Raw genomic sequence first — 57,671 nt, forward strand, 5'->3', positions numbered from 1 at the left:
AGTTCGGGAAAAGCGTTGGACAGGCCACCCGCCCCCACGTCATGGATTGCCAGAGCACAGGTGCGCTCATGGCTGGTGAAGAAAAATGGCGATGGTCACGTGATGGCAGAGCTTCTGCCGGGGCGCGGGCTATGCAGCCTCCATGCCATGGAGCGTGAAGTTGTGGCGAATTCCGCCAAGCCGCTGAAAATCAGGCGCAAACGTCGATACGGGCTCGGCGCGCAGCGTTATTACGATGAGGGCAATTCCTCACACTTTGCGCAAAACCAAGCAGCGAAATTGGCTAAATTCCGCCGAATTGCGGTGGTGAAAGTATGAGGAAAACCAGAAAAAGTAATACTTCCTCTCGACACGCTTTGGCTCGCACGCTACCTGCTCGCCGCACCACTCGCTGTCTTTCCCAATGGCCCGACCTCGCAAGAAAAACAACGCCGCCCGCATCAGTATTTCCCTGCCCGTTGCGCTCTTCGATGAGCTCGACGAGATGGTGGTCGAGCGTGGCTACGCCAGCCGCTCCGAGGCGATCTCGAAAATGATCAGCGAGCAACTGGTCAATCACCAGCATCAGCTCGGCAAGGAGATCATGGCCGGCACCATCACGCTCACCTACGACCACTCCAAGCCGGGCCTGCAGAGCCGGCTGATGAAGATCCAGCACAAGTACCTCAAGGAGATCATCTCCTCGCAGCATGTGCATCTCGAGAATCATCACAGCCTGGAAGTGCTGCTCGTGCAGGGCCCCGGGGTCCGCCTGAAGGCCATCGCCAGCGAGCTCATCGTTTGCAAGGGAGTGAAACACGGCTGCCTCAATGTGAGTTCCAACATCCTGCCGCCCATCTATTGATCCATGTCGCTTATCGATTCGTCTCTCATCCGCTTTGAAGAGGTCGTTCCGCCGGGTTCGAATTGGTCCCACGTCCTCAAGCGCGGCACTACCCTGCGCATCACCGACACCACTGGTGACGCCAATGTGGCCGTGCTGCTTTACAATTTCGAACTGCTCAGCGAGCGCTTGAATCTCCCCGACACGCTCAAGTGCCAGCACACCGCCCGCCTCACCAAAGGGCACTGTCTCTATTCCGACATGGGCCGCATCCTCATCTCCATCACGGAAGACACTTGTGGCTGGCACGATCCGCTGTCCGGTTGGTCTACGGCGAAGATCGTCGAGCAGAAGTACGGGGCGAAAACCTACCAGGAAGCCCGCAACGACTGGCACCGTAACGCGCATGACAACTTTGTCACCGAACTCGGCAAGTACGGGATGGACGAGCGCGATCTCGCGATGAACGTGAATTTCTTCAGCAAAGTGTCGGTGAGTGGCGAAGGCCGGCTCACCTATGTTCCGGACAATTCCCGCGGCGGCGCCTACGTCGATCTGCGGTCGGAAATGAATGCGCTGGTGATTCTCAACACCTGCATTCACCCGCTGGATACGTCGCCGACTTACTCGCCGCAGCCCGTCAAGCTCACGGTCTGGACGTCGCCTTCGCCGGCGCCGGACGATCTCTGCCGCAATTCACGTCCCGAGAATCAACGCGGTTTTACACTCACCGAACGCTACTTTCTATGAGTACTCTCACCGAAAGCGCCCACGATCCCGCAGCGGCCATTTACGACTTCAAGCTGCTGGCAGGCGATCCGTGGATCCATGTCATTCAGCGCGGCCAGACCCTCCGCATCGTCGATCTTGAGGGCAATCAGGCGGCGGACACGCTGTTCTTCAATGCCCACGATCCGATCGATCGTTACAGTGCCCAGGACACGATTCGCGAGCAAGGCGGCCTGTATCTCACCGCCGGAACAAAGCTGATGTCCACCCGCGGCAATGTGCTCCTCACCATCACCGCCGATACCTGTGGTCGCCACGATACGCTCGGCGGCGCCTGTGCCTGCGAGAGCAACATGGTGCGCTATGCGATCGAGAAGCGCTTCATGCACGCCTGTCGTGACAGCTTCCTGCGTGGTGCCCGGCAGATGGGCCTCGGCAAGCGGGACATCGCGCACAACATCAATTTCTTCATGAATGTGCCGGTCACGCCCGATGGCGGCCTCACGTTCGCCGATGGCATCTCCGCGCCCGGGCGGTATGTGGAGATGCGCGCGGAAATGGATGTGATCTGCCTCATTTCCAACTGCCCGCAACTCAACAATCCATGCAACGGCTATAACCCTACACCGGTCCGCTTGCTCATTTGGGACTAATTAACACGAAGGGAAAACACGGATGTTTCAGAAAGTCCTGATCGCCAATCGCGGCGTGATCTCACGGCGCATTACGCGCACGCTCAAGAAGCTCGGCATCGGCAGCGTCGCCGTTTATTCGGAAGCCGACGCGCATTCGCTGCACGTGGTGGAAGCGGGCGATGCGGTCCTGCTCGGTCCGCCGCCGGTGACTGAAAGCTATTTGAAAGTGGAGCGCATTCTTCAGGCCGCCCGCGACACCGGCGCACAGGCGATTCACCCTGGCTACGGATTCCTCAGCGAAAACGCCGACTTCGCGGAAGCCTGCGAGAATGCGGGTCTCGCCTTCATCGGGCCCACTCCGGAGCAGATGCGGCGCTTCGGTCTCAAGCACACGGCCCGCGAGATTGCCGAGCAACACGGGGTCCCGCTGTGCCCAGGCACCGGCTTGCTCGCCAGTGTCGACGAAGCCCGCGTGGCCGCCGAGCGCATTGGCTTTCCCGTGATGCTCAAAAGCACCGCAGGCGGGGGAGGCATCGGCATGCGGGTTTGCTGGAATGCGGACGAACTCGCGGACGCGTTTGAATCCGTCGAGCGGTTGAGCCGCAGCAATTTCAAGGAATCCGGGATCTTCCTGGAAAGGTTCGTGGCGAATGCCCGGCACATCGAGGTGCAGATTTTCGGCGACGGCCAGGGTCGCGTGCTGGCGCTTGGCGAACGTGATTGTTCCGCGCAGCGTCGCAATCAGAAGGTGATCGAGGAAACTCCGGCGCCGGGCATCACGGAGGAACAGCGCGCTGGGCTCTTCGCGGCGGCCGTTCAACTCGGCGAGGCCGTGCAATATCGGTCTGCTGGCACGGTCGAGTTCGTCTTCGATGCCGACACCGGCGCTTATTATTTCCTGGAGGTAAATACCCGGCTGCAAGTCGAGCATGGCGTCACGGAAGAGTGCACGGGCGTTGATCTCGTCGAGTGGATGGTGCGCCTTGCGGCGGGCGATACCAGCTTCCTCGATACCTACGAGCATCAGCCCCGCGGTCACTCCATCCAGGTGCGCATCTACGCCGAGGATGCGAACAAGAATTTTCAGCCGAGCTGTGGCGTGCTCACCGAAGTCAGCTTCCACGCCAGCGCCCGGTGTGAGACGTGGGTGGAGGATGGCACGGAGGTCACGCCCTTCTACGATCCTATGCTGGCGAAGATCATCGTGCACGCTGCGGACCGCGCCGATGCCATCATGCGCATGCAAGCGGCCCTCGATGGCACGTCCTTCGGCGGGATCGAATCGAATCTCGAGTACCTCCGGCAAATCATCGCGACTCCGCTGTTTGCCGACGGCAAAATCATCACGCGTTCGCTCAGCGAGTTTCAGTACCGGCCACATTCCGTCGACGTGCTCGACGCCGGCGCCCAGACCACCGTGCAGGATTGGCCCGGGCGTATCGGATTCTGGAATGTCGGCGTGCCCCCTTCGGGGCCGATGGACCAACTCGCCTTCCGCTATGCCAACCGCCTGGTGAACAACGCGGAGTCGGCCGCGGGCTTGGAGATCATGATGACCGGCCCAACGCTGCGCTTCAACGTCGCGACGGAAATCGCCATCACCGGTGCGGACATGCAACCGGAACTGAACGGTATTCGCGCGTCGCGCTGGAAGGCGATCGCGGTGCAGGCCGGGGATGTCTTGCGGATGCGAGCGGTGGACGGTGCGGGAGCCCGCGCTTATCTCGCCGTGCGCGGCGGCCTGCAGGTGCCGCGTTATCTTGGAAGTCGCGCTACGTTTACGCTGGGCAATTTCGGTGGCCACGGTGGCCGCGCGCTGCGCCTCGGTGATGTCTTGCACATCGGTCCCAGCGAAGCGGCCTCCGGCATCGGTCTCGCCGTGCCGATCACCGTCGTACCGATCTACACCCATGCGTGGGAGATCGGTGTCATCTACGGGCCTCACGGGGCACCGGATTTTTTCACCGGTGAAGACATTGAAATGTTCTTCAGCACGGAGTGGAAGGTGCACTTCAATTCGAACCGCACGGGTGTGCGCCTCATCGGGCCGAAGCCGCAATGGGCGCGTGCAGATGGTGGGGAAGCGGGGTTGCATCCGTCGAACATTCACGACAATGCCTACGCGGTTGGGGCGATCGATTTCACCGGCGACATGCCGATCATCCTCGGCCCGGATGGCCCTAGCCTGGGCGGTTTCGTCTGCCCCGCGTGCATCGCGGAATGCGAGCTCTGGAAAATCGGGCAGCTCAAGCCGGGCGACACGGTGCGCTTCCACCGCATGCCGCTGGCCGAGGCCAACGCGCGGGAACGCGAGCAGGAGAGCGAGTTCAAGGTGTTGCTCGATCTGCCCGACACTCGACGCAAGGACTTCGATCAGACGGACGAGGACGCCGTGCAGTACCGCCTGCCCGAGGAACCCGGTCGCGTGGCCGTGTGCTATCGGCGGGCCAGCGACAAATATCTGCTCGTGGAGTACGGCCCCCTGGTCCTCGATCTCGCTTTGCGGTTCCGCGTCCATGCGCTCATGCAGTGGCTCGAGGCAAAACACATTCCCGGGATCGTCGACCTCACCCCGGGCATTCGTTCGCTCCAGATCCATTACGATTCGCTCAAGTTGCCGCTCGACGACTTGATGCAGACACTTCTGCATGCCGAATCCGTTCTTCCGGACCTCGAGAACATCGAAGTCCCTTCGCGCATTGTGCACCTGCCGCTTTCGTGGGATGACCCCTCGACGCGGCTGGCCATCGAGAAATACACGCAGACTGTCCGCTCCGATGCGCCTTGGTGCCCGAGCAACATCGAGTTTATCCGCCGGATCAATGGGCTCGCGGATATCGAGGAAGTGAAACGTATCGTCTTCGATGCGAGCTATCTCGTCCTCGGTCTGGGCGACGTTTATCTCGGGGCGCCGGTTGCGACTCCGCTTGATCCGCGGCAGCGGCTGGTCACCACGAAATACAACCCTGCGCGCACGTGGACGCCGCAGAATGCCGTCGGCATCGGCGGCGCCTACATGTGCATCTATGGCATGGAGGGACCGGGCGGCTATCAATTCGTCGGCCGCACCGTGCAGGTCTGGAATACCTATCGCGTGACCCGCGATTTCGCCGTTGGTAAACCGTGGCTCCTGCGCTTCTTCGATCAAGTGCGGTTCTATCCCGTGAGCGCCGATGAATTACTGCGCCTGCGGGAGGACTTTCTCGTAGGCAAATTTCAACTTCGTGTCGAGGAAACGACCTTCCGACTCAAGGACTACCAGGCCTTCCTGGCGGCCAACGCCGACTCCATCTCCGCCTTTCGCGCGACGCAGCGCCAGGCCTTCGCCGAGGAGCGCGAGCGTTGGAAGGCCGCGGGGCAGGACGTCGTCGCCACGGAAGCGGAATCCGCAGCCCCGGCGAGCGACATCGAACTGCCGCCCAATGGCCGTCTCGTCTCCGCGCACCTGCCCGGCAGTGTCTGGCAGGTGGTGGTGAAGGAAGGCGACCGCGTCAACGCGGGCGACAAGATCATCATTCTCGAGTCGATGAAGATGGAAACCGCGATCGCCGCGCCGGTGGCCGGGCGTATCGAGAAGATCCTCGTTACCCCTGGAAAGACCGTCGAAGCCGGCCAGGCTCTGGCGGTGATGGTGGAGGATTAATCCGCTTGGTGGCGAGGCTCCATTGGCTCCATTGGCTCCATTGCGGAATTTGGCCTTTTATTCCGCTTTTTCCCTCATTTCTACACTGTCAGATACTTCTTCACCACGTCGTCCGTCAGCGCATCCACGGTTCCCGCGCAGACGACGGCGCCGCGGTCCATGATCGCAAAGGTATCCGCCAGCTCCTTGCAGAAATCGAGGTACTGCTCGACGAGCAAGATGCTCATCTTCGCCTCGCCGTGGAGTTGCTTGAGTGCGCTGCCGATTTCGTCACCGAGATTGGTGCCGGTCGGCTGGGCCTTGCGCAACGCCTCGATGCACTCCGCAAAACGATTGAAGAGCGCGGGATGTTTTTCGATGCCTTCCTTCAATAAGACGGTGGCCGTCTCCGCCGCTTCGTCGAGCAACGGCGATTTCGGAACGCTCTCGTCTTCCTTCGCCTTCTTGATCGTCTGGCTCATCGTGGCCAGCAGCCCCGCCTCGTTGTGATGACCACCGCGGCGGAGGAGCTTAATGGCCTCGCCGATCTGGTCGATGATGTTCGGCTGAATGCCTTCCGTCGGCTCGTCGAGGATGAGGATCTTCGGCTCCGTGAGCAGCGCGCGCCCGATCGCCAGTTGTTGCTGCTGGCCGCCGGAGAGCATGCCGCCTTTGCGGGGCAGGAACTCCTTGAGAATCGGGAAGAGGGAAAACACCCGATCGAGGCTGCCGTTGGTCTTCCGGCCGAGGGCGATCGCGCCGATGTGCAGGTTTTCCTCGACCGTGAGTTGTGGGAAAATGTCGCGCCCTTGCGGGACATAGCCGATGCCGGCCGCGGCCCGGGCCTCGCTGGAGAGCTTCGTGATGTCTTTCCCGGCAAGGGTGATCTTGCCCGCGCTGGGTTTCATGACCCCCGTGATGCTGCGCAGCGTGCTCGTCTTGCCCACGCCGTTGCGTCCCATGAGGCAGAAACATTGGTTGTCGGGCACTTCAAATTCCACACCTCGCAGGATGCGGCTGCCGCCGATGGAGAGTTCGAGAGATTGGACGGTAAGCATGTTAGTTATTGCGCTTTTTGCGGCCGAGATAGACGTCGAGCACGCGTTCGTCGTTCTGCACTTCATCCACGCCGCCTTCGCAGAGCACCGAGCCTTGATGAAGCACGGTCACTTTCCGGCCCTCGGCGATCTGGCGGACGAAGACCATGTCGTGCTCGATGACCACGATGGTGTGCTTGCCGGCGAGCGACAGGAGCAGTTCGCCGGTCTTGTGGGTCTCCGTGTCAGTCATGCCGGCGGCGGGTTCATCCACGAGCAAGAGTTTCGCGTTCTGCGCGAGCAGCATGCCGATCTCCAGCCATTGTTTTTGGCCGTGGGCGAGCGCGCCAGCCTTCCAATCGCGTTGCGAGACAAGATTGATCGTCTTCAGAATCTCATCCATCCGGTCGCGTTCTCCGCTGTTCGGGCGGTGAAAGAGGGATTTCCACACGCCACGACTGCCTTCGAGGCTGAGCAGGAGGTTTTCCCACACACTGTGGTCGGTGTAGACCGTCGGCGTCTGGAATTTCCGCCCGATGCCGAGCCGATAAATCTCGTACTCGTTCATCCTCGGGATGCTGTAGGTGCCCTCGAATTCAATCGTGCCCGTGTCCGGCTTGGTGCGCCCCGTGATCAAATCGAGAAAGCTCGTTTTTCCGGCGCCGTTCGGCCCGATGACTGTGCGCAGTTCACCGGGATCGAGATAGAAGTTCAGGTTGTTGATCGCCTTGAATCCGCTGAACGATTTGTTCACCCCTTCGGCGGCCAGCAGGAACTGCTTTTGCGTGCTTTCGATCTTCATGGGCTTACTTCGAAGGGGTGCCGACAGTTTCTGGCACCGGGGTGGGCTCGGCTTCCGGCACGGCGACGATATCCCGTGTGGGATCGAGCTTTGGCTTAAAAAGGAAATTCCAAACCTGGAGGACCAGCCCGTAGATCCCCTTGGGCAGGAAGAGCACGATCAGGATGAACATCACGCCGAGGATGATGAGCCAGTAATCGGGGTAGCTCGTGGTGGCCCAGCTCTTCAGCCGGTTCACGAAGATCGCGCCGATGATCGGGCCAATAATCGTGCCGCGTCCGCCGACCGCGCACCAGACCACCGCTTCGAGCGATTTGTCGGTGGCGAGTTCGCCCGGGTTGATGATGCCGACCTGCGGAACGTAAAGCGCGCCGCCGAGGGCCGCGACGGAGGAGGCGATGACGAAGATGAACAGCTTGTAGTTAGCGGCCGCATAGCCGGAGAACAGGACGCGCGTTTCCGAGTCGCGAATGGCCCGCTGGACGAGGCCGAACTTCGTTGTCGTGAGCCAGCGCGAGAAGGCGTACACGCCCACCAGGACCGCTGCCGTGGCGATGTACAGACCGCGCTGGGTGGCGGGTTCGCGAAGGTTATAGCCCAGGATGCGCTTGAAGTCGGTGAAGCCGTTGTTGCCACCCATGGTCACATCGTTCTGCAACAGAAAGATGTAGGCCGCGTAGGTGAGGGCCTGGGTGAGGATGGAGAAATAGACGCCCTTGATGCGGGAGCGGAAGGCGAAGAAACCAAAGATCAAGGCTAGTAACCCGGGAATGGCCACGACCATCATCACGGCAAATGGGAAGGAATAAAACGGCCGCCAGAAGGAGGGCAGGAAGGTGTGGCCGAGGAAGACCATGAAATCCGGCAACAGGTTCGGGTTGTTACCGGATTTGTAGTACTGGCCGTCCTGGCCGATCATCAGCATGAGATTCATGCCGAGCATGTAACCGCCGAGAGAGAAGAAGAGCGCCTGGCCGAGGCTAAGGAGACCGGTGTAACCCCAGAGCAGGTCGACCGAGATGGCGAGCAGGCCGTAGCAGAGATACTTGCCCCACACGTTGATCGTGTAGTCGGCGACCATGCCCGAGGCATTGAGCAAGGGGAAGCCGACAACCAGGAAGAGGGCGATGATCGTGGCCACCGCGAGCTCGATCTTGGAGATATTGCGTTTCATTGGTCAAAAGAAAGAGAACGTCCAACAAGAGTGAGTCTGCGCAGCGGATTCTGCCATTGGGTGTTAATCGTCATCGTCATCCTTCCAAGCTCCGGCTCTTGGTGACAAAAATGCCCGCCGGGCGCCACTGCAGGAAGAGGATGATGCCGACCAGCACGAGGATTTTACCGAGCACGGGATTCAGCAGGATCTGCTGCAGGCTCTGGTCGATGAGGCCGATGCCCAGGGCGCTGATGACCGTGCCGAGGAGATTGCCGACGCCGCCGACGACGACCGTCATGAAGGCGTTGACGATGTAGTCCTGTCCGAGGCTCGGACCCACGTTGCCGATCTGGCTCAGAAAAGCTCCAGCCAAGCCTGCCAGCCCGGCGCCGAAGGCGAAGGTCAGCATATTGACTTGCTGGGTCTTCACGCCCATGCAAGCGGCCATCTGGCGGTTCTGGGTCACGGCGCGAATCAGCAAGCCCACCGGCGTTTTGGTAAGGAGCAGGTGTGTGCCGATGATGATGAAGATGGCGAAGCAAATGACGAAGACGCGGTTCCAGCCAAGGATGACGTCGAAGACCGTCCAGTTGCCGCTGAGGTAAGCCGGGCTGTAGACTTGGACGTTGTTCGCCCCGAAGGTGAGGCGAAACATTTGCTGCAGGACGAGGGACACGCCCCAGGTGGCGAGGAGGCTTTCCAGCGGCCGGCGGTACAGGAACCGGATAACGCAGCGCTCCAGCAGGATTCCGACGAGAGCGGCCACCAGGAAGCTCATGGGTAGCGCGACGAGAAAGTAAGCGTCCAGCTTGTTCCCCGAGAGGTTCATACCCGAGAAGCGCAACGTGATGGGCTGGAAGAAAAAAGTGGGAATTTGCATCACCACCCCTGTGGCGAACAGTCCCTGGATGACGTAGGTCGTGTAGGCGCCGACCGCGATCAGCTCGCCGTGCGCCATATTGATCACGCCCATCAAGCCGAAGGTGATGGCGAGGCCAAGGGCGGCCACCAGAAGAATGGAGCCGAGCGACAGGCCGCGGAAAGCGGTGCCGATGGCATTGACGGTAGTAAGATGGCTGGCGATGGCCGCCTCGGCCACCTTGGCCGCTTTCACCACTTCCGGCTTTCCCGCGCTATCCGCGATGAGTTGTTTCAGAAAATCACGGCTCGGAATCGAGCCCATCTCGCCGAGCGCCTTCGCCGCCGCGATCTGCACCTCCGGGTTCTCGTCCTTGAGCTGCATCAGCGCCACTGCTTCGCTCAAGGCTCGTTTCACTTTTCCTTCCTTCTCCGTCTGCTGGAGCTTGAGCAACTGCGGCAGCTTTTCCGTCTCCTGCGACATGCCCAGGGTCACGATTGCCTGCATCCGTTTATCGGGATTGGGATCGGTCAGCGAAAGCAAATCGAGCACGCCCTTCATCGTGGCGCGCAGGTTCGAATCGTGCTCCGCCGCGTCCAGATCGCTCGCCACCAATCGCACCGGTTTTCCGTCCTGGTCCACCAATGGCTTGCCGTCATCCACGCGCACCGCCGCCTGCTTGTCATCCGCATCTTTTCCTTCCAACAGCGTCACCGGCACCTTGTGGTCGTCATCGATCTTGTAGAGAAAAATAGCGTCCGCCTTCCACGTCGCCAGCAACACCGGGATGCTTTCGTCCGTCTGTCCCACCAGGCTGTTGATCAGCGCGGTCTTCTTGTCTCCATCTTCCTCGAGGATCGCCTTCGCGATCGTCTGCCGCGCGGTGTCGGCTCCGCGGAGCGGAATTACGGCGAGCAAACTGCAGATGGCCCAAGCCAGCAGGCGTAGCGAGGCCCGCAGGGGTTTTGTCGGCAGAGTGGAAGGCGATGTCATGGTTCTTGGTTCTGGTCAGCGAAAATGAAAGAGGGGCGGGGCCGCACTGGTGGCACCCGCCCCTCCAACCCAAACCCAAAAGGATTAGGTAATGAATGGTCGTGTGTGGCGCCGTCCGGCTTACTTCTTGGCCTCCTTCGCCTTGAAGGTGCCCTTCAGGAAGGGCTCGCCGAACACGTCCTTGTATTCCTTCAGAATCTTGAACTGGCCGTCCGCCTTCGTCTCCCCGATGAAGACGTTCTTGGTGAGGTGGTGATTCTTCTGCGTCGTCACCTTGCCGCCGGGCCCGTCGAAGCTCAGGCCGCTTTCCAGCGCCGCCACGACTTTCTCCACTTCGAAGCTCTTGGCCTTCTCGACGGCTGCCTTCCAGAGGTAGACGCCATCATAGCTCAACACCATCGGCGAGCAGGTCACGCGGCCTTCCTTCACGATGCCGGGCACGGTGCTCTTCTTGAGCCACGCCTGGAAATCAGCCACGAACTTCTTATTCGCGGGCGACTTGATCGACATGAAGTAGGTCCAGCAACCGAGCTGGCCGACGAGTTGCTTGGCCGGGAGGCCGCGGAATTCGTCTTCCGAGATCGAGAACGAGCACACCGGGCAGGTTTCCGCCGTGAGGCCGGCCGCCGCGTATTCCTTGAAGAACGGGACGTTGGTGTCGCCGTTGAGCGTATTGATCACGCAAGCCTTGCCGCCCGCGGCGAACTGCTTGATTTCCGCCACGATCTGCTGGTAGTCGGTGTGGCCGAAGGGCGTGTACTTGCCGGCCGAGATGATCTTGCCGGATTCGTCCTTCTTGAAGCCGCCGCCGATGTTTTCGAGCGGCACGCCTTTGGAGAGGAGATACTCGAGGAGCACGAGGTTCGTGGTCTGCGGATAAACGTAGTCGCTACCGAGGAGGTAGAACTTCTTCTTGCCTTGGGCGAGGAGATAGTCGACCGCCGGCGTGGCCTGCTGGTTGACGGCTTCGGCCGTGTAGAAAATGTTTTTGGAGAGTTCTTCGCCCTCGTACTGCACGGGGTAGAAGAGCAGGCCATTGTCCTTTTCGAAGACCGGGAGCACCGACTTGCGGCTCACCGAGGTCCAGCAACCGAAGGTCACCGCGACTTTGTCTTCTTCCAGGAGCTGCTTGGCCTTTTCGGCGAAGAGCGGCCAGTTCGACGCGCCGTCGACGACGACGGGCTCGATCTTCTTGCCCATCACGCCACCCTTGGCGTTGATTTCGTCGAAGGTGAAGAGGAGGACGTCACGAAGCGAAGTCTCCGAGATGGCCATCGTGCCGCTCAGCGAATGCAAGACACCTACCTTGACGGTGTCTTCCGCACGTACGGAGAGGCTAAGAGAGGTCGCGCCCATGAGCAGGGCGAGCCCGAGTGATTTGAGAAGTTTCATTTGTTTGGTGTTGTGTGGTTTCTGACTTTGCTCTCGCGTAGAGAAACACCAAACAGGGGAGCCCGCGCGGCGCTGGTGCAGGGAGGGGAAGCGCCGATTGGGCGGAAAGCGTGATACCCAGAGTTGGGTCGCTTGCATGCCGTGGAAAGAACAGGTTTTTGAGGCCCCTTCGCGCCCTATGACGCGCTCTCTTTTTGGGCCTCGCGGACTCCTCCGGGCCGAAGCCCGGAGGAGCCGCAAGAGAGACCGAAAGGTCTGAACCTTAGAAGGTCAGGCCGACTGCGCCTTGAAAGACGTGCTGACTGCGGTGGCCAGTATTCGTGGCATCCGCAACTTCAACACCAAGGTGGTAGTAGGTGTAGCCACCCGAGAACGTCCACTTGCCGTAGCATTCAGGAATGAAGCTCAGCGGGATGGAGAGTTGGCAACCGCCAGCAACGTACCCGAAGGTGTCGCTCGCGTAGAAGCCTTCGCTGCCCAAACCGACCGTGATCGGGAAGGTGATGGCCACAGGGCCGGCGGCGAAGCCAGGGGCGATGCCCGCTTCGTAGTAGTTGCCATTCGGACCGAGGCCAGCGACGCCGGGCGCGGTGATTTCGCGCAGGTAGGTCACGTGCGGGTGCAACGCGAACTTGCCGAGCAGATCCGTGTCGTCATACGCCAGGTTGAAGTTCAAGCTGCGCGCGGTGTCGAACGAATCCGCAGGGGAGTCGAACTCGAAATAGCTCGCGGTGAACGTGAAGTTCTTGGCGAACGTGATGGCGATGCCGGGCGTGTAGTCGAACTCGTACCAGTTGCGGGTCGTCGAGGTGCTGCCATCCGGCTGCGGATGGGAGTGGATCGAGCTCCAGAGGCCGAGGTTCAGCGTCACCTTGTTGATGAAGCCGGTGCCCTCATACAGCTTGAAGTAGAGGTCGAGGTAGGGTTGAGCGATCACGCCCTGGTTTTCCAGGACGAGGCCGCGCGAGATGTAGGCCGAGACGAGAGTCACGCCAATATCGCCAGTGATGCACGATTCTTTGACTTGCTCTTTAATGTCCTTCGTTTCTTTCACGTCTTTGCCGTCATCGCCGGCGAAGCTCGTGGGAGCGAAACCGAAGGCGGCCAAGGTGAGCGCGCAGAACGCTGCGATGCTGTGTTTGGTCATGTTGGGTCTTTCTTGTAGTTTTCTTGGTTGGTTTAGGTGTCGCCTCACATCAGGGGTTGAGACTGTTGTTGGCGACGCGCGTTGCTAGCAAGCGCTCTGCCATGGTGCAATGGAAATATTCTGAACATTTTGCGGCATCGACTGTCAGGCAGGTCAGTTACTCTGTGGGAATGTGGGATTTACGCCCGAAAGTGCCAAATGATTTTTTTTCTCCGAATTCACACGCCCGACCCTCGGGAGTACCGGTGGCGGACAAAAAAAACCAAGGATTGCCGATATTTGGTCAATCCTCCGCACCCTGCATAACGCTTCATGGCAAACCACTTCCACCCGGTGCCCCTCGCTCCACCGCCATTCCATCTTCCATTTCCCATCGCCCATTCCCGTCACACAATCTCCACCGGGCATTTCGGCAACGCCCGCAGAAACGCCTGCCCGTAGCTCTTCGTCAGCACCCGGTTGTCCAGGATCACCACGATCCCCTCGTCGCTCTTCGTGCGGATCAGCCGCCCCACCCCCTGGCGCAGCTTCAGGATCGCCTCCGGCAGCGAATACTCCGCAAACGCATCGCCCCCGTTGGCTTCGATCAATTCCAGCCGCGCCTCGATCAACGGGTGATCCGGCACCGCAAAGGGCAAGCGCGTGATGATGACATTCGACAGCGCCTCGCCCGGCACGTCCACGCCCATCCAAAAGCTGTCCGTCCCGAAAAGCACGTGCCGCTCATCCCTCTTGAATTCCGCGATCAACCGATGCCGCGGCAATCCTTCCCCCTGCACCAGCAGCTTGTAATCCAGGTCGTCCAACCGCTCCCGCAGCGCCGAGGCGAGGTTCGACATCGCCTTGTAGCTGGTGAAAAGCACGAACGCCCGCCCCTTGCTCATCCCCACGAAGTGCTCGATCTGGTCCCCGAGCGCCGCCTCGTAGGCGGCGTCCCGCGGATCCGGCATCTTCCGGGTAATATAGAGCTTCATCTGCCGCTGGTAGTCGAAGGGGCTGCCGATCTGCCGCGCCTCCACCTCGTCCGCGCCCACCCGGTTGCGAAAATAGTTCAGCTCCGCAGTCCCCACGCTCAGCGTCGCGCTGGTCATCACACAGCACTTCCCCTCCGGGAAAAGCAGCGCTCGCAAATAAGCCGACACATCGATCGGCGCCGCGTGCAGCGCATGGAACTGCTGCGTCTTCCCGGTCTTCTCGATCCAGTAGACATGGTCGTCCGCCTCCTGCTTGAGGAAAGTCGCGATCGCACTGCGCGCATCGCGGATCCGCCGGCCGAGGTCCTGAAGCTCCGCCTTCGCGATGTCGTCCTCGATCCCGCGCAGCGTTTCCACCACCAGTTGCTGCAGCTTGGCCAGCGGCGCGGTCAGGGAGTCCGTCACGAAATCCGGCTGCCGCACCCGGAACTCGCGCCCCTTCTTGAAGTCCCCGCGTTCCCCGAGCTTGTCGAAGAACGTATCCACCTCCTCCAGCAGCGTCGCCGTCTCCTTCACCGCGTTCGGATTCCGGTGCACCTGGAACAGCCCCTTCTTCGTCTTCGGGTTGTACAGCCGCTGCAAGGCATAGCGCAGTCCATATTGGGATACGCCCAGCCCGATCTGCCGCGCCGCCACCTGCTCTACGGTATGCGCCTCGTCGAAGATCACGAAGTCGTTCGAAAATAGATACCCACTCTCGTTCTCCTCCTGCTCCGCGATCCCGCCCAGGTTCAGGAAAAAGAGCGTGTGATTCATCACCACCACGTCCGCCGTTAGCAACCGCTTCCGCGCCCTCTGGTAAAAGCACTTCGGGTTCTGCCCGCAGGATTTCGTCGTGCAGATGTGCTGCTCGCTGCACACCTGCGCCCACACCGCTGAATCCGGCTCCACGGAGAAATCCGACAGCGTCCCATCCTGTGTCGTCTGCGCCCATTCCCAGATCCGCGTCAGCTCGGCCTGCTCCGGCGAGGTGAAGAGCTCCTGCGCCTGCGCCACCGCCCGCTCCAGCCGCACCGGGCACAGGTAGTTCGCCCGCCCCTTCCAGAGCATCGCCTCGAATTCCACCGGCAGCACCTTCCGCACGATTGGGATGTCCTTATAGACGAGCTGCTCCTGCAAATTGATCGTATAGGTGGAAATCACCGCCTTCTTCTTCTTCTCCAGCGCCCACAACACCGCCGGCACCAGGTAGGCCAGCGACTTTCCCACGCCCGTCCCTGCTTCCACCACCAGGTGCCGCTGCTCACTCAGCGCCGCCGCCACCGCCACCGCCATCTCCTGCTGCTCCGGCCGGTATTCGAAGTTCTTCGCCTGCGCCAGCAGCCCCGTCTCCGAGAAAATCTCCCGCACGCGTTCGGGAAACGCGGTCGCGGCATTTTCGGGATCGAGGGAAATCATGAGCCGTCCATCTTTCCCCGTCGCGGCCCTTGCGGCAAGCGCGACCCTCAGTTTTGGTCAGGGTGCCGAATAATAGCTTGGTGCACGCCCATGTCTGAAGGTGCTCAAGAGAATACTTCTCCCGCAAAAAGGCGAGGATCGCGGATTCGTCGTCGCGAGCTAGGTCGCAGTCAGCGATCAAAACGCCACTGTCGCGCTCAAGCGCCCTTGGATCGTAGAGGCCATTTTTATGCAGGTCGAACAAATGCGATTTGCGAAAAGCGGCCTCCCGAAGAGAGACGGTGTTTACGCACAGCTGTAAGGAAAAATTGCTGCCCTCAAACAAAGAAAGCAAAATACCGTCCAAGCCATTACGATGTCGCCAAAACGAGCTTTCCCGAAAATAGAACGCTTCTGTTTTGTCGGGTTGGTCGGTGCTGAATAGTCCCTGCTGGCCGAAAATTGTCCGGCGAAATCTGTCTCGCAGATGTATCGCGTCTCTTCCGGTGCAATGAACCCAGAGGACGTGAAAGTATTGTGACTGCGGATCCCATGTCTTTATCTGCCCGTAACCCTCGCGGATTATGGTTCCCAACCTGTTCCGCGGTGAAAGCGGTATGGAACGTTCGAGTATCTGGCCGGATTGGAGTACGGCGGAATCTTCAGCCAATTCGTCGGGATCGTCGCCTTTGATCTTCAACTCCAGCGCATATCCTTCGCAATCCTTAGTGATGTGAAAATCTGGTGTTTGGGTTTCGTCGGTAGGTATATCGGTCACTCTAAAGCCGGAGTGTTCAAACCATTGCCGAATAATTGGCTTAAATTGCTCCTCGTTCACTCGATTGATTGATTGGTGCGGGTTGTTGTCTCTTCCCTCTCAGCCCCGCCGCTACTCCGCCGTCACGGTCACCGTGTGCTTTTCCGCTTTGCCGCCGCGGTAGAGCGTCACGTCGTATGATTCTCCCGGCACCGCGAAGATGTGAAAGCGCGTCGTCGTGGTCAGCGATTTCGGCTGCTCCAGTTTATTTGGCGTGATCACGTCGCCCTTGTCTGTCAGGATCGGACCGGCTAGCGCCCCGTAACCGCCCGTCACGAGATCGACTTCGACGAAGTCCGCCACGCCGTAGACATCGATCAATCCGCCGCGTGCCTTGGTGCTTAGCGTGATCGTCCAGCCGACGTTGATCGTCTCAAAAGCGCGCGGCGTGGTGGGCGTGACGGGAAAGTTGCCGGCCACGAGCGTCGTCGAGGCCACCGGCGGATCAAATTCCGTCGGGTAGCGAAACTCCCGGATCAACTCCACCACCGCTTTTTTTCCGCCGGATGCGACCGTCACGGCGGGAAAGCCCGAGATTTTCACGGCGACTCGATCGAGATTGGCCGCGTTGCTCAACGCATTCACCTCGGCGACCCGCTGGGGCGTGAGCTGTTTTGCGGATGGTTTCGAGACCGCGGCCACGGTCACTGCAGCCACGGCGAGCGCCAGGCCGGCGAAGAGGAACGAATGTTTCATAGGAGGGCGGGGAACGCTGCGACGCTGCCAGAACCGCTCCCCGTCCGCCAGCCTCTTCTCCCTCCCTCCGCGCCTCTGCGTTTTAATCACCAACGTCCCTGATCATTGCGCGATCACCTGCCCGACGAACACCAGGCACCCATCGGGGTCGATGATGTGGAACTCCCTCATCCCGTAGTCGCGGTCGAATAGATCGCGGACCTTGTAGCGATCCTTGAACTGGGCCATGTGAGCCCACAGCGACTCGATCTTCTCCACCCGCAAGTAAATCGACAAATGTCCGCGCGCCCGCTCCAGCACCCCGGGAGCGGCCGTCGTGAGATGGAGCGATACGCCGCCCCGGCGCAGGATCGTATAATTTTCCGCCGGCCGCACAGCCTCAAAGCCCAGCACCTCTTGATAGAAAGCCACGGTCACCGCCATCTCCGCCACTGGCAGGATCGGGCTCAACGCCTTGGCCTCGTAGTCGGTTGCCATCTATTTCTCCTCCATAAACTTCTCCCCATTCCACGCGTATTTGGCGTGTAGCTTGCCGCCCTTCTCGGTGCGCACGATCACCGTGCGTCCCTTGTGCGGCAGCTCGAAAAGAAATCCCGTCTCATTCGCAATCGGGAAGATCGAGCGTTTCACCTCGTGCAGGCGACCGCCGAATCCCGGCTCGTAGAAAGTGAGATACTTCGAGTTCTTCCCTTCCAGTTCCCCCTGGCACACGGCGAGCAGCGGCTTGTCATCCTTGTAACGAAACAACGCCACTTCGAAATTGGGCTGCGCCCCGTCGCCCGTGCAGCTCATGTAGCCATTGGGGATATCCACCGTCCCGCACTTCGGCTGGCGCAGGAAAGACAGCCAATCCTTCGCCGGCCCCTCGAACGTCTTGTCCGGAAGCTGCAGGTAATAATCCACCACCGTCAGCCGCTTCGCCTCCGCCGCGTCGAGCGGCAGGGAATAGAAGGGGGACAGGCCGATGAGTAGGAAAAGCAGAAAGCGCATGGTCGCAGGGCAAGGTCAGGAATTGGTCCAAGCTTAGCATTGGCCGACCGGGCTGAGAATCACGAAGGTGCGCCATCCCAGTCGCATCGAGGGCGACTCTCTCCTTGCGTGTCATCCTGAGCGGAGTGTAACGGAGTCGAAGGACCCCGTCGTACCACCAGCACCATCGATGGCAAAGCGACGGGGTTTGCCCGCAGTTCCAAAGGATCTCTTCACGCTCGGCTTTCGACTTCGTTGCACTCCACGTCAGCCGTGCGTCGTTCGTGTCGCCGGATCGCCGGAGATCTCCGTACCACCGTCATTCCCGATGGAATCCGTCGGGCAGCCGAGACGCCCTTCCTCAGCTTGGGCGATCTCCTCCGGTGTCCGCGGCTGGCGGGGAACATAGGTGTAGCCGTCCGCCTCTTGACGGACGAAAAAGTCCGGCGCGATCGCGCGGCACTGGTCACAGTCGATGCACGTGTCATCCACATAGTAGGGGCCGGGGACGTTCTCGGGAGCTTTGTTGGTAGGATCAGCCATAGGTTTTCTTTCGTTGAGTGGTCGAAAGGTAGTGCCCGGCGGCTATTGTGTTAAATTCATTAGTCGGATACATTGATGCTGGAAATGAATGAGTTCCTGCACGCCCCGCCGTTCGATCTCTACGAACTTCAGCTCTTTCGCCTCGTGGTGCAGCACCGCAGCTTCACCAAGGCCGCGCAACTCGCCGGGCTCACCCAAAGCGCGATCACCCGGCAGATCCAGGGCATGGAAGCCAGCCTCGGGCTGGAACTGCTCGAGCGCACCACCCGCAGCGTCCGCTCCACCCCGGCGGGCGAATTCCTCTTTCACGAATCCGCGCGGCTCATCGGGGACGTGGAAGCGTCCCTCCAGCGGCTGCGGGAACAATTCGCCGGGGCACGCCAGGAAGTGCGGGTCGGCATCTCGCGCAGCATCGGTCACGCTTATCTTCCCGGCTTCTTTCACGCCAATCTCCGCCGCCATCCGCAAGTCGCCTGCCGTGCCTCTTATCAACCGAGCGCCGACATTCTCGCCGCCCTCGAAGCGAACGACCTCGACCTCGGCGTCCTCTGCCCGCCGCCACGGCTCCCGCAAACCGTGCGGGTGACCCATCGATTCGAGGATACCTTCACGCTGCTGGCGTCCCGGGAACTCGCCGCCGCCTTCCTTGCCCTGCCCAACTCGACCAAGACACGCACCGCCTGGCTCTTAAAGCAGAACTGGCTGCTGATCGACGACGCCACCAACACCGGCCGCAAGCTCCGTGGATGGATGAAGCGGCAGGGCCTGCCCGTCGAGCCGACCATGCAGATGGACGGTTTCGATCCGATCATCAACCTCGTGGCGCTCGGCTTGGGGATCAGCCTCGTGCCCATCCGCGCCCTGGCGCTCTACGGCCGCAAACAAACCCTCCGGCGACTCCCGATGCGCGAGCGCTTCGTCCGCGAACTCGTCGTCGTCGTCCGTCGCCACCGGAAAACGCCCGCCCACGTCGCCCAGTTCGTCGCCAACGTGCTCTTTTAAGGGCGGGCCCGAATCGAAAACGGAGAGAAACCACGGATGGGCACGGATACAGAAAAGATGTTCTCTATCCGCGCCCATCCGTGTCATCCGTGGTTAATCCTCTTCCAAAGTCACTTTTCACTTGACATTTCCGGTAATGCGTGCAACATTGGCGGCGCACGTTGGATCGGGTCCTATCGTGCCGTAGGCAGGGGTGGTTAGGCAGAGCGGCAGAGCGGGAGCGAGAATTTCACAGACGATGCGAAGCAAAATTGCCCATTTCACTGAAAAAATGGCTGCCGGCCTTTCCGGCAGTCACGGCCGCCTGTTGTCAGGCGGTCGTGTTCCCGCCTGCCGTCGGCGTTCCGCTTCAGTCGCCGGCCTTTTATCAGTGGAGATCCGGCTGGTTCCGGGTAGTTCCGACCTTTGGAATCAAAATCGGATTCGAAGCCATGCGAGGACAGGAGCACCGAGCGCCGGCAATCCAGGGCAATCGCGCCTGATCGTGTCTAATCGTGCCGCAAAATTCTCCCGCGATCCCACCGGGAGATCTCACCGGAATCCCACTCCGGCCGGAACAGTTTCACTCTGGAAATCCCACACGATCCCACCCGATCCCACCGCCAAAAATTGCGCGCTCCCCGATCGTGCCACCGCGCTTTCGGCCCTCCCTCCACAGAGCAATCGCACTCAATCGCACCCATGAACATTTCCAGCCACAACAACCGCCGGGCAATCCAAGAACCCCCGACCCACCAGAGCTTTCTCTTGGCAAAGTGATGGAGTGGCCTTTCAATCCCGCACCCCGACCGCATGAGTCTCCCTGACCGCCACGTCTTCCGCCATTTCCTCCAGCCATTCCTCCTTTGCTTTGTGGGATTCATGGCGATCTGGTTCCTCGTCGACCTCAGCGACAACCTGCGCGACTTCGTCGAGGCGCACGCCACCTTCCGGCAGGTCTGCGGCCACTGTGTGGCGCAATTGCCGCCGGTGATCCTGCTGTCGCTGGCGGTGAGTCTCTTGCTGGCCCGGTATTTTTCGCGCCGCCGGCCGTTGGCCTCCCGCACCCCGACCGCATGAGCCTTCTTGACCGTTACGTCCTGCGCAGTTTCCTCGAGCCCTTCCTCATGTGCTTCGCGGGGTTCATCGCGATCTGGTTCATCATCGATATCCAGGACAATTTCAACGACTTCATGGAGGCCCACGCGACCTTCAAGCAGATCTCTGGCTACTACATCACCCAGGTGCCGCAGACGATCATGATGTCGCTGCCCGTCGGCCTCATGCTCGCGCTCCTCTTTTCGCTCAGCCGCATGTCGCGCACCAATGAGATCATCTCGCAGCTCACCGCCGGCCGCAGCGTGGTCCGCGTGCTCGTGCCGCTCTTTGCCGTCGGGGTGCTCATGACGGGCTTCTGCCTGTGGCTGAACTGGGACCGCGCGCCGCACGCCGAGGGCATCAAGAAAAACGCGATGAACCAGATCAAGCGCGGCAAGAAAGCCGGCACGGTGGAGCCGATCCTGGCCCATCTCTTTCGCGACCGGCAGAACAACCGCACCTGGTTCGTCCGCAAGCTCCGCCCCGGCGAAAACCGCCTCGATGGGGTGCACGTCACGCAACAAGACCCCACGGGCCGCATCTTGAAAAAGTGGTACGCCTCCTCGGCCACCTACGATCCCGTCAAGAAAGAGTGGAAGATCGAGAAAGGGATGATCGTCAATTTCACCCCGGAAGGCGACATGATCGACTCGGAAGCCGACCGCTTTCCCAGCGGGTTCCGCATCATCAAGGACTGGACCGAGACGCCTTGGCGCGTGGCCAGCTCGGAGTTGAACCCGGCCAGTCTGAGCGTGCCGGAATTGCAGGAATACATGAAGTTCAATTCCGATTTTCCTCCCGTGCAACTCGCGCCCTACGAGGCCAATCTCGCCGACCGCTACGCGCTTCCTTTCCAGTGCATCATCGCCGTCCTCCTCGCGGCTCCGCTCGGCATTGTCTTCAACCGGCGCGGCGTGGTGGGCGGGGTGGCGGCCGCCATCACCCTGCTGGTGGCCATGCTCATGTCCCACTCGTTTTTCCTCATGCTCGGCAAGAGCATGCGCCTGAGCCCCTACTTCTCGCCGTGGATTCCGAACATCGCGCTCGGCATCGTCGGCTTCCTGTTGCTGTGGTATCGCTCGACGAACCGCGACTTCCCCAAATTCACTTTTTCCCTGCGCCGATGATCAATCAGGAATGGAGCATTCAAAGCCGCGCCCACCGGTGCGCTGTGACCGGGGTCGAGTTTCAAGACGGCGACTATTTCTACACGCTGCTCTTCGAGGACGGCGCCAGCCTGCGCCGCGAGGACATCAGCGAGGCCGCATGGAAGGAGCGTAACGACAACCAGCAGCCCTATTCATTCTGGCGCTCGAAGTACGAAGCCCCGCTGCCCGCCGCTCCCGAAGCCATCGAGAAGCACACCGCCGAGGATCTGCTCCGCCGTTACATGGAGGAGACATCTCCGCAGCACGCCGCCGCGCGTTACCTGCTGGCCGCCATGCTCGAGCGCAAGCGCCTGCTCAAGGAAGTGGAGACCAAGCGCAGTGAGGGCGGCATCACCCGCATCTACGAGCATACCAAGACCGGCGAGGTCTTCGTCATCCCCGACCCGCAGCTCCGCCTCGACCAGATCGAGCAGGTGCAGGCCGAAGTGTCGTCGCTGCTCGGGCCAGGGTAGGGAGTATGGTGTAGGGCGCGTGTCCCCACGCGCCGGGATGGCACTGCGACTCGCGTCTTCATCCGCGTGTAAGGATAACACACGCCCGACAGTTCTTTGACATCATCAATGTGCAAGCGCCGCCCACACGGCTGTCGCCAAGGCGGCTCGCGTTAGCGGCTGCGCCGGATTGCGCCCCGGTAACTCCGCCAGCTTCGCCCGCGCCAGCACGCCGGCGATCTCCTCGGCGCTGGCGATTTTGTCCGGTTGGAATCGCACGCTATCTGCATCGGGGACAATGACCCCGCGCACGGCGAGCAGATTGACCGCCTCGAAATAATCCGCCGTCGGATCGAGATCGTGAAAGGGCCAGATCAGCACGCCCGACTTCACCAGCGCCCGCTGCACCGCGAGCACGCGCTGCGGGTCCGCCGCCACCGCGCGCGGTTGCACCCCATCGCGCAAGGCCAGCCACGCGACGGTGGCGCTGGCCTGGCCGCAGAGCATCATCTGCCCGTGTAGCCGCAACGCCGATTGCACCACGCTGCTCACGCCGATGTTCTTCGACGCGCCGAGCAACCCGTCGCGCTCGATCGGCACGAGGCCGCGCAGCGGAAACATCGCGCGGTCCGTGTGCGTGGACCAGTTGCGCGTCGCCGTGTGAATCGTCGCCCACGGCCCCGCCGGGTCGTCATTGAGGAAGACCCGCCGGGTGGGATGAAAGTCGATGTTGAATTGAAAGCCGAAGACGCCATCCAGCGGCATGAGCTTCGCCCAGCGCGGCTCTTCGTGCGCGGTGCGAATGTCCTGCTCGCGCAGCATCGTGAGCGCCTCGAGCCGCAGCCCTTCGCGCACATAGGGCTTGGGTGGCAGGCGGTCGGGAGTGCCGTATTCATCGGTGAGTTCGAGGCCGCGAAACTCGGGGCTCACGGTCTGCAAGTAATGGAAGAAACCGAGCGCGTGTTGTTTCGCATCTGCGAAGACCACGCGCCGCTGCACGGGGGTGAGCGCCACGAGGTTCTTTTGCGCAGCGCCCGGCTCCATGGCATCGAGCGCATCGGCCACCGCCTTGGGCCAGCGATCGAGCGGGTAATCCTGGGTCGGCCAGTTGAGAAAAGTCTTCTCCGCACCGGGTGCGAGGTGGAGGTGCCGGGCATCCACGAGCCGGCGATGCGTATAGACATTCACTGGCGACGAGTATGGCCCCGCGGTGTGGGCGGTGTCGGCGAAGGCCGGCACATTCATAAGCAGCGTGCCCTTCGGCCACGGGAGCGCCTTGAATTCCGTGACCGTCGCCTTGGTGGCGCCAAAGTAGCGCCGCACGTCGTAGCCCGCGGGTTCGGCGGTCAACGCTTCCTTCCCTGCATCGCGCAGCGTGACGCAGTAGGTGATGGGGTTCATCTCGCGGCGATTGCTGTCGTCCACCAACTCGGGTGCGCTGGGCTCGTCGAAGCGCGCCCTGGCATCCGGCCCCGCGCTCCACGCCGCGCCGCTGCGCTGGATCACATCGCCCCAGTCCGACGCATCGATGGTCACGCGCGCCGTCACTTGCAGCGTCTCCGCGGCGCGGGTGAAGGTGACGCCGGTCACTCGTCGGCCATCGAGTTGCACGGTGGCCGGCTCCCAGCCGCGTTCGACCCGCACGTGACTGGATTCGGCCGCCAGCAGTCCCTCGAAAATGCGCTCGGCCTCCGCGGGCTCGATGGTCAGGCGTCCGCAAAAACTATTGCCCGGAGACGGCGTGCCGTAATTGCGCCGGTTCGTTTCCTCGATGCGCTGGGCCACTTCGCGAAAGAGCCCACTGCGCGGAAAGTCCGCGCGCTTCCCATCCACCGTCGTCCATTCATCCATGACCCCCACCCCTTCCGCGCTGAACTGCCCGCCGAGCCAGTCGATATCGTTGACCAGCACGATGCGTTGCACGCCCAGTCGCGAGGCTTGCACGGCGGCGGCGCAGGCCGATTCATTGCCGCCGACGATGAGCAGGTCCGCATCGAGGGTGGCGGCGCGCAACGAACCGGTGAGCACCCACCCGGCGATGACGAAGGGGAGAAAACGAAACATGGAGACGAGCATGCCGCGAAGCGCAGGAGCTTGCCGAGCGAGTTGTTTGAGCATTGCGGAGGCCGGGGATTTGGCGGCAAGCTGCGGCATGATCCGCCGTTTCCTCCCCTTCGCTTTGCTCCTGTTCACCGCGGCATTTTCGCACGCCGACAAGATCGTCCTCGTTGCCGGCACCGGCACGGCGGAAAAAGACGCGCCCGCCACCCAATGCGCCTTGCATGAGCCATTTTGCACGGAGTTCGCACCGTCGGGCGAGATGATCATCGCCGAAATGGAGCACGGCAATCGGGTGCTCAAGGTCGGCAAGGATGGCGTGCTGCACGTACTGGCCGGGACGGGCGCGAAAGGCTCTACCGCCGATGGCGGACCGGCCACGGCCGCGACGTTCAACGGAATCCACAATTTCGTCGTGCGCCCGGATGGTGACCTGCTGATTGCGGACAGCTTCAACAGCCGTCTACGTCGCATCGACTCTAAGACTGGCATCATGACGACACTTGCCGGTGTGCCGAAGAAGGGATTCGCCGGTGACGGAGGGCTCGCAACGGACGCGCAGTTTTCTACGCTCATTCAGATCGCCCTCAATCCGGCGGGCAACCAACTTTACTGCGCGGACATCGGCAACCGTCGGATCCGCCGTATCGACCTGGCCACCAATGTCATCATCACCGTCGCTGGCAACGGACAGTTTGGAGTTCCGCCGGAGGGTGCGGACGCGGTGAATGCGCCGCTCGTGGACCCGCGCTCTGTGACACCAGATGCGGAAGGCGGCTTCTACATCCTCGAGCGCAATGGCAATGCGCTGCGCTACGTGGATGCGGCGGGCAAGATCAAGACCGTCGTGGGCACGGGTGCAAAGGGCCTGAGCGGCGATGGTGGTCCGGGCCTTCAGGCGACGATGAACGGCCCCAAGTACACTGCGCTCGATCGCGATGGCACCGTGCTCATCGCCGACGCGGAGAACCACGTCATCCGCCGCTACGCGCCGAAGACCGGCTTGATCACCCGGGTGGCGGGCACCGGCAAAGCAGGCGCCGCCGGCCTCGGCGGCGACCCGCTGCAATGCGAACTCCGCCGCCCGCACGGCGTGACCGTCGGCCCCGACGGCGCGCTCTACATCACCGACAGCTACAACGACCGCATCCTGAAGATCGTTCGTTGATTGGCGCGGCTGCGCCTTGTCGTCCCGCACCTTGGCAATCCGCTCATCCGTGGTAACCTGCACCTCTCATGCTTCCTTGGTTTCAAGACCAGTTCCCGCTCTACCTCGCGCCGATGGCCGGGGTGACGGACACTATTTTCCGCCAGCTCTGCAAGGAGCAGGGCGCGGACGTGATGGTCACGGAGTTCGTCAGCGCCGAGGGCATCTTCCGGCGCAACGAGCGCACGATGGAATACCTCGAATTTGTCGAGGCGGAGCGCCCAGTCGGCGTGCAGCTTTTCGGCGGCGATCCCGCGCACTTGGGTGAAGCGGCGCGCATGGTGGCCGAGTGGAAACAACCCGACTTCATCGATCTCAATTTCGGCTGTCCGGTGAACAAGGTTGTTTCCAAGAACGGCGGTTCCTCGATCCTGCGCGACTGTCCGCTGCTGGAAAGAATCGCGCGGGCCGTGGTGCAGGCCGCGGCGCCGTTGCCCGTGACGGCGAAGATCCGCATCGGCTGGTGCGAGCAGACAATCAATGCGACGACGACCGCGCGCCTGCTGGAGGATTGCGGTGTGCAAGCCATCGCTGTGCATGGCCGCACCAAGGAGCAGGGCTACAGCGGCCTGGCGAATTGGGATGTCATCGCGCAAGTGGCTGCGGCGGTGCGCATCCCCGTGATCGGCAATGGCGACATCACTAGCGCCGCGGATGCGGTGCGCGCCATGAAGTGTGGCGTGCGCGGCCTCATGCTCGGCCGCGCGGCGATGAGCGCGCCGTGGATTTTCCGCGAGATCAAGCACTACGTTGCGACCGGCGAAACGCTGGCCGCGCCGCCACTCGAGGCGCAGTGGGCCTTCATCGTCCGGCATTGCCGCTGGAAAGTGGAGGCGATCGGCAGCGAACTGCACGCGATGCAGACGATGCGCACGCGGCTCATGGCCTATTCGCGCGGCATGCCCGAGGCGAAGCACTTGCGCTTCCGTTTCGCGCACGTGGCCTCGATTGCGGAACTGGAAGACATCGCCGCGGAGAATCTCACCCGCGTAGCCTCGGAGGCAGTGGCGGCGTGAGCGCCCGCATCCGGTTGGCCGAGACCCCCGACGAAATCGCGCGGTGTTTTGCGGTGATACTCGAGCTGCGTCCGCATCTGGAACCCGCGCCGTTTGTCGAGCAGGTCCTCCGGCAACAGGCCGAGGGCTACCGCCTCGCCTTCCTGGAGGATGGGGGCGCGGTGCAGTCCTGCGCGGGCTATCGCATCAGCGAGAACCTCAGTTCGGGACGCTTCATGTATGTCGATGATCTGGTCACCGCGTCATTGGCCCGTTCCCGCGGATTCGGCGGCGAACTCTTTGATTGGCTGGTGGTGCAGGCGCGGGCCGAGGGCTGCGCGCAGTTTCAACTCGACTCGGGCGTGCAGCGTTTCGGAGCGCACCGCTTCTACTTGATGAAGCGGATGGAGATCACCGCCCATCATTTCGGACTCAAGCTTTGAGCGCGGCCCGTTCGCGATAAGTCCGCGAGAGCGCGACGTACTTCTCCGCCCACACCTTGATTCCTGCCTGCTCCTCCAGTGAAAGCGTGCGCACCACCTTGGCCGGTGAACCAAGCACCAGCGAGCCGGGCGGAATCTTTTTGCCGCCGGTGACCAGCGCGCCCGCGCCGATGATCGAGCGTGCGCCGATCTCGGCGCCATCGAGCACGATCGCTCCCATGCCGACCAGCACTTCATCGGCCACCGTGCACGCATGGAGGATCGCCTTGTGACCGACCGTCACCAACTCGCCGACATAGGCGCCGTAATCATCGGCAAGATGCACCACCGCGCCGTCCTGCACGTTCGAGCGCGGGCCGATGACGATGCGATTGATGTCGCCGCGCAACACGGTCTGGAACCATACGCTGGACTCCTCCGCGAGCGTCACGTCGCCGATCACATCGGCCCCCGGGGCGACGAAAGCCGACGGGTCAATCCGGGGAGGGGTGTCGAGAAAACATTTCAACTGCTGGGGCAAATTCATGGGGAAAATGGTGCGACGATCATGGTCGAAAGCAACCGCGAATGCCGATATTTACAGCATTCCGGCGCTTTGGAAAAATGTTAGAGGAAATTATTGACTTCGATTTGGTGGACTGTCATCACTCGCGAACTTCGCTGGTTTCCCACCCCCAGCTTCGAACAAACAATCTAAACCAAGGAAAATCACCATTCATGAACAAGGCAGAACTCGTTGAGGCAGTCCAAAAAACACTCGGCAAAGACGTGAGCAAGGCCCAGGCGGAACGCGCCGTGGAAGCCGTCGTCGAAGGCATCAAGGGCGGTCTGAAAAAGGGCAAGCCCGTCCAGCTCGTCGGCTTCGGCACCTTCAAGGTCGCGCACCGCAAGGCCCGCCTCGGCATCAACCCGAAGACCGGTGAGAAGATCAAGATCAAGGCTTCCAAGAGCGTCAAGTTCGCCGCTGGCAAGGACCTGAAGTCCAAACTCAAATAATTTCCCCCCCGCAACCCGAGAAACCCCGTTTTGCGCCCGTGCAAAACGGGGTTTCTCACGTACGGGGTAGAGGGGCGGCGGGGAGCGAGGGGGCTGGACGGGTGGACGAGGGCGGCGGACATGTTGGAAGCCGGGCATTACAGAGGCCTTTTCTAAGGGTTAGTGCGGAGGGGATGGGCGCGCATCCTGCTAAAGAAGTACCTCTCAAAAATGCAGCGGCAGCCCTCCTCCATCGAAAAGAAGATTTTCGCCGGCTTCGGCTTTGCGCTGGTCGTTTCCGTCCTCGTCAGCCTCGCGACGTATCTGAACAACCAACGCCTCGTCGAGACGCGCCGGGAGGTCGTGGAGACGCAGCAGGTGCTGCGCAGCCTCAAGCAAATCCTGGCGACGGTGACGGATGCGGAGACTGGAACGCGGGGCTTTTTGCTGGCGGGGGACGAGGCCTTCCTCGAGCCCTTTACCGCGGCCACCGGAAGAATGGCCCCCGATTTCCAACGTGTGCGACTGGCGACGCGCCATGATGCGACGGTCCAGCCGCGGCTGGCGCAGTTGGAGGAATTCACGCGGAACGAACTGCAGTTCCTCAGCCAGGCGGTCGAACTGCGGCGAGCCAGTGGCTTCGACGTGACGCGCGATCTGCCGCTTCTGCGCGAAGGCAAGACCCGCATGAATGCGATTCGCAATGTGATCGCCGAGATCGAAGGCGATGAATTGGCGGTGCTCAACAACCACGAAGTCGCGGCGCGCCACAGCACCACGATGAATCTCGTCACCGTGCTAGTGGGCAGCTTTGCCACCGTCGGCGTGCTGGGCCTGGTCTATTTTCTGACGCGGCTCGACATGGGCGAGCGGCGGCGCGTGGAGGCGACCTTGCGGGAAACCGAAGAGTTCAAGACGCGGGTGCTCGAGAGCAGCGGCGACAACATCACCGTCCTCAGTCTCGACGGACGCGTGCTTTCGATGAATGGGGGAGGCCAGCGCAGCATGGCCATCGAGGATTTTGAGTCCATTCGCAACAGTGTGTGGCTGGATCTTTGGAAGAATGGTTCCGAGTCGGAGGCGCAAAAGGCGCTGACCCAAGCGGGCGGCGGCGGAACGGGGCGATTCTTGGGCTCCTGTCTGACGGCGACCGGAGAGCCCAAAATGTGGGACGTGGTGCTTACGGCGATTCATGACGCATCCGGGAAACCCGAGAAACTGCTCGCCGTCTCCCGAGACGTCACGGAGAGCCAGGCGGCGGAGGAGAAGTTCCGGATCATCTTCGAGCAATCGAGCGACGCGCACCTGCTTTTCGCCAAAGATAGCATCATCGATTGCAACGTGGCGGCGGCGCGGATGCTGGGCTTTGAGAGCAAGGAGGCGTTGCTGGCGGTGCCGATGTCGTCGCTTTCGCCCGAACGCCAGCCGGATGGATCGCTTTCCATGGAGCGCGCCGCGGAAATCCGGCGCCTGCTTCGCGAGCGCGGGCGCTACGGTTGCGAATGGAACTTGCGCCGCAATGATGGGTACGAGATGACGGTCGAGATCACGCTCACCATGGTGGAATTTCTGGGCCAGAACGTCCAACTCGCGGTGTGGCACGACTTGACCGAACGCAAGGAAGCCGAGGCCGCGTTGCGCGAGAGCGAGGAGCGTTTCCAGGCCTTCATGAACCACAGCCCGGTGGTCGCCTTCATCAAGGACGAGAACGGCTGCATGCTCTACATCAACGAGGTCATGGAGCAGCAGTTCCAGATGAAGCTGGAGGACGTCTTCGGCAAGACCGACTTCGATTGGATGCCCCACGACAAGGCCGCGCAACTCGCCGCGGTGGACCGCGAGGTTCTGGCCACGGGCATCCCGCGGCAGTTGATCGAGGAGGTGCCCACCCCGGATGGTGTCATTCACGAGTGGCTGGTGATGAAGTTTTCCATGGGCACGACGGATGGCGCGAAGATGCTGGGCGGCGTAGCCATCGATGTCGGCGAACAGCGCCGGGCAGAGCGGGCCTTGCAGGAAAGCGAATTGCATTATCGCGAGCTCTTTGATGAAGCGCCGGTCGCCTATCACGAACTCGACCTGGAGAGTCGCATCACGCGCGTGAATGCCACCGAACTGAACATGCTCGGCTACCGGCTTGAGGAGATGGTGGGGCACCCGGTGACGGATTTTATCGTCGGGGACAACTCAAGTGGCGCACTGCAGCAGCCGCCGGCGGGCGACCAGCGGCACGATTCCTACGAGCGCATCTTCCGTCGCAAGGATGGTCGCCGCGTCCCGGTGTTGATGCGGCAGCGGGTGATGACCGACGCCTCGGGCGCCGCCTGCGGCACGCGCGCGACCTTGCAAGACATCAGCGCGCTGAAACGCAAGGAACTGGAATTGCGCGACGCCGAGGAAAAGTACCGGAGCATTTTCGAAAACGCCATCGAGGGCATCTTCCAGTCGACCCCGGAAGGAAGCTACATGAGCGTCAACCCAGCGCTTGCCACCATCTACGGTTACGACAACCCGGACGAGTTGATGAGCAAGATCACCCACATTGCGAAGCAACTCTACGTGCGGCCGGGCCGCCGCGCGGAATTCACCGCGCTGATGCTCGAGAAGGGCTCGGTGACCGATTTCGAGTCGCAGATTTACCGGCGGGATCGCTCGATCATCTGGATCTCCGAGCGGGCGCGCGCGGTGCGCGATCAGGATGGCAAGCTGCTCTATTACGAAGGCACGGTCGAGGACATCACTGCGCGCCGGGAAACCGACGAAGCGATCAAAAAAGCGCGCGACGCGGCGCTCGAATCCGCGCGGCTCAAGTCCGAGTTCCTGGCCAATATGAGCCACGAGATTCGCACTCCGATGAACGGCATCATCGGCATGACCGGCCTGCTGCTCGACACGGACATGACGCCCAAGCAGCGGGACTTTGCGCAGACGATCTCCAGCAGTTCCGACGCGTTGCTCACCATCATCAATGACATCCTCGATTTCTCGAAGATCGAGGCGGGCATGCTCTCGTTTGAAGAGATCGACTTCCAGTTGGGCAACGTCGTCGAAGGATCGGTCGAATTGCTGGCTGCCCGCGCCGCCAGCAAACAGATCGAACTGGCCTCGCTCGTGTATCAGGACGTGCCGACTGGCTTGCGCGGCGATCCCGGACGCCTGCGCCAGGTGTTGACCAATCTCATCGGCAACGCTGTGAAATTTACCGAGAAGGGCGAAGTCGTGGTGCGTGCCAATTGCCTGGAGTCGAACGGCACGCATGTGATGATCCGCTTTTCCGTGGCGGATACGGGCATCGGCATCAGCCCGGAAGGGCAGGAACGGCTCTTCCAGGCGTTCGTGCAGGCCGATGGCTCCACGACGCGCCGTTTCGGCGGCACTGGGCTGGGGTTGGCGATTTGCAAGCAATTGGTGGCGCGCATGGGCGGCGAAATCGGCGTGACCAGCGAAGCCGGCAAGGGCTCGACGTTCTGGTTTACCGCCCGCTTTGAAAAGCAGGCGGGCGGCGGCATGGCCGCGCCGCGCCCGGCCAAGTTGAAGGGGGTGAAGGTTCTCACGGTCGATGACAACGACACCAACCGCGCGATCCTCCAGCATCTTCTCGATAATTGGGGCATGCGCGAGCAGCAGGCGGCCAGCGGCGCGGAAGCACTCTCGATTCTCCACAGCGAAGCCGGGCGTGGCCGAATGTTCGACCTCGCGATCCTCGACATGCAGATGCCCGGCATGGATGGCCTCGAGCTGGCACGGGCGATCAAGAAGGACCCGCGCTACGCATCGATCCGCCTCGTCATGCTCACCTCGGTCGACCGGCAGGAAGACCCGGAGGTGCTGCGCGAGACAGGCGTCGACGCTTATCTCACGAAGCCGGTGAAGCAGTCCCAGCTCTACGATTGCCTGAGCCTCGTGATGTCGTCCGACGTGGAAACGCGCGAGATCAAGTCCGGCCTCATGGCCTTGACCGAGCAACCCCCGGACCTCACCTCCCAGCCGGTGGAAAAACTGCGCATCCTCGTCGCGGAGGATAATCCGGTGAACCAAAAGGTGGCCCTGTATCAATTGCAAAAGCTCGGTTACGTGGCCGACGTGGTGGATAATGGCCGCCGGGTTCTCGAGGCGCTCGCCCGCTCCCGCTACGACATCGTCTTCATGGATTGCCAGATGCCCGAGCTGGATGGCTACGAAGCGACACGGGATTTGCGCGCCATCGAAGGCGAAGAGCGGCACACGTGGATCATCGCGATGACGGCCAACTCTCTCGAAGGCGACCGCGAGAAATGCCTGAACGCGGGCATGGACGACTATGTGAGCAAACCGGTGAAGCCCGAAATTTTGCTGGACGCCATCCGGCGATACTCCGGCCTGCGCGGCATCGAGCAGGACAAGCGTGAGGTCGACATCGAGGGCATCGTCGACCCGAAGGCCCTGGCCAGCTTCCGCGAGCTGGAGATCGAGGGCGAGGAGAGCATTCTGGGCCGGCTCATCGACGTCTTCATCGAAAACTCCCCGCGCGTCATCAAGGACGCCCGCCGGGCCCTGACCACCCGCATGAGCCCGCAGCTCGAGCGCGCCGCACATACCCTCAAGGGGAGTTGCAGCAATTTTGGTGCGGAACGGATGCGCCTCGCGTGCGAGCGGCTGGAGCAGATGGCCCGGGATGGCAATCTCGAGACCGCGGCGAGTTTGCTCAAAGAAGTAGAAAACGAATTTGAGCTTGTGCGACTTGCGCTGGAGCACGAAAAGCCTGTTTGTGCGGTATGAAAATCCTCATCGCTGAAGACGATCCCGTTTCGGTGAAAATCCTGCAGTTCACCCTGCAGCACTACGGCCATGAGGTCGTCACCTCCGCCAGCGGCACCGAGGCGTGGGAGGCCTTCGACCGCGATCCCGTCCGCGTCATCGTGAGCGATTGGATGATGCCTGGCCTCGATGGCCTGGAACTGTGCCAGAAAGTGCGCCAGCGGACGAAGACCGACTACACGTATTTCATCCTGCTTACCGCGATCAACACCGGGCGCGACAACTTGCGCAAGGCGATGGACGCGGGCATCGACGATTTCCTCACCAAGCCCCTCGACCGCGAGGCGATCCTCATGCGGCTGCGCGTGGCCGAGCGCATCCTCGAGTACACCACGCAAATCCGGCAGCTCAAGGAACTGATCCCGATCTGCATGTATTGCAAGCGCGTGCGCGACGACACGAACTACTGGGACCAGGTCGAGACCTACATTCACACGCACACCGGCAGCCAGTTCAGCCACGGCATCTGCCCCGAGTGCTTCGACAAGCAGATGGGTGGTTTGGGACGGACGGGGTTGAACGTCACCCCGTTGCCGTAACGCTGGGTCGGCATTGAACTCCGTGGCGAACGACCGTTCAATGCGCGAGCACGCTTTCCTCATGCGCTGTCTCCTCGGCGGAGGGTGTCGCTGCATTATCCTCGTCGTTTCCTTCCCGATCCGCCTCCGTGGGAATCAAGATCGCTGAAGAATTCTCCTACCTTGTATCGGCTGGTGCCGCCTTGTGGGGGCTTGTGGGAAGGGGTGTTTCCCGGCCTTCGGCGGCTGAATTTCTGGCGCCCCTCCCAGCCTCTTCACCCTGTGCCGCTCTCTGCTCACGCCGGAACCGTTCCTGCAACTTCTCCACCGCGCGCTCCAGTTTCTTCCCCGTGGGCAACATCCCATCGAGGCCGAGGTCGCGAAAATCCGCTTCGTTGTCCGCGAAATAATCGCGGATCCATTCTGCGCGCTCCGGGGTGAGCGTACCCTTCGCCAGGCCGTGGAGGTATTCCCCGAGATAGGCCGTGATGCGGGGGAGCGTCGCCACGACCTGCCGCTTCTTGTGTTCGAGCTCGGCCACATAGCGTTCCGTGCGGGCGGCTTCCTGCTCCTCTTGCCGTCGCTCCTGTTCCTCGTGCCAGCGCTCCTGGACGATCTGTGTGCGCAGCCGCTGGTGATCGCCCCGGCGCAGCCGCGCCAGCTCGCGCGTGATCTCCAGCATCTGCCGGATCCGCGACGGCCCCTTTTCGCCGTCTTCCGCCTCGCGGAAGAGTTGCAGCAGAGCCAGCGCCATGCGGTCGCCCACCCGGTCCAGCAGCGAACTGCGGTCTTCCGTTTCCGCGATTTCCTCCTGCAAATCGGTCGCTTCCACCAGGAAATCGCGAGCCCACGCCTGGTTCTCCTCGCGGCGCGCCCACTCGCGGTAGCCGCCCCCTTTCCAGGCGCTCAGGTTTTGCTGGGAGATGGGCCGTCCCTCGAAGAGGTCGGCCAGCACCTGCTGCACTTCCGGCAACGCGTTGAGCCAGCGCACGAGGCGCGGCTGCGGTTCATTGTCGGCCAGCCGTTCATTGAGCTGGCGGCGGATCTCTCGCGGCAGGCGGGCGATTTTACCGAGACGGGCGGATTCGAGGTCAGTGGTATTCATGCGACCCATTGTGCCCTCCTTTCCGGAAAAAGTGCATTGGCCCATTGGCTCTGTTGGCTCCATTGCGGAAAATTTCACTCGGCGCGCCGCAAAATAGGGCCACGGCGGGATTTTACCGCAGAGGGCGCAGAGGGATGAGAGAGGGCCGCAGAGGGAAAAAGGCTCTCCCTCTGCGGCCCTCGGCGTTACTCACGCGGAGCGGCTATCGTTGGTTGAACACTGGCTAGCGGTTTTGACCGGCGCGCGGCTCGGGTGTAGCACCGGGGCCGATGAGCTTCTCAAGCAAGTGACCGGGTAATTTGACGCCTTCCTTGAGAGCCTTCGCGGGAAGCTGGGCGGCGCCCGAGACACTTCCGCCGACGATGCCCACCGGACCCATCGGCTGGACCTGGATCTGATCCAGCGGGCCGCTCACCTTCATTTCCAGGGCTTTGGTGATCGGACTCGTGACGATACCCACCACGCCGCGCAAATGTCCTTCGGCCCGGCCGTCCACCTTGCGCCGCACGAGATCCACCGTGCCCGTGCCCGTCACGGTGATCGCCTCACTATGCGCGGTAAAATCCGTGATGTCGAAGACGCCATTCGTCGCGGAGAACGTGGACTTCAAATGCCCAACGCCTTTGCGTTGAACGTTCGGAGAAAAGGCGGAGAACAGCGCGTAGGTCTCATCGAGCAAGGGCACTTTCACGACCGGTGCATTCTCCAGTCGCACGCCGCCGGAACCGGTCAGGTGCGCGGGCGAAGCGCTGAGCGTGCCGTGGTAGTCCAGCGAGAGCACCGCGGCGTCGAGTGTCGCGTCGCGCGCGTCGATCCACGGGCCGACTTCCTTCATCTTCAGCCCGGCCAATTCCACCCTGGCCTGCCGGAGATCGCCGTCGGCATAGGCGCCGCTGAGCGTGAAGTGTCCGCCGAATAGGTTGCCGGACATGCCAGTGAGCTGCCAGGTATGGCCCTTGAAAGCCGCGCGTCCGGTCAGACGATTGATCGTCAACGGTCGCGTGCGCAGCGTGAGCGTGAGGTCCGCCGGGCTGAGGAGTTCCAGCGAACCCAGGCTCCAGTCGGGGCCGGACTTGCCCTCCCGAAAGGCGAAGTTTTTCAATTCCACCTCCGGAAAGGAGGTCATGCGGATGGTGGTCGGCAGATAGGGAACCACTGCCGGAAAATTGCGGGCAAAGGCCAGCAAATTGGCATTCCCTCTCACGCTCGAAAGCGTCAGCGCTCGCGCCGCGCCATCGTAGCTGCCCGCGATGGAATCCTTGCGGCCTCCGTCGTCGGCCAGTCGGCCTGCGATCAGGAGTGGCGCTTTGTCCCAGTCTTTGCGCGAAGCAGTCAGCGTCGCCGTCCCGGTGGCCAGTTGCAGATTGGCCGACAAGTGGAGATCGGACGAGGTCAGTTGGGCCTCGACGGCGGCTTCGCGCAGCGGCACCCCGTGCCATTCCAGGGATTTTCCGTTGCCGGTCAGTTGGGCCTGCCACGGGATGACGGGGGACTGTTGCAGGTCGATCGAAAAGTTGCCGGCGATATGGAACGGTCCCGTCCTGGGCTTGATGTCCAGGGACTCCTGAACCGCGCGAACGACACTGAGATCCACGGTGAAATCTCCTCCTTTGGGAGCGGACTTGTCCTGGTCCGCCTTGAACAGAATGTTTCCCTGGAGGGCCCAGGCCACCGGTCCATTGTTCGCTTGCAGGCTCGAAACATCCACGCGTCCCGGCTCCAAGGTGACCTTCGTGCTCACGTTCTGGAAAGTCACTACGCCTGCCGAGTCATGCAATTTCACCAGCGCGCCATTCGCCCGCCAGTGGCTGATCAAGTGCCGGGTTCTCCAGATATTGCGCCAGGGGAAGGTCACACTCAGCGTGCTGACTTCGATCACGGGTTCATTCCCGCGGGCGTTTCGGTAAAGGGTCACGCCTTCCAGCGAAAGTCCCCGCCACGGCACCCACGAGCGTTTCTGATAGCGGGGATAGACGCCATTCACGTTGAGCTGCTGCACCACGGCCGCCTCGACACGGGAAGTAATGGGCGCGAGCGAGAGCCAGCCGACCGCGCCCAAGATGACTGCCAGAACCAGCAGCCACCAACGCCCGCCAGGCCGGCGGCTGTCTTTTGCCGGGCGCTCCTCTTTCGCTGGCAGTGTGAGATCGGGTTGGGCTGGCAAGAGAGCGCAGATCTTTGGGAAAAAGCGACGTATCGGCGAGGGGCAGGGGAATGTAAACGGATTCCCTCCGCTGACACGATCGACCTCGCCGACCGTCACATCCGAATCGTTTCTCTGGCGCCAAGTGGATGCGCGAAGCGGCCCGCCCGTCTCGCTCCTCTAGCTGTGGATGATGAGCTGGATGTCCTCCGGCAACCCGCGGGCGACTTCCTCCACCACGTTCCCCTTGAGCAGCCGCGACATGGAGAGGCGGTGCGATGCGCCGAGCATGAGGAAATCCACGCCCATCGTCGCCGCGAGGTCGAGAATGGTTCCCGCGGGATTCGTGCTCACCGCATAGACCGGCAACACATCCACGCCGACCTCCTGCCCGAGCTTGAGCATCAGGGACATGATCGCCGCGGCTTGCGGATCGTCCTGCCAGCGCGCCCGGCCCACATTCTTGTCCGCCGCTGCCGACATGTAAACCACGGCCAGCTCCTTCACATAGAGCACGCACAGCGTGGCCTTGCGCAGCCGGGCCTCATCCAGGGCAAAGCGCAGGACCGGAGTGATCCCGCGGGCGGAAACCATGATGCGCTGCCCTTCCACCATGTGCGGGCGCAGCCGCTCGATGGCCTCGGGCGAGACGAGGTCGGCGATCTCGCGCGAAACCGTGAGCGTTTTGATGCCGGTGAGCTTGTGCGAGTAGGCGCGCACGGCGAGACCCAGGCCGACGACGCAAATCGCGAAGAAAAGCGCGTGCGAAATGGTATACGCGATCGTCAACCAGACCCCCGAGAGGATCACGGATGTGAGGCCCATGATGATGCGCTCAAACCAATGCAGGTTGAGGCTCAGGTTCGTCGTGCAGGAGCTCAGGTTGACCGTGATGGCGCCCACGACCCCGATCGCGTAGAGGCTGGCCAGCGCGTCGAAATCCTGGGTGATCGCCAGGATCAGCACGGGCAGCACCGCGCTGAGAATCAACGGCACCGTCGGCACGCCGTAGCGATTGAGCTTCGTCAATTGCCGCGGAAATTCGCCATCCAGCGCCATCATGTAAATCACGCCGATGACCGCGACGATGGCCGTATTCACCGCGCTGAGCAGCAACACGCCGAAGACGATGCCCACGATCCAGCCGAACATCTGCCCCATGGCCGGGCCGGCGAGGAGAGTGGCGTTGTGGTCGCCCAGGAAGCGCAACATGTCCTCCTTGTGGGCCACCAGGTCATTGGAAAGCGAAGGATCAATCGACAAGACCGCCCAGCCCAGCAAGGCCGTGCCGAGGACCACTTCCAGCGCGACCACGAAGAGCGCCTTCGACGACGTCTTCGTCACGATCGGATGCGCCGGATCGGAGCCAGGGTTCAGCTTCATCACGCCCGTCATGCTGGCGATGGCTTCCACCCCGCTCAGCGCCAGGATTACCTGCACGAATTTCGTCCACGTCGCGCCAAAACCACCCTCCGGCCAGTGCAAATGGGCCGTCGTCAGGTGCGGCACGCTGATCGCGAGGATCGCGAAGACGCAGATCACCGTGGGGATGGCCATCGCGATGGAAAGACTGCCGCTGTGCTTGGGGCCGAAATAATTCACGACGCCCAGCACCAGGACCGTGACCATGGTGATCGGCGCGATCACCCCCTGCGGCACACCGAAATAGCTCATCGCCGACCAGCCGCTGAGCGCCGCTGTCACGAGGAAATTGGCGATCAGCAAGAGCGCGCCCACCGCCGCCAGCAACCGGCTCTGTAAACGCGCCGCGGAATAGACGCCGCCGCCATCGGGAAAATTGCGGCAGACGACGCTGTAGTTGTATCCCACCAGCGCGGTGAGAAAGCACACCGCCACGATGATCGGTAGCGAAGCGTAGCCCGCCGCCGCGAAGGCCAGGCCGATGACATACGCCTTGCTCGTGCCCCAGTCGCCGTAGAGCAGGGCGGCGGCGCGTGTCCATTCGACGTTGCGGGGACGATGAGCGTCTGTGGTGTGCAAAGCGGTTCCGGGAAAGGTGGCCGCCTATTTGCCGCGCACGGCGGGCCGCGTCAATCGTGTTCCCGCGTCGGGCATTAGGAATACACCAGCAATGGAATCTCCTCGGGCAGCAATTGCGAAATCTGCCGGATCACATTGCCGCGCAGTGCGCTGATCAGGCCCGACCGTTTCGGCCCGCCGAGAATCACCCGCGAAGCACCCACCGTGGCGGCGATGTCCACGATGGTGTCCGCCGGCGAATCGCTCACCGCATAGCAGGGCAGCACCGTGTGACCGTCCGCGAGGTCGCTTGCCTCGGTGAAAATCCGCACCGCCTCGGGGTCCTGCTGCCATTTGCGCCGGCGATCGCCTTCGGCCAGCACGGGCTGCTCGCGCACATAGAGCAGATAAAGCGGCCGGTTCGTTTCCCGGGCTTCCTCGATGGCAAATTTCATCGTGCGCCCGGTCCCGCGGATGGCGCAGAGCAGGGGAGCGCCCGTGGCCGTGGTGATCTCGTGCTGGAATTTCGGGATCGGCATCGTCACCGTCGCGATGGCCGGGGCCTCCGCCTTTTCCTTGCGCTTCGCGTGCTCGACGGCGAGGCCGCGCAGGATGAGCCCGATGGCGAGAATGGTCACCGCGAAGACGCGTGCCGCCGGCTTGTCCACGAAGAGCGAAATCTCGATCACGAGCATGATCAGGAACGTGATGAACATCATCACCCGCTCCCAACGGAACAGGCCCAGTTTTCCATCCGTCGCACTGGCCCCGAGATTCGTCGCGATGGCGCCGACCACACCTACGGCGTAGAGGTCGGCCAGACCCGCCATGTCCTTCACCGCGATCACGAGGACCATGGGAATGATTGCGGCCACGACCATGCCGGCATTGGGCACGCCGTAGCTGTTGAGTTTCGAGAAAACCGGCGGCAGCTCGTGGTCGCGCGACATGAGGTACATGATCGAGATCAGCGCGCCGATGGCCGTGTTCACTGCCGAAAGCAGCAGAAAGCCGAATACGATGCTCACCGTCCAGGCCGCGATGTGCCCCGCCACCGCCCCGAGCGAATTTCCCACGAACACCTGCGCCATGTAGCGCAGCATGTAGTCGCGCACGCCTTCCGCGCCGGGTGCATTGACGTCGCCGCCGGCCACTTCCAGGCCGGGCAGGGCGCTCATGGCCAGCCCGAGCAACGCGGTAAAGCCGCACACCTCGAGCGCCACCACGATCAGCGCCTTGTTCGAGGTCTTCGTCACCGAGGGCTTCGCATCCGAACTGCCCGGATCGAGCTTCATCACCCCTGTGGAATTGGCAATCGCCTCCACGCCCGAGAGCGCAAGTACGATACCCACGAAGCCTTTCCAATTCTCCATGAACCCGCCGTGCAACGGCTGGAGATTATGGATCGCCGCGCCCATGTGCGGCAGGGCAAATGCCCCGAGGATCACCACCACCAGCATCGTCGGTACCGCGACCAGGAAGGCCATGCCGCCGGTGTGCTTCGGCCCGAAATAGTTCAGTCCCCCGATCAGTAGGATCGCCCCAGCCGCGAACATTTCCGGATGCCCCACGCCGAGATACTGGAACGCCGAGAGGGCGCTGATCGCCGCCGTGACGATGTAATCGGCAATGAGCAAAAACGCGCCGACGATCGAAATGATCTCCGAGCGATGCCGCACGCTCGCGTAGACCCCGCCGCCCTCCGGGTAGTGCTTGCAGAGGATCAGGTAATTCATGCCGACCAGCGCGGTCAGCGCGCACATCGCCGCGATCAGCCAGAAGGAGCTGTATCCTGCTGCGGCGAAAGCCAGTCCGACTACATAGGCTTTACTCGTTCCCCAGTCGCCATAAAGGATGGCCGCCGCGCTCTTCCAGTCGACGTTGCGCGGCCGTTTCGTTTCACTAGCGATCATGAGTTAAGTGCTGTCGCCATGTTGCGGGACACGGCGGTCGATTTTCCCTGTCGAATGCAGCGTGCGCGGCCCCTCGCGGAGCTTCGCAATCCCTGCCTTGGTGTAGCGCTGCCGAGGTTAGCTGTCGGGCTGGGACGCACCAAGTGTCCCCGGCGCCGCAGCGCCGTTTGCCCCGTGCCCTTGCGGGCGGTTGGGTTCCCCGGTGGCCTGCACAGCAGGCCATTGAGCGAATAGAAAGAACTACCCCTTATTTGTGGTGGGCGGCAGTACAAGTCAATGCTCGAGCTGTTTTACCCGGCACCGTTCCTCTGTATAATGCCTGCCCAAGGCTCCCATCCTATGACCAACATCGAAATCGTTCAGGAGATGTACCGCTCTTCTCGCAGCAAGGACTACGACGCCTTTCGTGCTATCTGCGCGCCCAACATCGAGTGGATTCAGATGCCCGGTTTCCCGGGTGGCGCGACCCGGGTCGGTCCCGAGGCGGTCATTGCCGGAGTCTTCCAGGGAAACGACGACCGCTGGGAAGGCTTCGGATTCGATATTGCCGAGTACCTCGACGCGGGATCGCACGTCGTGGTGGTCGGCACCTACCGCGGCACGCATCGCATCTCGGGCAAATCGTTCACGGCGGCGGCCTTGCATCTCTACGATCTCCGGGACGGCCGGATCTCGCGTTTCCGCCAGTTCACGGATACCAAAGTCATCTCTGACGCGCTGCCGTAGGATTGCCTACAAGGCAGGGGCCCATGGCGGGCTGAGTTGGCCCGGTTCTGGCTTCGTCATGGGCATCTTCCGCCGCACCGATGTTTCTTCCGTTTCCAGATCTTCATATGACCAATTGCCCCGCTTCCCGTGCTGGTCGATGATGAGTCCCGGAACCCCTTCTCTTTCTGCCTCCCGCGCCATGTCCACTCTGAAAGAATCTCCCACTTACGATCAGGCGGCTGACGCCTTTTGCCGGCCGGCGATGTTCGATGACTTGCCCAATCTCGCGAATATCCATCGGCTCGCCTTCTTCGCCGCCATGCCGGAAATGCCGGTCCTGCACACCCCGGAGGAAGACTTGAATTTCTACGTCACCAGCGTGTTTGCCAGCGCCGAAATCCGCGTGGTCGAATTGTCCGACACCGTCGTGGGTTTCATCGCCTTCCGCCCCGGCTGGATAGACCATTTCTACGTGCATCCCAGCCGCCAGCGCCGCGGCCTGGGCGCCCGTCTGCTCGCCCAGGCTCAGGCCGCCTCCGATACTCTTCACGCCTGGACCTTCCAGTGCAACGACGGAGCCCGTCACTTTTATGAAAAGCACGGCTTCCGCATTGAGCGGCAGACCGATGGCTCGGCCAACGAAGAGAAGCAGCCCGATATCCTCTACGTCTGGCAGCGGGGTGATGCCTCCGTCGCTGCCCCGCCGGAGCCCGATCCGGTCGTCGTCCGGCGGATCCAATCGGCAGATGCGCCTGCGGCGGCGAAGTTGCTCACCGCACTGGGTTATCCCTCGGATGCCACGCAGGTGGAGCGGCGGCTGGCGGCCGGTGCGAAGGGCGCGGACACCGCCGTCTTCGTGGCGGAAATTGCCGGGCGTATCGCCGGGCTTTTGTCCTTTCATTGCATCCCTTTGTTTCATGAGGACGGGTGTCTCGGGCGCATCACGAGTCTCGTCGTCGCCGACCAGTTTCGGCAACGCGGCGTCGGCCGGCAGTTGGTGTTGGCGGGCGAAGAGTTTGGCCGGGCGAACCGTTGCGTGCGCATCGAGGTCACCAGCGGCGACCATCGGCCAGAGGCGCACGCCTTCTATGAACACCTCGGCTACCAGAACGACTGCCGGCGATTCATCAAGCACACGCCCGGGGCGTAGGTAAGCCGTGAGCGCCGCGCTCCTGCGCGGCTCCTCCCCCTCTCGCTACCGTGCAGTCGGACTAAACTTCAGCCCGGAAGAGCCTCCAGCATTCCAGGAACCCGGTCGCAAAATCCTGCGGGCGCGCCGTGGTCCAGCGGTCGATCTGCTCGAGCGTGAAGAAGCCGCCGCCATCGAGCTCCGCGGGATTGAGCCGGAACGGTCCGTCGTGCTGCGCGCGATAGAGGCGCACATGTTCCCAGCCCGTGGCCTGGCTGGGCGGCAGCGCGCCGATCTCCTCGACGGTGGCGTTCACGCCGAGCTCTTCCTCGATCTCACGCGGCGCGGTGTCGGCGTAGATGTCGCCGGCATTGACGTGCCCGGCCGCGCTGGAATCCCAGCGCAAGGGATGCGTGTCTTTCCACCGCGAGCGCCGCTGCAGGAACAGGTCGCCGTGCTCATTGAAGACAAAGATATGCACCGCCCGATGCAGCAGCTTTTGCCGATGCACTTCATGACGCGAGAGCTGCCCGGTCACCCGATCCTCCGCGTCCACTACGTCGAAGATCTCTCCATGCACATCCTGCGCCGCATGCTCCAGTTGTTGGGCGGCTGTCCCACCCGCTGGGTGCTGGCCTGCCGCCCCACCCGACGCCGTGGCGAAATTCGTTAGCGCGATCCATTGCTCCAGCGAAAGTTCTTCCGCCCGCGTCGTCTCCTTCACTCCGAGATGTGCGCACAGCGCCAGCCAGTCGAGGTTGGCATCGGCGAGATTCTTGCGCAGTTGCTTGCGCCGCTGGGCAAAACCCATCTTCACCAGTCGCGTGAAAAGCACCCCATCGCAGGCCGGTAATTCGCCCGCGGGCCGCGGAGTCAGCAGCACGACTCCCGATTCAATCTTCGGCGCGGGCATGAACACACTTCCCGGCAACGTGCGCAGATACTTCACCTTCCAGCGCCGGCCAATGAGCAGCGTGAGCGCGCCATATTCCTTCGTCCACGGTCCCGCCGAGAGCCGCTCGGCCAATTCCTTTTGCAGGGTGAAGATGAGGGCGCTCACCGGGCTTGGCTCGCCGGTAAACCCGAAAAGAATCTGGCTGGAAACGTAATAAGGCAGATTGCCCAGCACCTTCACCGGCCCGCGCGCAAAGAGATCCCGCACGTCGAATTCGCTGGCATCGCCATGCACGATCTCGAGCGCCGGAAACCGGTCGCGCAGGAAACCGGCGAGTCGTCCATCCTTCTCGATGACGATCCCATTCTGCGAGCGGGCGAGGGCATATTCCGTGAGCGCCCCGAGCCCCGGCCCGAGTTCCACCCACGCTTCATCAGGCTGGAGCTTGAGCTGCGCGACGATCCAGTCGGCGAGATTCTGGTCGTGGAGAAAATTCTGGCCGAGGCTCCGGGTGGGCTCCATGCCCAATTGGTCGAGGCTGGCCTGAATGGTGGAAAGTTTCATGAACGGAGGCGCATTAGAGCGCGTTCCGGCGTCCTTTGCAAAGGCTGGGAGCCAGTTTGGTCACCAGAAACAATTCCTGCCTTTCTCACCGCCTGATTTCCGCTATTGTTCCGCCGTGAAAAGGGAAGCCGCACGAGACGGGGGAAGCCAGCAACCGAAAATATTTGCCCGACTAACGCGATGAACCACCCGGCCCCAAAACCCATCCTGCTCGCGGCTATCCTATTCTCGCTCGGCTCGCTGGCCCGCGCGGAGGTTCTCGATCTCGCGCCGGATTTGTCCCCGCCGGCCCGCGTGGTCACCTTGGGTGAGCCGCCGCCCCCGGCGAATCCGCGGTGGATTCAACTGCGCATGGACTTCGATGCGCTTTTGCCGGCACGCTTGGTAGGCTGGCGGGACTATTCCTTTAGGGCGGCGGAACCCGTCATGGGGGTATTCAGGATCGATTCTTCGGCTCCGGTGCGGAACGACTCTTTCTCGAGTGGTAATGCGCATTTCAATTTCAACATCGACTATCAATTCTGATCCACCCCCGTCCCGGGCGAATCAGATTCGCCAGTGACCCTTCCCCCCGGAATCATGTGTTACCGCCATCGGCCCACCCTCCTGATCGCGCTCGCCGCACTGGCGACGTGTTCTATCGCGGCCCCCGCCGCCCGCGCGGATGGGGTGTCCGATGCGGTGGCTTGGTACGACACGCTTGGCTACCCGGACGCCAAGACCCTCCCCTATGTGCGGGTCGCGACGGGGTTGTATACCATCAGGGGAAACAGGCCTCCCGAGAATCGCTTCGTGGAGGGATTCCTCACGGGTGAAGAGCCCGAGGGGGGCTTCACGGTCTTCGTTTGCAGCGTTTCCGATTTTCAGGATGGCTTCGGAATGTCTGAGCCGTATCCGCCGCTCACCACCGTCCGTTTTGTGCGCAAGACCGACGTGCCAATCCACCAGCGGGTGGATTACGAGGTGCTCGATTTCCCGAAAGTCGCCGCCGATGTGCTGGCCCGCGTACGCGACGTCGCTTCCGGGCCGCAGGACTACAAGGCGCGCGAGGATACGTTCTCCGCCCGCTATCCCGGGTTGCGGGGGTCTTTTGATTTGCAATGGGGGAGCCCTCTTTCGCATCGGGCGCGCATCTTCGCCTTCGCCCGTGCCTGCCAGCAAAAGGGACTGGCGGACACCGCAGCCGCGCTGTTCGACGCCTGTGCGAATATTCCCGACGAGCAAACTGGGAAGATCAATCCGGCATTGCTACGCGACGCCCTCCAGCAACAGATCGGCGAGGAGTTGTTGAACCGGACCGAGGCGGAATTTGGGAGGCCGGCCATTTCCCTCGCGGAGTTGTTGAAGAGGTATGAACCGTTCGCTGCGCGTTTCCCCGCGAGCCCGAGGGTCGCCTACGCGCAAGAGGCTGCGGATCTTCTGCGCAAGATGATTGCCGAGGAAGCGGCGCATCATCCCAAGCCGCTCGACCAGATGTCGCCTGCCGAGCAGGTTGCGGAGAATATCTATCAGTTGCGCAATCTGGGTTCCGCCTATTGGGTCATGAATGAAAAGTATCCGCTCATGGCCACCCAGCGTCATGGCGCCAAGGTAATCACGATAATCACGCCCGTGCATCGATTGGTGGATCTCGGCCCCGTTGCCGTCCCGCAATTGATTGAGGCCCTGGACGATCGGCGTTTCACGCGGTTCATCGAGCCGAGGTTCAATTCATTGGGCAGGGAGACCGTCAACCGGGTCGGTAATGTAGCTCAGAGAATTCTCGAATTCATGTCGGGCCGGAGCTTTTACCAGCGTCGAACGGACGCCGGGAAACCGATCGGTAAGACGACGCGACAGATCGCCGAAGACTGGTGGGCAGAAGTGCAGGGCAAAGGAGAGAAAGAAGTTCTCATCAAGGCCGCCGCCACCGGTGACCAGGCGGGCTGCGCCGCAGCGCGCAAGCTGGTTGAGAAGTATCCGGACGCGGCGATTGACGCGATCGAGGCGGGCATCCGCGCGTCGACCCGCGAGGGTTATCGTGGGGAGTTTGTCGAGGTGGCTGGCAAGCTGCCGGGGGACATGCCACTCGCCTTCCTGAAATCCAAGCTCGCGCCCAGTAACGGACTCTATTCGCAGGTGCATGCAGCGGAGGCGTTGTTCAAGGGCGGTCACCCCAAGGAGGCCGTGCCGGCCATGATCGAGGCCTGGCGAAAAATCCAGCCCCGTCTTTCGACGGATGAAGCGGATGCTTACGGCGAAGTCGGTGGACTCATTACGTTTCTCGCCACGAGCGGCGATGCGAAGGCGATCGAAGCGCTCGGTCGGGATGACCAAAAGGCGCCGGTCGATGTGCGGCTGGCGGTGGTGCAGGTGTTTTTGCCGTTTCCGAAGAACGGCGGGGGCTTCGGCCTCGGAAAGACCGTGCATGCGCCTTCCAGTCCGAATGATTACATGGCGGCTCTGCCTGCCGGGGAAGCGGGTGCCGCCATCGAGCGCCTGCTCATCTCCGCCCTCGACGATGCCGAGCGGCGCGTGGGATTGGAGGGAATTTACAATGAGTTTTCCTACGCGGACCCGCGGGTTTGCGATATGGCCGCCCTCGTTTTGGCGCAACGCTGGCCGCAGAAATATCAGTTCCAATGGGTGGGGACTTCGACCGATTGGGATGTCCAGATTGCCCGGCTGCGCAATCAGTGGCGTTCGGAAAACGGCCTGCCGCCGCTATCGCCTCCGGTTCCCGTGACTATTGCCCCGGCTGCGGAGTCAGACCTGGCCCCCGTGCTGGATGCTTTCGCCGCGGCTGGCGATGCTCCTGGCCGCGCCGCCGTCACGGCGAAGATCACGAACGCGTTCGGACTGGGCGCCCTGCCTGGGGTGCGGACGCGTTTGGAGAAATCAAAGAATGAGTCTTTTCGCCCGCTGGCCATTAATCTCGCGAGCTTGGTGCGGGAGGTGCAGATTGACGCAGCTGCGGGAACATCCGGGATCGACGTCTCCCTCCAAGGGCAACCTTTGACTGGGCAGCGACTGGATACGCTCGCCCACGAGTTGGAATCCACCCTACCCAAAGACATGCGCACGGTGACCTGCATCGCGGAGCGTGCCGGCGACGGAACCGGATTCAAAGTATCGATCCGGTGGATCGCTGGCGAAGCGAAAAAGACGCAGGGGTGGAGCCGCAGCATGACGGTTCGCGCCGGCGTCAAAAATGTGTTCAACACCAACGGCTGGGCGGCGGAAGGCGCAGTGGCGAAAGAAGCGGTCTATCGTGAGATGGTCAATGCCTTCGAAAAGGCGCGGCGGTCGGAACTGGATGGGCCGCTCTTTGTCCGCTTTCGCATCCAGCGCGGCAGCGCCGAGTAGACAACTTACTCCTTGAGCAACTTCGGATCTTTCTTCCGCTTGCGGAAAATCCCGCGGGCGTCTTGCAGGGAGACGCCTTCGATGAAATAAGCGACGGCCGCGTGGCCGACGGAGTAGGTGCCGGCCCCCGCGACGGCTCCAGAGATGGCGTTGCCCCAGCCGGGAAGAAATTTCATGGCGGCGCGGGTGCCTTCGCGCAGGGCCAGGCCTAGGCCCACATTGGCGCCGACGGCGGTCATGAATTCGGCGGCGAGCTTCGCGCTCATCTCGCGTCCGCTGATGTGCATGATGCCCGCGACCATGGTGGCCTGGAGCGAGGTGAGGACGGGAAAATCGGCGAGCGGAATGGGCTGTGTGCCGATGGCGGTGCAGATGGCGGTGATGGATTTGATGATGACCTGCGCGATCTGCTTTTGCAGAACACGGTTGCCGGAGAGACGGGCCATCTCGAGCTGGGCTTCACCGGGGAGTTCGATGGCGATGAGTTCGGCGAGGCGCTGGCCGGCGGCATCGGCGGAGAGCGCCAGGGTGCCGACCATGCGGGCGCTCAATTCCGGGCGTGTATGGAGGACGGCGTGGAGTTCCTGGCGCGCGGCCTCGGTGTCGCTGCTGGTGCCGGGCAGGAGCAGGCCGAGGAGTTTCGGCGTGGCGCCCTCGCGCGGGGTGACGACGGGCAGGAGTTGCGTGGTGTGATCGAGGTCGGCGGCGAGAGTGTCATCGATTGGGCCCACCGGGCGCGCGAAGACGAAGAGGTCGGGCGCTTCCTGGGTGAGCGTATCGCGCAGCAGGGGCAGGGAGATGGGACGGCGCGCATCGAGCAGGCGCAGGCTGCCGCGCCCGGCGCGGCCGATGGTTTGCCAATGGCCGTCGCTGAGATTCTCCTCGCCCGGACGGAACACCTCGGCGCCAAACAGCGCGGCGAGCAGTTCCGCCTTCCCCGCGCCGTTCGGTCCCACGAGCACGATGCGCGGCGGGCGTTGCATGAGGAACAGCGTCTTGATCGGTGTGATCTCCCGCAGGATCGGCGTCTGGAGGCCCTGCGGCAGCCGGTTCACGAGGGCTTCGAGTTTTTCGTAGAGCGGGAGAAAGGTGGAAGGCTTCATGCAGGGCGAAAGGGACGAGGTCGCGGGAAGATAGGCGAGGTTGTGGCGGGTGCAATCCGTCGAGGTCAATTCATCGCGCGTCGGACTGAATCATAACATATTTCCGTTCAGTAAGTTAGGAGGACGTAATTTATTGGAATTAAATTTTACAGGGCTGCCAGAATCAGGTCCGTATGTTCCTCCGGCTTCACCTTGCGGAAGATGGCCTTGATCTTCCCATCCGGTCCGATGACGAACGTGGATCGCTCGGTGCCCATGTACTTGCGGCCATACATGCTCTTCTCCACCCACACACCGTAGGCTTCGACGATCGTCTTGTCCTCGTCGCTGATCAGCGGAAAGGGGAGGGAGTACTTGGTGACGAACTTGGTGTGGCTCTTCGCCGAGTCGATGCTGACGCCGAAGACGACGCACCGGCCGGTGAATTCCTTCCACGCGTCGCGCAGGGTGCAGGCCTGCTTGATACAGCCCGGCGTGTCGTCCTTGGGGTAGAAGTAGAGGATGATCGTCTGGCCTTTGAAGGCGCTGAGCTTGACGGGTTCCCCCCAGCCGTAGGTGCCGCCGACGGCGGTGGCAGTGAAAGTGGGGGCTTGGTCGCCGGGTTGCAATTCTTTGCTCATTTGCTCTTCATTTCATATACGCCCTTCCATGGCGGTTCGGGCGGATTTGCCTGCAGTGTGATCGTGCGCCAGAGGAAAACTTTGGACAGGGCATCGCCCGGCGCCTGCTCGAGAATGTCGCGCCAGATTTTTTCCGCAGCGAGGAAGTCACCCGCGCGATACAGCCTCATCGCCTCTTCGTGGAGCGGCAGCCACGGCAACTCCGCTTCCCCGCGTTTGCCGAGGACGGTGAAGATTTCCACCGGCTTCGTCTTGCCCTTCACGACGATCAAATCGACCGAGCGCAGGACGAACTGGTCGCGCACGAGGGCGGCGGCCTTTTCGCCGACACAAAGATCGAGGTGATACTTCTTGGTCGCTCCTTCGAGCCGCGAACCGAGATTCACCGCATCGCCGATGACGGAGACTTCCATCTTCGCTTCACAGCCGAGGTTGCCGACGATGGCGTCGCCGTGGTTGACGCCGAAGCCGACCTGCATTTCCGGCATCCCGCGCCCCCGCCAGTCGGTATTGAGTTTGGCGAGAGCCTCACGCATCTGCAGGACGGCGGTAATGGCGCGCGCGGTGTCGACGGATGGGCCATTCGAGACGATGCTTCCCCAGTGGGCCATCACCGCGTCGCCCATAAATTTGTCGAGAGTGCCATGGTTGGCGAAGACAATCGCAACCATTGCCTCGAAGTATTCGTTAAGCTGTGTGACCAAGGCATGTGGGTCGGCGCTTTCCGTGAGCGTGGTGAAACTGCGGACGTCAGAAAAGAGCACGGTGATTTCTCTGCGCTCACCCCCTAGCGAGTTGAGAAAGCTTTGCCGATTGTCGAGTACTTCGCGGACTACGTCCTTGGAGACATAGCGTTCCAAAGTGCGGCGAAAGCGCTGTCGCTCCGCCCGATCGAGCACCTGTTCCCACGCTGACCACACGATCCCGCTGGTGGCAAGGGCCAGCAGCGGGCTCAACAAGGAGGGAAGGATATCGAAGTTGTTCGCGAGGTTCTGGGCGATCTCGTAGTAGCCCAGCATCGCGACCGCGAGAGTCAGGAGGCGCAGGATCGGGCGGCGCACGAAGGCGCCCAGCAGCCACGCAAAAAGTCCACCGGCCACGATCAGTGCGACATTCGCTTTTTTGGAAAGCTCCGTGACAAAATCTCCCTTCAACACGGCATTGATGGCGTTGAGGTGAATGTTGACGCCGTAGGTGCTGCCGTACGGCGTTTGAATACGATCTTCGGACGCCTGCTGGGTATCGCCAATGACGATGATCTTGTCGCGGAAGAGTTCGCCCCCATTGTAAGGCGGCGCGTTCCATTGCACATCGACAAAGATGTCCACCAAGGACCGTGGCGCGATTTCCTCGGAGTAGCGGCACATCACGGGATGATGTCCGGGCGGAATGCGACTGAGCAGCCCGGCTTTCTCCAAGCCGCGGGCGCTCAGGGAATAAATCTCCCCTGGGCTGCTGCCGGGAAGTGTGCCGAAGAATTCCTCGGCGCTGGTTCGATAGTAGACGTGGCGCACCAGCCCGTCTGGATCGGGATGCACGTTGACGAATCCCACCCACGAGGGGCCGTCGGCCGGCGGTAGCAGCTTTTTCGCCGGAAGAATGTGCCGCTTATCGACGAGATTGGAGCCGATGACCGCTTTGTCGCGATGCCGGAGCAAGGCGGCTCGAAAAGCATCGTCTCCGGGCTTTTCGGTGGGGACGAGCACGTCGAAGATGATGGCGCTGGCCCCGGCGTCGGACAGTCGGTCGATGATGTCGGCGTAAACCTGCCGGTCCCAAGGCCAGCCTTTCTTCATGAGGCGAAGCGTTGCCGATTTCTCAAGATCATCGGCGAAAAGCGCGTCGAGCGAACGAGTGGCCTCATCGATACTCAAGAGCACGATGCGGGGGTCGGCCGGGGACCTGCGCGCGGTCGAATTCGTGAGCAGCCAATCGCGACTGCTTTGCTCGACGTTTTCGAGGAGCCACTCGTTCATATAAAGGAGAGCCACGATGGCCGTGCAAATGAGGCAGATCATCGTGAGAGTGCGATGATGAGAGTGAAGCCTCAGAAACATGGGGCACGTAAATAGCCGGTGCCGGGCTGGCGACAACGCTGGAATTGGCCCGGATATTGCGGCTTGACCTTCTTATGGTCGCCGAAGACTCTCCCGCGCCGTGTTCGTAATCCGTAATTTGCCGCTCAATACGAAGGTTGTTGTCGCTGCCGTTGTGCTGGCTTCGGTGGGCTTTCTGCATAGTGCGGAGCCGTTGGCCTCGGCTACCGTGACCCGGGTGGAAAACCAGGTCAGCTACGGCAAGGTCATCGGCGACAAGAGTGAGACGCGTCCGGCGGCGCCCAATGACGTGGTCAAGTCGACCAATTTCCTGATGTCGGAGACGGACTCCCGGGCGGAGTTGAAATACGACGACGGCACGATCGTCCGCATCGGGCAGAACACGATCTTCTCCTTTGAGGCCAACACGCGGACGCTGAACCTGAAGAAGGGTACTTTTGTTTTCTACATGCCCAAGGGCAAGGGCGGTGGGACGATCAAAACGCCCAGCTTCACGGCGGCCATCACGGGGACGATCGGCAAGGTCTCGGACAACATCATCGCCATCATCGAAGGCGAGATCACGCTGGTGCCCTCCGGCAAGAAGGTTTCGCAGGGCTTCTTCGCGCGGGTCAATCCGGATGGAACGATCGAGATTCTCCCGTTTGATCTGACCAAAGCCTTCGACGGCAAGCTGATGACCTTCAATGGCCCGTTGCCCGGCCTCCCCGCGTCGACGGGGTCGACCTACGCGGCCCTGCTCGCGGCCTTTCAGGCGCTTGGAATCCAAGGTTCGTTCGATAGCGTCAACACACAGCCGTCCGCTGTATTGCGGTTTACCGGTATCCAAGGACCGACGCCCACTCCGACGCCGAGGGTAACCCATGTGACTACTCCGGCGCCGACGCCCGTACCGGCGACGCCCACTCCGCCTATCTCCACTTTCCCGAGCGGCGATTGAGCATTCCTTGAAGATGAAAGCGCGCCTCATTCCATCGCTCCTTTTGTTCATCGGCGTTTGCGGCCATGTGCTCGCGCAGGATGGCAAGACCTACACCTATCACACCAAGGGCTCGCTTGCGCAGAACTCCCGGCAAAGTGCGCAGGAGATCGAGGACATCGGCGAGATCGATGAAAAGGGCAGCAGCACCCCGTTCCGCGAAAAGCTGCGGTTCAACGTGGACGTGCGTTCGGCCTACACGACCAACGCTCTGCTGCAGGGCAACCATGGCAGCAGTGACGTCATCTTCCTGCCTACGATCGAAGCGGGCTTCCACACGGCGCTGAACAAATACGTCAACTTCGACCTCGATACGAAAGTGGAGTCGGCTATCTACTCCAAGTTTCAGGACCACGGCTTCGTCGGCTATAGCGCCCAGGCGACGCTGGACTACCACATCAGAGAAGGGCTGCCGCGCTTCTACACCACCATCGAACCCTATCGCTACGAAAGCTTCGACACCGGCCAGTTGCAGACCGAGGCCGTCGGCTTCACCGGTGGCACCGATTGGGGCATCGCGTTCAACGGCGGACGGACGCTGGGCTTCGTGGGCTACAGCTTCACGGAGTATGTTTCCGACCCGACCATCGACACGCGCCAGGCGCATCGCATCGTGGCCGGCTTCGCGCATCAAATCCGCTCCAACCTCACGGCCCAGCTATACTACGTCTACCAGTACAGCAACTACACGGATTTCGACCGGAGCGATTCCCAGCACACGGTTGCGGGAAACCTGATTTATCAATTCAACGACCACTGGTACGGCAGTCTGACGACGAGCTTCATTAATAACGACTCCTCCCAGGATCACGTCTCGTACCAGAGCTTCAGCACCGCGCTGGGACTCTCGTTCCACTTCTAAGCGCCGCTGGCGCCCACGGAAAAGCAGGTGCCTTCACGACGCAGGTCGCGGGCGGCGGAGACGATGCCCGGCCAGTCTTCGAGCAGCAGACCGTAGCTGCCGATCAGCTGTTGCATCAGGCCGCGGTTTTCGTCGCTGGTGCGCCCGGCCTTCAACGCGTAGGGGATGTCGAAGTCTTCCTGCTGCATGGCCTCGCGGGTGTGATCGAGGAAATCCTGCAGGTCGCGCCGCCAGAATTCCGGGGCGTCGGTTTCGGTGCGCAACGATTCCTCCAGCGCCATGATCTTGCGACTCTCGTGCTCGAGGACGATGTGATGGAACGCCTCGCGAAAATCGGCCGCGGACTGGGCGGCAAATTCGGTGAGATGACGCCCCAGTTTCTGCAGGCGAATAGCGCTATCGAATAGCTCGCCGGACTGGTGGCGGGACAGGATAGCCTGCACCATTTGTGCGAACTCGAACACCGCCGCGCGATCCTCCGGGTTGAGATCGCCGGAATCGTGATGGACGGACAACGGGAGATGCCCGGAGATCGAGCCCGCGCAGCACTTCCACGTCGCAGTGCTGAAGACCATGCTTTCCGCGGGCAACACGGGAAAGAAAGGCGGCAGCAACTCGCGATGATCGAGCCCGATGGCCATGCCCGGTGCGACGCTGTCATCGCCCAGCGACGGCACCCGTGGACGCGCGAGGACACTGCGGCTGGCCAGGCTCGCGGGGGATTCCTCTGCCGATTTTGTGAGGCGTTCGCGGTTCCGGCCTTTGTGGAAGTAGTCGAAGCAGGAGGCTGGCAGTTCGGGGTCCCCGACGCAGCCCATGAACGTGGTGCGGACCCGGGCGGTGCCGGCTTCCAGCCTGCGGAGCAGTCCGAGCCCTACGTTGGAGACGTCCCCTTCGGCCGCACCCATGCCGGTGAGCAAAGCGCCCAGATCGCGACCGAGCAGTTTTTCATGCTCGGCGAGATAATCGCGCGGTTCAAAGTTCACGGCCTCGAGCGCGCTGCCGCGATCAGCGAAGACCCAGCGCTCGTAGGGATCGCCATTCGAGAACAACGCGAGGCGCGCGTCCGCCGGCGGAGCGGAGGCGAACTCGCAGAGCACATCGTCGTCCACGCTCGAGAGCATGGCGCCCGCCTCGTGCAGCAGCAGCGCATTGCGATTGGCCCCACGGGCGAAGCCTGTCCCCAGCGGATCGAACAGCCCGAACTCCAGTGCTTCCGGCCGGCATCCGCTGCGGCGCAAGAGTTCCGCGGCAAAGCGCCGCTTTTCCTGCTCGCCCAGATAACGGACGGTCACGCCGAGATCGCCACCCAGTTCCCCTGCCTGCCCGCGGAGACGTCCTCGCTGTGCAGGCTCTGTCGAGCTATCGGCAACCAGGAAATCCACGGTGCGCCCATGCGTGCGCACGTTTTCGACAAAGCTGCGAAAGGAGCGCAACAGCCTCGCTCCGCGATCTCCCCCCGTGGAGAAGCCGATCGCGCTGATCTTCGCCGGCTCCGCGTGGGGATCGCCAATGGCCGATGCGCGAGCGTGCAGTTGCTCGCGCGAGAGGAGCATCCCGGCCTCCGTCAACTTTGGCAGCCACGAGCGCAACGCCTCGATTTCCAGGCTGCCCCACGCATGCTTTTCCGCGTACTGGGCGATGTGCACAGGCAGCGAACGAAACGCCGTGCAGCCCAGCGCAAAATCCACGACGAAGGACGGCACCAGCGCCGGCACCCGGTCGCGCACATAGATCGAATGCACCTCCTCACCGGCAGCGAAGGCGGCAAACGGCGCCTGCCGCCAGAGACCCTGCGGCTCATCGGCCGGCGTCGTCGCGGCTGCCCCAGGCGTCGATGTCGTGTTTTTGAAAAGGGAGAGGAGGCCCATCGGTGTGCGCATTCAAAGGCCAAGGCGCGATTGCCTTCCAGCCGCAATTCCCGTTCCATGTTCGCGGCCCCATGACCACGGCGAACAAAATCACCATCACGCGGATTCTCCTGATCCCCGTCTTCGTGATGATGGCCATCTACTACGGCCGCAGCGTGCAGCGCGGGGAGCCGCAGGAATGGGAGCGCTGGACGGCCATCGGCATCTTCGTCCTCGCCGCGGCCAGCGATGGCATCGACGGGTATATCGCCCGGCGCTTCAACCAGCGCAGCCGGCTCGGCGTGGTGCTCGACCCCATCGCGGACAAGGGACTGCTCCTCACCGGGATCATCACGCTCAGCCTTTCCAATTGGGCCTACGAATTTCCCGTGTGGTTCGCCGTGCTCGTCGTGTCACGCGATGCCGTGATCGTCATCGGCGCGCTCACCCTGCATTTCCTCAATGGCACCGTGTCCGTTCGCCCGACCTGGATGGGCAAGACCGCGACCGCGCTGCAGATGATCGCGATCGGGGTCTACATGCTCCAATACAACCCATTCCAAAAGAACCTCGTCGTCGGCCGCTGGAACCTCGACGTGGCCTTTCTCGATATTCCCGTCTGGCTGGCGGGCATCTTCACTTTGCTCTCCGGGATAGGCTATGTGGCCCAAGGTGTTGCGCAGATGCATCATCACGGGCACCCGGATCCCAAGGATCCGAATGAGATTTGAGAAGAAGTGGATAGGGGATGGTGGACAGTTGATAGCCGTCGTTCGTTAGGCGTGGACGTCCGCCGCGAAGCAAGCCTTGCCCCATCGGCGGATAGCCATCACCTTGTGGCCGACAGCCCGGCGGCGTTCGCACGCGGAGAAACCGGCTATCCACTATCCACTCTCAACCATCCACTTTCCCCAATGCCCCGCACCGTAGCCATCGTCGGCCGACCCAATGTCGGCAAATCCGCCATCTTTAATCGCCTGGCCGGGCGCAAGATTTCCATCGTGCACGATATGCCAGGCGTCACTCGCGACCGCATCGTCTCGAGCTGCAAACTCGGCAACTACCCCTTCGAGATCATCGATACCGGCGGCATTGGAGCGAACGTCGACGCCAATTTCACCGGCCAGGTGCGCGCGGAAGTGGAGATCGCCCTCGCGGCGGCCGATGTCCTGCTCTTCGTCGTCGACGGGCAGGATGGCCTCACGCCCCTGGATGAGGACCTCGCCCGGATGCTGCGCCGCGCCGACAAGCCCCTGCTGCTGGCCATCAATAAGATCGACGTCGATCAACACGAGACTCGCGCCGCCGAGTTCACGCGCATGGGCTTTCCCGATTCCATCGCGATCAGCGCCGAGCATAATCGCGGCTTCCTCCCGATGGTCGCCTGGCTGGAACGCCTGCTGCCGCCGTCCGTTTACGCCGAAGAGGCCGCGGCGGCGCTGGCGGCGCCGATCAAGATCGCCATCGTCGGCCGGCCGAATGTCGGCAAGTCCTCGCTGACCAATGCCATTCTGCACGATGAGCGCACGCTCGTCTCGCCGATCAGCGGCACCACGCGCGACGCCATCGACATCCCCTACGAGCGCCACGGCCAGAGCTACGTGCTCATCGATACCGCCGGCATTCGCCCGCGCGGCAAGGTGGACAATACCGTCGAAGTCTTCAGCGTCATGCGCAGCGAGACCAGCATCCGCCGCGCGGACATCTGCTGCCTCGTGATCGATGCCACCATGGGCGTCACCGCGCAGGACAAAAAGATCGCCGGCATGATCCAGGAAGCGAACAAGCCGTGCGTCGTCGCCCTCAATAAGTGGGATCTCATCAAGGACCGCACCGACGGCAAGGAAGAGCTCAAGGAAGTCCTCGAGGAGATGCGTTCCGAGCTGTTCTTCATCCCCTACGCGCCCGCGATGCTGGTCAGTGCCAAGACCGGCGCCGAACTCACGCGCCTGTTCAAGACCATCGAGCGCATCCGCACCGAAGCGCAGTTCCGCATCGGCACCGGCGTGCTCAATCGTCTGCTCGCCGAGGCCATCGCCGGCCACCCGCCCGCGATCCAGAGCGGCAAGCGCCTGAAGATCCTCTTCGGCACGCAGCCCGATCGTCCGTCCGGAAAAGTCATCCCTCTTCCGGAGTTCGTGCTCTTCGTGAACGACGAGAAGCTCCTCGATCAAAGTTACCGCCGCTACCTCGACACGCAGCTGCGCGAGAAGGCGCCCTACACCGGCCTGCCGATCCTCCTCCATCTCCGCGCCCGCACCCCGCGCGACAAGGCCAACGAAACGCGCGGCCAGAAGTTCGGCCGGCATCCCGAGACCGGAGGCAAGCCTCCGAGCGGCCCGCGGAAGCACTCGAATAAGAAGGCCAACAAACCCAAGCGCCGCCTCGGCGGGTAGGCTGGCTCTCCAATAGAGGCTGTGGTATTCCGCAGTCGCCGACGGCCGAGGCTAAATGCCATTTAATGGCATTACGTCCGCGCCTCGCAACGTGAGCGTCGGTGTCGGCTGGGAAAAAATTTGGACCTTTACCAGCCTTGACCGGCCTTGACTGGGCTTTACCAGCCTATTCTTACTCTGGTCCGATCAAGGCTCGGTAAACAGTTCTGGCGAGCCGATCGCCAATGGGACCTCGCCTTATTATTGCATATTACTTGCATCAAAAATCCTTGGTGCATAGCCCGCACGCCGCTTCGCCGCCGTAGTCTCACCAACTCATCGGATTACCGAAGTAAATCGTAGCAAGAGCGTCGGCAAGGATGGGTTCGGCAAAACCGGCGCAAGTGTGAAAACAAGCCGCCCTCCTCGCGGGTCATTCTAAGCGGAGTGTAACGCAGTCGAAAGCCGAGCGCAGCGAGACGCCTATGGGACTGCGGGGCAAACCCCGTCGTCCAGCCAGCGACATCGCTAGTAGAGCGACGGGATCCTTCGACTTCGCTCAGGATGACATAAAGGAGAACGTCGTGACTATGCGCGGAAGCGCATCCTTGCGAACCGGAGTCGAAGAATTTTCCGTAACTTTGTCTTGCAAAGTAATACTTTGCCACGCAAAGTGCCCCGCATGCCGACCGCCACCGAAGCCGAGGAACACCTGCGCGTCATTCGTTCGCTCATGGAGAAGGCGACGATTTATCGGGCCATCTCTGCTCCCTCAGCTCTCGTCGGCGGCATTTGCTCCA

The 57,671-nt window shown here is 62.1% G+C and carries 47 protein-coding genes and 1 riboswitch (1 of these 48 running past the window's edge); of the genes, 24 read left to right on the top strand and 23 right to left on the bottom strand.

Translation table 11 applies throughout. From position 1 onward, the window contains the following. The 5 genes from ABJF10_RS00005 to uca form a co-directional block, all read left to right on the top strand. A partial coding sequence (locus ABJF10_RS00005) for a hypothetical protein (protein ID WP_348542444.1) occupies positions 1-318 on the top strand: 318 nt, incomplete at its 5' end. A gap of 85 nt (positions 319-403) precedes the next feature. Further along, the gene (gene nikR, locus ABJF10_RS00010) at positions 404-844 is read left to right on the top strand and encodes a nickel-responsive transcriptional regulator NikR (RefSeq protein WP_348542445.1); all 441 of its coding nucleotides are present in this window, start codon (positions 404-406) and stop codon (positions 842-844) included. 3 nt (positions 845-847) lie between these two features. Further along, the gene (locus ABJF10_RS00015; protein WP_348542446.1) at positions 848-1,573 is read left to right on the top strand and encodes an urea amidolyase associated protein UAAP1; all 726 of its coding nucleotides are present in this window, start codon (positions 848-850) and stop codon (positions 1,571-1,573) included. Continuing rightward, on the top strand, positions 1,570-2,205 hold the full coding sequence (locus ABJF10_RS00020; protein ID WP_348542447.1) for an urea amidolyase associated protein UAAP2: 636 nt from the start codon (positions 1,570-1,572) through the stop codon (positions 2,203-2,205). Before ABJF10_RS00015 ends, ABJF10_RS00020 begins: the two co-directional genes overlap by 4 nt. Before the next feature lie 22 nt (positions 2,206-2,227). Further along, the gene (gene uca / locus ABJF10_RS00025; protein ID WP_348542448.1) at positions 2,228-5,830 is read left to right on the top strand and encodes an urea carboxylase; all 3,603 of its coding nucleotides are present in this window, start codon (positions 2,228-2,230) and stop codon (positions 5,828-5,830) included. A gap of 80 nt (positions 5,831-5,910) precedes the next feature. Here uca and ABJF10_RS00030 read toward each other — a convergent pair whose 3' ends face one another. The 12 genes from ABJF10_RS00030 to ABJF10_RS00085 all read right to left on the bottom strand — a co-directional run bounded on the left by ABJF10_RS00030 (position 5,911) and on the right by ABJF10_RS00085 (position 18,571). Then, on the bottom strand, positions 5,911-6,867 hold the full coding sequence (locus ABJF10_RS00030) for an ATP-binding cassette domain-containing protein (protein WP_348542449.1): 957 nt from the start codon (positions 6,865-6,867) through the stop codon (positions 5,911-5,913). Position 6,868: 1 nt separating this feature from the next. Continuing rightward, positions 6,869-7,648, bottom strand: coding sequence for an urea ABC transporter ATP-binding protein UrtD (gene urtD / locus ABJF10_RS00035; RefSeq protein ID WP_348542450.1), 780 nt, complete (start codon positions 7,646-7,648; stop codon positions 6,869-6,871). Positions 7,649-7,652: 4 nt separating this feature from the next. Next, a complete protein-coding gene (gene urtC, locus ABJF10_RS00040; protein ID WP_348542451.1) occupies positions 7,653-8,822 on the bottom strand; it encodes an urea ABC transporter permease subunit UrtC in 1,170 nt (389 codons plus the stop codon). A 76-nt stretch (positions 8,823-8,898) separates the two neighbouring features. Then, positions 8,899-10,656, bottom strand: a complete 1,758-nt coding sequence (gene urtB, locus ABJF10_RS00045) for an urea ABC transporter permease subunit UrtB (RefSeq protein WP_348542452.1) — start codon at positions 10,654-10,656, stop codon at positions 8,899-8,901. Positions 10,657-10,776: 120 nt separating this feature from the next. Further along, the gene (gene urtA / locus ABJF10_RS00050) at positions 10,777-12,048 is read right to left on the bottom strand and encodes an urea ABC transporter substrate-binding protein (protein WP_348542453.1); all 1,272 of its coding nucleotides are present in this window, start codon (positions 12,046-12,048) and stop codon (positions 10,777-10,779) included. A 262-nt stretch (positions 12,049-12,310) separates the two neighbouring features. Then, complete coding sequence (locus ABJF10_RS00055; RefSeq protein WP_348542454.1) at positions 12,311-13,195, bottom strand: hypothetical protein; 885 nt, start codon at positions 13,193-13,195, stop codon at positions 12,311-12,313. Positions 13,196-13,581: 386 nt separating this feature from the next. Next, on the bottom strand, positions 13,582-15,519 hold the full coding sequence (locus ABJF10_RS00060; RefSeq protein ID WP_348542516.1) for a helicase C-terminal domain-containing protein: 1,938 nt from the start codon (positions 15,517-15,519) through the stop codon (positions 13,582-13,584). Beyond that, positions 15,413-16,384 (bottom strand): hypothetical protein, encoded by a 972-nt coding sequence (locus ABJF10_RS00065; protein WP_348542455.1) that lies wholly within the window; start codon positions 16,382-16,384, stop codon positions 15,413-15,415. Before ABJF10_RS00065 ends, ABJF10_RS00060 begins: the two co-directional genes overlap by 107 nt. 51 nt (positions 16,385-16,435) lie before the next feature. Beyond that, positions 16,436-17,059, bottom strand: coding sequence for a hypothetical protein (locus tag ABJF10_RS00070; RefSeq protein ID WP_348542456.1), 624 nt, complete (start codon positions 17,057-17,059; stop codon positions 16,436-16,438). 102 nt (positions 17,060-17,161) lie between these two features. Then, positions 17,162-17,536, bottom strand: coding sequence for a VOC family protein (locus ABJF10_RS00075; RefSeq protein WP_348542457.1), 375 nt, complete (start codon positions 17,534-17,536; stop codon positions 17,162-17,164). Continuing rightward, a complete protein-coding gene (locus ABJF10_RS00080) occupies positions 17,537-18,049 on the bottom strand; it encodes a hypothetical protein (RefSeq protein ID WP_348542458.1) in 513 nt (170 codons plus the stop codon). 246 nt (positions 18,050-18,295) lie between these two features. Then, positions 18,296-18,571, bottom strand: coding sequence for a ferredoxin (locus ABJF10_RS00085; protein ID WP_348542459.1), 276 nt, complete (start codon positions 18,569-18,571; stop codon positions 18,296-18,298). Positions 18,572-18,655: 84 nt separating this feature from the next. Here ABJF10_RS00085 and ABJF10_RS00090 point away from each other — a divergent pair, with 84 nt between their 5' ends. The 4 genes from ABJF10_RS00090 (at position 18,656) to ABJF10_RS00105 (ending at position 22,271) form a co-directional block, all read left to right on the top strand. Next, on the top strand, positions 18,656-19,573 hold the full coding sequence (locus tag ABJF10_RS00090; RefSeq protein WP_348542460.1) for a LysR family transcriptional regulator: 918 nt from the start codon (positions 18,656-18,658) through the stop codon (positions 19,571-19,573). A gap of 792 nt (positions 19,574-20,365) precedes the next feature. Continuing rightward, entirely contained in the window at positions 20,366-20,632 is a 267-nt protein-coding gene (locus ABJF10_RS00095) for an LptF/LptG family permease (RefSeq protein ID WP_348542461.1), read from the top strand. Beyond that, complete coding sequence (locus tag ABJF10_RS00100; protein ID WP_348542462.1) at positions 20,629-21,777, top strand: LptF/LptG family permease; 1,149 nt, start codon at positions 20,629-20,631, stop codon at positions 21,775-21,777. Before ABJF10_RS00095 ends, ABJF10_RS00100 begins: the two co-directional genes overlap by 4 nt. After that, entirely contained in the window at positions 21,774-22,271 is a 498-nt protein-coding gene (locus ABJF10_RS00105; RefSeq protein WP_348542463.1) for a hypothetical protein, read from the top strand. Before ABJF10_RS00100 ends, ABJF10_RS00105 begins: the two co-directional genes overlap by 4 nt. A 105-nt stretch (positions 22,272-22,376) precedes the next feature. On the opposite strand, the gene ABJF10_RS00110 is transcribed toward ABJF10_RS00105, so the two are convergent. After that, a complete protein-coding gene (locus ABJF10_RS00110; RefSeq protein WP_348542464.1) occupies positions 22,377-24,314 on the bottom strand; it encodes an FAD-dependent oxidoreductase in 1,938 nt (645 codons plus the stop codon). An 88-nt stretch (positions 24,315-24,402) separates the two neighbouring features. Between ABJF10_RS00110 and ABJF10_RS00115 the strand changes: the two genes are divergently transcribed. From ABJF10_RS00115 to ABJF10_RS00125, 3 genes are all read left to right on the top strand, one after another. Beyond that, complete coding sequence (locus ABJF10_RS00115) at positions 24,403-25,476, top strand: hypothetical protein (RefSeq protein ID WP_348542465.1); 1,074 nt, start codon at positions 24,403-24,405, stop codon at positions 25,474-25,476. 68 nt (positions 25,477-25,544) lie between these two features. Beyond that, complete coding sequence (dusB, locus tag ABJF10_RS00120) at positions 25,545-26,531, top strand: tRNA dihydrouridine synthase DusB (protein WP_348542466.1); 987 nt, start codon at positions 25,545-25,547, stop codon at positions 26,529-26,531. Then, positions 26,528-26,953 (top strand): GNAT family N-acetyltransferase, encoded by a 426-nt coding sequence (locus ABJF10_RS00125; RefSeq protein ID WP_348542467.1) that lies wholly within the window; start codon positions 26,528-26,530, stop codon positions 26,951-26,953. The genes dusB and ABJF10_RS00125 overlap by 4 nt, the downstream gene beginning before the upstream one ends. Here ABJF10_RS00125 and ABJF10_RS00130 read toward each other — a convergent pair. Next, positions 26,943-27,479, bottom strand: a complete 537-nt coding sequence (locus ABJF10_RS00130; RefSeq protein ID WP_348542468.1) for a gamma carbonic anhydrase family protein — start codon at positions 27,477-27,479, stop codon at positions 26,943-26,945. The genes ABJF10_RS00125 and ABJF10_RS00130 overlap by 11 nt on opposite strands. Positions 27,480-27,670: 191 nt before the next feature. Between ABJF10_RS00130 and ABJF10_RS00135 the strand changes: the two genes are divergently transcribed. The 3 genes from ABJF10_RS00135 to ABJF10_RS00145 all read left to right on the top strand — a co-directional run bounded on the left by ABJF10_RS00135 (position 27,671) and on the right by ABJF10_RS00145 (position 33,264). After that, positions 27,671-27,949 (top strand): HU family DNA-binding protein, encoded by a 279-nt coding sequence (locus tag ABJF10_RS00135; protein WP_348542469.1) that lies wholly within the window; start codon positions 27,671-27,673, stop codon positions 27,947-27,949. Positions 27,950-28,159: 210 nt separating this feature from the next. Next, positions 28,160-32,686: a PAS domain S-box protein gene (locus ABJF10_RS00140; protein ID WP_348542470.1), complete on the top strand. Its 4,527-nt coding sequence runs from the start codon at positions 28,160-28,162 to the stop codon at positions 32,684-32,686. Next, positions 32,683-33,264: a response regulator gene (locus ABJF10_RS00145; RefSeq protein WP_348542471.1), complete on the top strand. Its 582-nt coding sequence runs from the start codon at positions 32,683-32,685 to the stop codon at positions 33,262-33,264. Before ABJF10_RS00140 ends, ABJF10_RS00145 begins: the two co-directional genes overlap by 4 nt. Before the next feature lie 157 nt (positions 33,265-33,421). Here the strand turns inward: ABJF10_RS00145 and ABJF10_RS00150 are convergent, their stop codons facing one another. The 4 genes from ABJF10_RS00150 to ABJF10_RS00165 form a co-directional block, all read right to left on the bottom strand. Next, positions 33,422-34,348: a hypothetical protein gene (locus ABJF10_RS00150; RefSeq protein ID WP_348542472.1), complete on the bottom strand. Its 927-nt coding sequence runs from the start codon at positions 34,346-34,348 to the stop codon at positions 33,422-33,424. Between the two features lie 223 nt (positions 34,349-34,571). Then, positions 34,572-36,512, bottom strand: coding sequence for an AsmA-like C-terminal region-containing protein (locus tag ABJF10_RS00155; RefSeq protein ID WP_348542473.1), 1,941 nt, complete (start codon positions 36,510-36,512; stop codon positions 34,572-34,574). A 159-nt stretch (positions 36,513-36,671) separates the two neighbouring features. Next, positions 36,672-38,492 carry an amino acid permease gene (locus tag ABJF10_RS00160; RefSeq protein WP_348542474.1) on the bottom strand — a complete coding sequence of 607 codons (1,821 nt, stop codon included), beginning with the start codon at positions 38,490-38,492 and terminating at the stop codon, positions 36,672-36,674. Between the two features lie 74 nt (positions 38,493-38,566). Further along, positions 38,567-40,384, bottom strand: coding sequence for a universal stress protein (locus tag ABJF10_RS00165; RefSeq protein ID WP_348542475.1), 1,818 nt, complete (start codon positions 40,382-40,384; stop codon positions 38,567-38,569). A 91-nt stretch (positions 40,385-40,475) separates the two neighbouring features. Then, positions 40,476-40,623: riboswitch (cyclic di-AMP (ydaO/yuaA leader) on the bottom strand. 100 nt (positions 40,624-40,723) lie between these two features. On the opposite strand from ABJF10_RS00165, the gene ABJF10_RS00170 reads away from it, so the two are divergent. Together ABJF10_RS00170 and ABJF10_RS00175 are read left to right on the top strand one after the other, a co-directional pair. After that, positions 40,724-41,110 carry a nuclear transport factor 2 family protein gene (locus tag ABJF10_RS00170; protein ID WP_348542476.1) on the top strand — a complete coding sequence of 129 codons (387 nt, stop codon included), beginning with the start codon at positions 40,724-40,726 and terminating at the stop codon, positions 41,108-41,110. Between the two features lie 181 nt (positions 41,111-41,291). Continuing rightward, on the top strand, positions 41,292-42,242 hold the full coding sequence (locus ABJF10_RS00175; RefSeq protein ID WP_348542477.1) for a GNAT family N-acetyltransferase: 951 nt from the start codon (positions 41,292-41,294) through the stop codon (positions 42,240-42,242). A 61-nt stretch (positions 42,243-42,303) separates the two neighbouring features. Here the strand turns inward: ABJF10_RS00175 and rsmA are convergent, their stop codons facing one another. Then, complete coding sequence (rsmA, locus tag ABJF10_RS00180) at positions 42,304-43,680, bottom strand: 16S rRNA (adenine(1518)-N(6)/adenine(1519)-N(6))-dimethyltransferase RsmA (protein WP_348542478.1); 1,377 nt, start codon at positions 43,678-43,680, stop codon at positions 42,304-42,306. Positions 43,681-43,860: 180 nt separating this feature from the next. On the opposite strand from rsmA, the gene ABJF10_RS00185 reads away from it, so the two are divergent. Next, the gene (locus ABJF10_RS00185) at positions 43,861-44,205 is read left to right on the top strand and encodes a hypothetical protein (protein WP_348542479.1); all 345 of its coding nucleotides are present in this window, start codon (positions 43,861-43,863) and stop codon (positions 44,203-44,205) included. 54 nt (positions 44,206-44,259) lie between these two features. Beyond that, positions 44,260-47,025 (top strand): hypothetical protein, encoded by a 2,766-nt coding sequence (locus ABJF10_RS00190; protein WP_348542480.1) that lies wholly within the window; start codon positions 44,260-44,262, stop codon positions 47,023-47,025. Between the two features lie 5 nt (positions 47,026-47,030). Here the strand turns inward: ABJF10_RS00190 and ABJF10_RS00195 are convergent, their stop codons facing one another. The 3 genes from ABJF10_RS00195 to ABJF10_RS00205 all read right to left on the bottom strand — a co-directional run bounded on the left by ABJF10_RS00195 (position 47,031) and on the right by ABJF10_RS00205 (position 50,766). After that, positions 47,031-48,128, bottom strand: a complete 1,098-nt coding sequence (locus ABJF10_RS00195) for a DUF697 domain-containing protein (RefSeq protein WP_348542481.1) — start codon at positions 48,126-48,128, stop codon at positions 47,031-47,033. Positions 48,129-48,274: 146 nt separating this feature from the next. Further along, positions 48,275-48,748 carry a thioredoxin-dependent thiol peroxidase gene (bcp, locus tag ABJF10_RS00200; protein WP_348542482.1) on the bottom strand — a complete coding sequence of 158 codons (474 nt, stop codon included), beginning with the start codon at positions 48,746-48,748 and terminating at the stop codon, positions 48,275-48,277. After that, the gene (locus ABJF10_RS00205) at positions 48,745-50,766 is read right to left on the bottom strand and encodes an adenylate/guanylate cyclase domain-containing protein (RefSeq protein ID WP_348542483.1); all 2,022 of its coding nucleotides are present in this window, start codon (positions 50,764-50,766) and stop codon (positions 48,745-48,747) included. The genes bcp and ABJF10_RS00205 overlap by 4 nt, the downstream gene beginning before the upstream one ends. Before the next feature lie 139 nt (positions 50,767-50,905). On the opposite strand from ABJF10_RS00205, the gene ABJF10_RS00210 reads away from it, so the two are divergent. Next, complete coding sequence (locus ABJF10_RS00210) at positions 50,906-51,745, top strand: FecR domain-containing protein (RefSeq protein WP_348542484.1); 840 nt, start codon at positions 50,906-50,908, stop codon at positions 51,743-51,745. A gap of 13 nt (positions 51,746-51,758) precedes the next feature. Then, the gene (locus ABJF10_RS00215; protein ID WP_348542485.1) at positions 51,759-52,646 is read left to right on the top strand and encodes an outer membrane beta-barrel protein; all 888 of its coding nucleotides are present in this window, start codon (positions 51,759-51,761) and stop codon (positions 52,644-52,646) included. On the opposite strand, the gene ABJF10_RS00220 is transcribed toward ABJF10_RS00215, so the two are convergent. Further along, positions 52,643-54,517, bottom strand: a complete 1,875-nt coding sequence (locus ABJF10_RS00220) for a hypothetical protein (RefSeq protein WP_348542486.1) — start codon at positions 54,515-54,517, stop codon at positions 52,643-52,645. The genes ABJF10_RS00215 and ABJF10_RS00220 overlap by 4 nt on opposite strands. Positions 54,518-54,588: 71 nt before the next feature. On the opposite strand from ABJF10_RS00220, the gene pgsA reads away from it, so the two are divergent. From pgsA to ABJF10_RS00235, 3 genes are all read left to right on the top strand, one after another. Next, positions 54,589-55,227: a CDP-diacylglycerol--glycerol-3-phosphate 3-phosphatidyltransferase gene (gene pgsA, locus ABJF10_RS00225; protein WP_348542487.1), complete on the top strand. Its 639-nt coding sequence runs from the start codon at positions 54,589-54,591 to the stop codon at positions 55,225-55,227. Between the two features lie 183 nt (positions 55,228-55,410). Continuing rightward, positions 55,411-56,892 (top strand): ribosome biogenesis GTPase Der, encoded by a 1,482-nt coding sequence (gene der / locus ABJF10_RS00230; protein WP_348542488.1) that lies wholly within the window; start codon positions 55,411-55,413, stop codon positions 56,890-56,892. 661 nt (positions 56,893-57,553) lie between these two features. Continuing rightward, positions 57,554-57,671 carry the beginning of a hypothetical protein gene (locus ABJF10_RS00235; RefSeq protein ID WP_348542489.1) on the top strand. 572 nt of this gene lie beyond the right edge of the window, so only the first 118 of its 690 coding nucleotides appear in the window; its start codon is at positions 57,554-57,556; the stop codon falls past the right edge of the window.

The organism is Chthoniobacter sp. (genome assembly GCF_040003245.1).
Classification (GTDB): Bacteria; Verrucomicrobiota; Verrucomicrobiia; order Chthoniobacterales; family Chthoniobacteraceae; genus Chthoniobacter.

What these genes read in the sequence shown, in the direction of transcription:
- nikR (WP_348542445.1), top strand. Translation starts at nt 404, where the DNA reads ATGGCCCGACCTCGCAAGAAAAACAACGCCGCCCGCATCAGTATTTCC.
- ABJF10_RS00020 (WP_348542447.1), top strand. Translation starts at nt 1,570, where the DNA reads ATGAGTACTCTCACCGAAAGCGCCCACGATCCCGCAGCGGCCATTTAC.
- pgsA (WP_348542487.1), top strand. Translation starts at nt 54,589, where the DNA reads ATGACCACGGCGAACAAAATCACCATCACGCGGATTCTCCTGATCCCC.
- urtA (WP_348542453.1), bottom strand. Translation starts at nt 12,048, where the DNA reads ATGAAACTTCTCAAATCACTCGGGCTCGCCCTGCTCATGGGCGCGACC.
- uca (WP_348542448.1), top strand. Translation starts at nt 2,228, where the DNA reads ATGTTTCAGAAAGTCCTGATCGCCAATCGCGGCGTGATCTCACGGCGC.
- ABJF10_RS00170 (WP_348542476.1), top strand. Translation starts at nt 40,724, where the DNA reads ATGACCAACATCGAAATCGTTCAGGAGATGTACCGCTCTTCTCGCAGC.
- ABJF10_RS00055 (WP_348542454.1), bottom strand. Translation starts at nt 13,195, where the DNA reads ATGACCAAACACAGCATCGCAGCGTTCTGCGCGCTCACCTTGGCCGCC.
- urtB (WP_348542452.1), bottom strand. Translation starts at nt 10,656, where the DNA reads ATGACATCGCCTTCCACTCTGCCGACAAAACCCCTGCGGGCCTCGCTA.
- urtC (WP_348542451.1), bottom strand. Translation starts at nt 8,822, where the DNA reads ATGAAACGCAATATCTCCAAGATCGAGCTCGCGGTGGCCACGATCATC.
- ABJF10_RS00130 (WP_348542468.1), bottom strand. Translation starts at nt 27,479, where the DNA reads ATGAATTTGCCCCAGCAGTTGAAATGTTTTCTCGACACCCCTCCCCGG.
- ABJF10_RS00105 (WP_348542463.1), top strand. Translation starts at nt 21,774, where the DNA reads ATGATCAATCAGGAATGGAGCATTCAAAGCCGCGCCCACCGGTGCGCT.
- ABJF10_RS00015 (WP_348542446.1), top strand. Translation starts at nt 848, where the DNA reads ATGTCGCTTATCGATTCGTCTCTCATCCGCTTTGAAGAGGTCGTTCCG.
- ABJF10_RS00075 (WP_348542457.1), bottom strand. Translation starts at nt 17,536, where the DNA reads ATGGCAACCGACTACGAGGCCAAGGCGTTGAGCCCGATCCTGCCAGTG.
- ABJF10_RS00080 (WP_348542458.1), bottom strand. Translation starts at nt 18,049, where the DNA reads ATGCGCTTTCTGCTTTTCCTACTCATCGGCCTGTCCCCCTTCTATTCC.
- bcp (WP_348542482.1), bottom strand. Translation starts at nt 48,748, where the DNA reads ATGAGCAAAGAATTGCAACCCGGCGACCAAGCCCCCACTTTCACTGCC.
- ABJF10_RS00135 (WP_348542469.1), top strand. Translation starts at nt 27,671, where the DNA reads ATGAACAAGGCAGAACTCGTTGAGGCAGTCCAAAAAACACTCGGCAAA.
- ABJF10_RS00220 (WP_348542486.1), bottom strand. Translation starts at nt 54,517, where the DNA reads ATGGGCCTCCTCTCCCTTTTCAAAAACACGACATCGACGCCTGGGGCA.
- ABJF10_RS00100 (WP_348542462.1), top strand. Translation starts at nt 20,629, where the DNA reads ATGAGCCTTCTTGACCGTTACGTCCTGCGCAGTTTCCTCGAGCCCTTC.
- ABJF10_RS00165 (WP_348542475.1), bottom strand. Translation starts at nt 40,384, where the DNA reads ATGATCGCTAGTGAAACGAAACGGCCGCGCAACGTCGACTGGAAGAGC.
- urtD (WP_348542450.1), bottom strand. Translation starts at nt 7,648, where the DNA reads ATGAAGATCGAAAGCACGCAAAAGCAGTTCCTGCTGGCCGCCGAAGGG.
- ABJF10_RS00215 (WP_348542485.1), top strand. Translation starts at nt 51,759, where the DNA reads ATGAAAGCGCGCCTCATTCCATCGCTCCTTTTGTTCATCGGCGTTTGC.
- der (WP_348542488.1), top strand. Translation starts at nt 55,411, where the DNA reads ATGCCCCGCACCGTAGCCATCGTCGGCCGACCCAATGTCGGCAAATCC.
- ABJF10_RS00070 (WP_348542456.1), bottom strand. Translation starts at nt 17,059, where the DNA reads ATGAAACATTCGTTCCTCTTCGCCGGCCTGGCGCTCGCCGTGGCTGCA.
- ABJF10_RS00175 (WP_348542477.1), top strand. Translation starts at nt 41,292, where the DNA reads ATGTCCACTCTGAAAGAATCTCCCACTTACGATCAGGCGGCTGACGCC.
- ABJF10_RS00095 (WP_348542461.1), top strand. Translation starts at nt 20,366, where the DNA reads ATGAGTCTCCCTGACCGCCACGTCTTCCGCCATTTCCTCCAGCCATTC.
- ABJF10_RS00145 (WP_348542471.1), top strand. Translation starts at nt 32,683, where the DNA reads ATGAAAATCCTCATCGCTGAAGACGATCCCGTTTCGGTGAAAATCCTG.
- ABJF10_RS00205 (WP_348542483.1), bottom strand. Translation starts at nt 50,766, where the DNA reads ATGATCTGCCTCATTTGCACGGCCATCGTGGCTCTCCTTTATATGAAC.
- ABJF10_RS00195 (WP_348542481.1), bottom strand. Translation starts at nt 48,128, where the DNA reads ATGAAGCCTTCCACCTTTCTCCCGCTCTACGAAAAACTCGAAGCCCTC.
- ABJF10_RS00115 (WP_348542465.1), top strand. Translation starts at nt 24,403, where the DNA reads ATGATCCGCCGTTTCCTCCCCTTCGCTTTGCTCCTGTTCACCGCGGCA.
- ABJF10_RS00085 (WP_348542459.1), bottom strand. Translation starts at nt 18,571, where the DNA reads ATGGCTGATCCTACCAACAAAGCTCCCGAGAACGTCCCCGGCCCCTAC.
- ABJF10_RS00030 (WP_348542449.1), bottom strand. Translation starts at nt 6,867, where the DNA reads ATGCTTACCGTCCAATCTCTCGAACTCTCCATCGGCGGCAGCCGCATC.
- rsmA (WP_348542478.1), bottom strand. Translation starts at nt 43,680, where the DNA reads ATGAAACTTTCCACCATTCAGGCCAGCCTCGACCAATTGGGCATGGAG.
- ABJF10_RS00090 (WP_348542460.1), top strand. Translation starts at nt 18,656, where the DNA reads ATGAATGAGTTCCTGCACGCCCCGCCGTTCGATCTCTACGAACTTCAG.
- dusB (WP_348542466.1), top strand. Translation starts at nt 25,545, where the DNA reads ATGCTTCCTTGGTTTCAAGACCAGTTCCCGCTCTACCTCGCGCCGATG.
- ABJF10_RS00185 (WP_348542479.1), top strand. Translation starts at nt 43,861, where the DNA reads ATGAACCACCCGGCCCCAAAACCCATCCTGCTCGCGGCTATCCTATTC.
- ABJF10_RS00150 (WP_348542472.1), bottom strand. Translation starts at nt 34,348, where the DNA reads ATGAATACCACTGACCTCGAATCCGCCCGTCTCGGTAAAATCGCCCGC.
- ABJF10_RS00140 (WP_348542470.1), top strand. Translation starts at nt 28,160, where the DNA reads ATGCAGCGGCAGCCCTCCTCCATCGAAAAGAAGATTTTCGCCGGCTTC.
- ABJF10_RS00190 (WP_348542480.1), top strand. Translation starts at nt 44,260, where the DNA reads ATGTGTTACCGCCATCGGCCCACCCTCCTGATCGCGCTCGCCGCACTG.
- ABJF10_RS00110 (WP_348542464.1), bottom strand. Translation starts at nt 24,314, where the DNA reads ATGTTTCGTTTTCTCCCCTTCGTCATCGCCGGGTGGGTGCTCACCGGT.